The sequence below is a fragment of the Roseospira marina genome (genome assembly GCF_014197855.1).
Classification (GTDB): Bacteria; Pseudomonadota; Alphaproteobacteria; order Rhodospirillales; family Rhodospirillaceae; genus Rhodospira; species Rhodospira marina.
Window position 1 is genome coordinate 1 of the sequence record NZ_JACIGJ010000009.1, and the last position, 56,475, is coordinate 56,475.

At 68.8% G+C, this 56,475-nt stretch carries 52 protein-coding genes (1 of these 52 only partly in view); 21 read left to right on the forward strand and 31 right to left on the reverse strand.

Annotated features, from left to right (window positions below; all coding sequences use genetic code 11):
• The first annotated feature begins 1,008 nt into the window (after positions 1–1,008).
• Together thrS and infC are read left to right on the forward strand one after the other, a co-directional pair.
• Positions 1,009–2,997: a threonine--tRNA ligase gene (thrS, locus tag GGD82_RS12545; protein WP_150062578.1), complete on the forward strand. Its 1,989-nt coding sequence runs from the start codon at positions 1,009–1,011 to the stop codon at positions 2,995–2,997.
• Positions 2,998–3,066: 69 nt separating this feature from the next.
• Positions 3,067–3,588: a translation initiation factor IF-3 gene (gene infC, locus GGD82_RS12550; protein ID WP_150062579.1), complete on the forward strand. Its 522-nt coding sequence runs from the start codon at positions 3,067–3,069 to the stop codon at positions 3,586–3,588.
• A gap of 189 nt (positions 3,589–3,777) precedes the next feature.
• On the opposite strand, the gene GGD82_RS12555 is transcribed toward infC, so the two are convergent.
• From GGD82_RS12555 to GGD82_RS12640, 18 genes are all read right to left on the reverse strand, one after another.
• Positions 3,778–4,437: an NAD(P)H-binding protein gene (locus tag GGD82_RS12555; RefSeq protein ID WP_150062580.1), complete on the reverse strand. Its 660-nt coding sequence runs from the start codon at positions 4,435–4,437 to the stop codon at positions 3,778–3,780.
• A 90-nt stretch (positions 4,438–4,527) separates the two neighbouring features.
• The gene (locus tag GGD82_RS12560; RefSeq protein WP_211364773.1) at positions 4,528–5,853 is read right to left on the reverse strand and encodes a DUF4910 domain-containing protein; all 1,326 of its coding nucleotides are present in this window, start codon (positions 5,851–5,853) and stop codon (positions 4,528–4,530) included.
• The gene (locus GGD82_RS12565; RefSeq protein WP_150062581.1) at positions 5,850–6,788 is read right to left on the reverse strand and encodes an AAC(3) family N-acetyltransferase; all 939 of its coding nucleotides are present in this window, start codon (positions 6,786–6,788) and stop codon (positions 5,850–5,852) included. Before GGD82_RS12565 ends, GGD82_RS12560 begins: the two co-directional genes overlap by 4 nt.
• Before the next feature lie 85 nt (positions 6,789–6,873).
• Positions 6,874–7,854, reverse strand: coding sequence for a transketolase family protein (locus GGD82_RS12570; protein ID WP_150062582.1), 981 nt, complete (start codon positions 7,852–7,854; stop codon positions 6,874–6,876).
• On the reverse strand, positions 7,851–8,726 hold the full coding sequence (locus GGD82_RS12575; RefSeq protein WP_211364774.1) for a transketolase: 876 nt from the start codon (positions 8,724–8,726) through the stop codon (positions 7,851–7,853). The genes GGD82_RS12570 and GGD82_RS12575 overlap by 4 nt, the downstream gene beginning before the upstream one ends.
• 18 nt (positions 8,727–8,744) lie before the next feature.
• Positions 8,745–9,530, reverse strand: coding sequence for an SDR family NAD(P)-dependent oxidoreductase (locus GGD82_RS12580; protein ID WP_150062583.1), 786 nt, complete (start codon positions 9,528–9,530; stop codon positions 8,745–8,747).
• Complete coding sequence (locus GGD82_RS12585; RefSeq protein WP_150062584.1) at positions 9,527–9,961, reverse strand: gluconate 2-dehydrogenase subunit 3 family protein; 435 nt, start codon at positions 9,959–9,961, stop codon at positions 9,527–9,529. The genes GGD82_RS12580 and GGD82_RS12585 overlap by 4 nt, the downstream gene beginning before the upstream one ends.
• A gap of 18 nt (positions 9,962–9,979) precedes the next feature.
• Positions 9,980–11,590: a GMC family oxidoreductase gene (locus GGD82_RS12590; RefSeq protein ID WP_150062585.1), complete on the reverse strand. Its 1,611-nt coding sequence runs from the start codon at positions 11,588–11,590 to the stop codon at positions 9,980–9,982.
• Positions 11,591–11,596: 6 nt separating this feature from the next.
• Positions 11,597–12,064, reverse strand: a complete 468-nt coding sequence (gene fabZ / locus GGD82_RS12595; protein ID WP_150062586.1) for a 3-hydroxyacyl-ACP dehydratase FabZ — start codon at positions 12,062–12,064, stop codon at positions 11,597–11,599.
• A gap of 64 nt (positions 12,065–12,128) precedes the next feature.
• Positions 12,129–13,385: an acyl-CoA reductase gene (locus GGD82_RS12600; RefSeq protein ID WP_221240785.1), complete on the reverse strand. Its 1,257-nt coding sequence runs from the start codon at positions 13,383–13,385 to the stop codon at positions 12,129–12,131.
• Positions 13,366–14,451, reverse strand: coding sequence for a LuxE/PaaK family acyltransferase (locus GGD82_RS12605; RefSeq protein ID WP_150062588.1), 1,086 nt, complete (start codon positions 14,449–14,451; stop codon positions 13,366–13,368). Before GGD82_RS12605 ends, GGD82_RS12600 begins: the two co-directional genes overlap by 20 nt.
• Positions 14,421–15,845 carry an AMP-binding protein gene (locus tag GGD82_RS12610; protein ID WP_170284299.1) on the reverse strand — a complete coding sequence of 475 codons (1,425 nt, stop codon included), beginning with the start codon at positions 15,843–15,845 and terminating at the stop codon, positions 14,421–14,423. Before GGD82_RS12610 ends, GGD82_RS12605 begins: the two co-directional genes overlap by 31 nt.
• Positions 15,842–16,081 carry an acyl carrier protein gene (locus GGD82_RS21435; RefSeq protein WP_170284300.1) on the reverse strand — a complete coding sequence of 80 codons (240 nt, stop codon included), beginning with the start codon at positions 16,079–16,081 and terminating at the stop codon, positions 15,842–15,844. The genes GGD82_RS12610 and GGD82_RS21435 overlap by 4 nt, the downstream gene beginning before the upstream one ends.
• Before the next feature lie 46 nt (positions 16,082–16,127).
• Positions 16,128–17,177, reverse strand: coding sequence for a YhdH/YhfP family quinone oxidoreductase (locus GGD82_RS12620; RefSeq protein ID WP_170284301.1), 1,050 nt, complete (start codon positions 17,175–17,177; stop codon positions 16,128–16,130).
• 5 nt (positions 17,178–17,182) lie between these two features.
• Positions 17,183–17,686, reverse strand: a complete 504-nt coding sequence (locus tag GGD82_RS12625) for a 3-hydroxyacyl-ACP dehydratase FabZ family protein (RefSeq protein WP_150062591.1) — start codon at positions 17,684–17,686, stop codon at positions 17,183–17,185.
• A 257-nt stretch (positions 17,687–17,943) separates the two neighbouring features.
• Positions 17,944–19,434, reverse strand: coding sequence for a glycerol kinase GlpK (glpK, locus tag GGD82_RS12630; protein ID WP_150062592.1), 1,491 nt, complete (start codon positions 19,432–19,434; stop codon positions 17,944–17,946).
• Between the two features lie 59 nt (positions 19,435–19,493).
• Positions 19,494–21,065: a glycerol-3-phosphate dehydrogenase gene (gene glpD, locus GGD82_RS12635; protein WP_150062593.1), complete on the reverse strand. Its 1,572-nt coding sequence runs from the start codon at positions 21,063–21,065 to the stop codon at positions 19,494–19,496.
• The gene (locus GGD82_RS12640; protein WP_150062594.1) at positions 21,062–21,850 is read right to left on the reverse strand and encodes a DeoR/GlpR family DNA-binding transcription regulator; all 789 of its coding nucleotides are present in this window, start codon (positions 21,848–21,850) and stop codon (positions 21,062–21,064) included. The genes glpD and GGD82_RS12640 overlap by 4 nt, the downstream gene beginning before the upstream one ends.
• 245 nt (positions 21,851–22,095) lie before the next feature.
• Here GGD82_RS12640 and GGD82_RS12645 point away from each other — a divergent pair, with 245 nt between their 5' ends.
• The 7 genes from GGD82_RS12645 to corA all read left to right on the forward strand — a co-directional run bounded on the left by GGD82_RS12645 (position 22,096) and on the right by corA (position 29,450).
• Entirely contained in the window at positions 22,096–23,832 is a 1,737-nt protein-coding gene (locus tag GGD82_RS12645; RefSeq protein WP_150062595.1) for an ABC transporter substrate-binding protein, read from the forward strand.
• Positions 23,833–23,942: 110 nt separating this feature from the next.
• Positions 23,943–25,022, forward strand: coding sequence for an ABC transporter ATP-binding protein (locus GGD82_RS12650; RefSeq protein ID WP_150062596.1), 1,080 nt, complete (start codon positions 23,943–23,945; stop codon positions 25,020–25,022).
• Positions 25,023–25,046: 24 nt separating this feature from the next.
• A complete protein-coding gene (locus GGD82_RS12655) occupies positions 25,047–26,150 on the forward strand; it encodes an ABC transporter ATP-binding protein (RefSeq protein ID WP_150062597.1) in 1,104 nt (367 codons plus the stop codon).
• Complete coding sequence (locus GGD82_RS12660) at positions 26,147–27,010, forward strand: carbohydrate ABC transporter permease (RefSeq protein WP_150062598.1); 864 nt, start codon at positions 26,147–26,149, stop codon at positions 27,008–27,010. Before GGD82_RS12655 ends, GGD82_RS12660 begins: the two co-directional genes overlap by 4 nt.
• A gap of 14 nt (positions 27,011–27,024) precedes the next feature.
• The gene (locus GGD82_RS12665) at positions 27,025–27,840 is read left to right on the forward strand and encodes a carbohydrate ABC transporter permease (protein ID WP_150062599.1); all 816 of its coding nucleotides are present in this window, start codon (positions 27,025–27,027) and stop codon (positions 27,838–27,840) included.
• A gap of 27 nt (positions 27,841–27,867) precedes the next feature.
• The gene (locus tag GGD82_RS12670) at positions 27,868–28,149 is read left to right on the forward strand and encodes a DUF2160 domain-containing protein (RefSeq protein WP_150062600.1); all 282 of its coding nucleotides are present in this window, start codon (positions 27,868–27,870) and stop codon (positions 28,147–28,149) included.
• Positions 28,150–28,370: 221 nt separating this feature from the next.
• Positions 28,371–29,450, forward strand: a complete 1,080-nt coding sequence (gene corA / locus GGD82_RS12675) for a magnesium/cobalt transporter CorA (protein ID WP_170284303.1) — start codon at positions 28,371–28,373, stop codon at positions 29,448–29,450.
• 4 nt (positions 29,451–29,454) lie between these two features.
• Here corA and GGD82_RS12680 read toward each other — a convergent pair whose 3' ends face one another.
• From GGD82_RS12680 to metK, 3 genes are all read right to left on the reverse strand, one after another.
• A complete protein-coding gene (locus GGD82_RS12680; protein ID WP_150062602.1) occupies positions 29,455–29,862 on the reverse strand; it encodes a cyclic nucleotide-binding domain-containing protein in 408 nt (135 codons plus the stop codon).
• 362 nt (positions 29,863–30,224) lie between these two features.
• Positions 30,225–31,901: a glycine/sarcosine N-methyltransferase gene (locus GGD82_RS12685; protein WP_150062603.1), complete on the reverse strand. Its 1,677-nt coding sequence runs from the start codon at positions 31,899–31,901 to the stop codon at positions 30,225–30,227.
• A 30-nt stretch (positions 31,902–31,931) separates the two neighbouring features.
• Positions 31,932–33,107, reverse strand: a complete 1,176-nt coding sequence (metK, locus tag GGD82_RS12690; protein ID WP_150062604.1) for a methionine adenosyltransferase — start codon at positions 33,105–33,107, stop codon at positions 31,932–31,934.
• Between the two features lie 693 nt (positions 33,108–33,800).
• Between metK and GGD82_RS12695 the strand changes: the two genes are divergently transcribed.
• Together GGD82_RS12695 and GGD82_RS12700 are read left to right on the forward strand one after the other, a co-directional pair.
• Complete coding sequence (locus tag GGD82_RS12695; protein WP_170284304.1) at positions 33,801–34,931, forward strand: LptF/LptG family permease; 1,131 nt, start codon at positions 33,801–33,803, stop codon at positions 34,929–34,931.
• Complete coding sequence (locus GGD82_RS12700; RefSeq protein ID WP_246163909.1) at positions 34,928–36,757, forward strand: ABC transporter ATP-binding protein; 1,830 nt, start codon at positions 34,928–34,930, stop codon at positions 36,755–36,757. The genes GGD82_RS12695 and GGD82_RS12700 overlap by 4 nt, the downstream gene beginning before the upstream one ends.
• A 21-nt stretch (positions 36,758–36,778) precedes the next feature.
• Here GGD82_RS12700 and GGD82_RS12705 read toward each other — a convergent pair whose 3' ends face one another.
• The 3 genes from GGD82_RS12705 to GGD82_RS12715 form a co-directional block, all read right to left on the reverse strand.
• The gene (locus tag GGD82_RS12705) at positions 36,779–39,556 is read right to left on the reverse strand and encodes a DUF4159 domain-containing protein (RefSeq protein WP_150062606.1); all 2,778 of its coding nucleotides are present in this window, start codon (positions 39,554–39,556) and stop codon (positions 36,779–36,781) included.
• Between the two features lie 54 nt (positions 39,557–39,610).
• The gene (locus tag GGD82_RS12710) at positions 39,611–40,606 is read right to left on the reverse strand and encodes a DUF58 domain-containing protein (protein ID WP_260178412.1); all 996 of its coding nucleotides are present in this window, start codon (positions 40,604–40,606) and stop codon (positions 39,611–39,613) included.
• Positions 40,607–40,738: 132 nt separating this feature from the next.
• A complete protein-coding gene (locus tag GGD82_RS12715) occupies positions 40,739–41,629 on the reverse strand; it encodes a hypothetical protein (RefSeq protein ID WP_150062608.1) in 891 nt (296 codons plus the stop codon).
• A 270-nt stretch (positions 41,630–41,899) separates the two neighbouring features.
• Between GGD82_RS12715 and rph the strand changes: the two genes are divergently transcribed.
• Entirely contained in the window at positions 41,900–42,622 is a 723-nt protein-coding gene (rph, locus tag GGD82_RS12720) for a ribonuclease PH (RefSeq protein WP_150062609.1), read from the forward strand.
• Positions 42,623–42,660: 38 nt separating this feature from the next.
• Here rph and GGD82_RS12725 read toward each other — a convergent pair whose 3' ends face one another.
• Together GGD82_RS12725 and soxC are read right to left on the reverse strand one after the other, a co-directional pair.
• A complete protein-coding gene (locus GGD82_RS12725) occupies positions 42,661–43,350 on the reverse strand; it encodes a c-type cytochrome (protein WP_150062610.1) in 690 nt (229 codons plus the stop codon).
• Positions 43,334–44,677, reverse strand: a complete 1,344-nt coding sequence (soxC, locus tag GGD82_RS12730) for a sulfite dehydrogenase (protein ID WP_150062611.1) — start codon at positions 44,675–44,677, stop codon at positions 43,334–43,336. Before soxC ends, GGD82_RS12725 begins: the two co-directional genes overlap by 17 nt.
• A gap of 435 nt (positions 44,678–45,112) precedes the next feature.
• Here soxC and GGD82_RS12735 point away from each other — a divergent pair, with 435 nt between their 5' ends.
• The 4 genes from GGD82_RS12735 to GGD82_RS12750 all read left to right on the forward strand — a co-directional run bounded on the left by GGD82_RS12735 (position 45,113) and on the right by GGD82_RS12750 (position 48,230).
• The gene (locus GGD82_RS12735; RefSeq protein WP_150062612.1) at positions 45,113–46,042 is read left to right on the forward strand and encodes an alpha/beta hydrolase; all 930 of its coding nucleotides are present in this window, start codon (positions 45,113–45,115) and stop codon (positions 46,040–46,042) included.
• A gap of 119 nt (positions 46,043–46,161) precedes the next feature.
• On the forward strand, positions 46,162–46,689 hold the full coding sequence (locus GGD82_RS12740; protein WP_150062613.1) for a DsrE family protein: 528 nt from the start codon (positions 46,162–46,164) through the stop codon (positions 46,687–46,689).
• 144 nt (positions 46,690–46,833) lie between these two features.
• Complete coding sequence (locus GGD82_RS12745) at positions 46,834–47,259, forward strand: tellurite resistance TerB family protein (RefSeq protein WP_150062614.1); 426 nt, start codon at positions 46,834–46,836, stop codon at positions 47,257–47,259.
• Between the two features lie 8 nt (positions 47,260–47,267).
• Entirely contained in the window at positions 47,268–48,230 is a 963-nt protein-coding gene (locus GGD82_RS12750) for an NAD(P)-dependent oxidoreductase (protein ID WP_246163910.1), read from the forward strand.
• Between the two features lie 24 nt (positions 48,231–48,254).
• On the opposite strand, the gene GGD82_RS12755 is transcribed toward GGD82_RS12750, so the two are convergent.
• From GGD82_RS12755 to GGD82_RS20830, 3 genes are all read right to left on the reverse strand, one after another.
• On the reverse strand, positions 48,255–48,638 hold the full coding sequence (locus tag GGD82_RS12755; RefSeq protein ID WP_150062615.1) for a hypothetical protein: 384 nt from the start codon (positions 48,636–48,638) through the stop codon (positions 48,255–48,257).
• A 100-nt stretch (positions 48,639–48,738) separates the two neighbouring features.
• Positions 48,739–49,440: a hypothetical protein gene (locus tag GGD82_RS12760; RefSeq protein WP_150062616.1), complete on the reverse strand. Its 702-nt coding sequence runs from the start codon at positions 49,438–49,440 to the stop codon at positions 48,739–48,741.
• A 121-nt stretch (positions 49,441–49,561) separates the two neighbouring features.
• Positions 49,562–49,930 (reverse strand): hypothetical protein, encoded by a 369-nt coding sequence (locus GGD82_RS20830; protein ID WP_211364776.1) that lies wholly within the window; start codon positions 49,928–49,930, stop codon positions 49,562–49,564.
• A gap of 507 nt (positions 49,931–50,437) precedes the next feature.
• Here GGD82_RS20830 and GGD82_RS12770 point away from each other — a divergent pair.
• From GGD82_RS12770 to GGD82_RS12790, 5 genes are all read left to right on the forward strand, one after another.
• Entirely contained in the window at positions 50,438–50,812 is a 375-nt protein-coding gene (locus GGD82_RS12770; RefSeq protein ID WP_184013280.1) for a heavy-metal-associated domain-containing protein, read from the forward strand.
• The gene (locus tag GGD82_RS12775; RefSeq protein WP_150062617.1) at positions 50,809–51,210 is read left to right on the forward strand and encodes a magnetosome protein MamC family protein; all 402 of its coding nucleotides are present in this window, start codon (positions 50,809–50,811) and stop codon (positions 51,208–51,210) included. Before GGD82_RS12770 ends, GGD82_RS12775 begins: the two co-directional genes overlap by 4 nt.
• Positions 51,207–51,977 (forward strand): hypothetical protein, encoded by a 771-nt coding sequence (locus GGD82_RS12780; RefSeq protein WP_150062618.1) that lies wholly within the window; start codon positions 51,207–51,209, stop codon positions 51,975–51,977. The genes GGD82_RS12775 and GGD82_RS12780 overlap by 4 nt, the downstream gene beginning before the upstream one ends.
• Positions 51,978–52,048: 71 nt before the next feature.
• Positions 52,049–54,196: a heavy metal translocating P-type ATPase gene (locus tag GGD82_RS12785; RefSeq protein ID WP_150062619.1), complete on the forward strand. Its 2,148-nt coding sequence runs from the start codon at positions 52,049–52,051 to the stop codon at positions 54,194–54,196.
• Between the two features lie 104 nt (positions 54,197–54,300).
• A complete protein-coding gene (locus GGD82_RS12790; RefSeq protein ID WP_150062620.1) occupies positions 54,301–54,723 on the forward strand; it encodes a hypothetical protein in 423 nt (140 codons plus the stop codon).
• Positions 54,724–55,001: 278 nt separating this feature from the next.
• On the opposite strand, the gene GGD82_RS12795 is transcribed toward GGD82_RS12790, so the two are convergent.
• Both GGD82_RS12795 and GGD82_RS12800 read right to left on the reverse strand, forming a co-directional pair.
• Positions 55,002–55,538, reverse strand: a complete 537-nt coding sequence (locus GGD82_RS12795; RefSeq protein ID WP_150062621.1) for a transposase — start codon at positions 55,536–55,538, stop codon at positions 55,002–55,004.
• A 281-nt stretch (positions 55,539–55,819) separates the two neighbouring features.
• A protein-coding gene (locus tag GGD82_RS12800; protein ID WP_150062622.1) for a homoserine O-succinyltransferase crosses the window boundary here: on the reverse strand, positions 55,820–56,475 show its 3' portion. 280 nt of this gene lie beyond the right edge of the window; the window shows 656 of its 936 coding nt (coding positions 281–936); its start codon lies beyond the right edge, outside the window; its stop codon occupies positions 55,820–55,822.

Genomic DNA, 56,475 nt, shown 5'->3' on the forward strand with positions numbered 1-56,475 from the left:
TCCAAACCATGGCCGCACCTCCGCGACCATCTTGACGACCTGTTACCCATGTCTCCGGTCTGTTCTGTTACCTATGTATCCGGATTGGACCCCCCCTCTTCGGCCCCACCCGAGGCAATCCCAACCAACTCGAACCGGCGCGCTCGGACCCGATTACGATGACGATGTGCGGTCCGATCAAACGACCCGAGCGCGGAATACAAACACATCGGGTCACATGCGTTCGGCCTGCGGATGAACCGGCGGCCTTCTGGGCATCGCATCCGGACGGGACGCCGACCCTTGGAGCGTTTGGGTAGGTGGAGGGCCCGGTCCGCCAACCATGCGGGTTCGGATCCATACGGACATGCCTCAGGGTCCGGCGCGTGTGTCCGGTCCCCCACCTAAGGCGGATCCCAGCAATGGGGTCCGGTCCATAGGGAGGCGCACCCAACCCTGTAAACGGGGGCCACCTTCCCGCGAGATCACGACAAAAAACAACGATTTTTATAAAAACACAACATTTTTTATACGTGAACAGGCGACATTTGCAACACGCCGTCCGTGCAAGACAGTGAGAGGGAGGGCGTCACCGGGGCGGCAGGAGCGGACCGGATCGGTCCACGCCCCACGCCGCCGCCCTTCTCATGGCGCACAGACGGGACCGACGCTTGACAATGCGCGCACGGACACTAAGCTTTCCGGAGTCTGGTGTCGTAGCGCCGGATCCGCCTTTCTTTTTATGATGTGACGATTCAGTGCCATGATCGCGCCCGCCGCCCTTCGGCCCTTGATGTCCGGTCGCACCCGCTGCGACGGCACCACTCCGCGCGCGTTCCTGACCACGCGAACCCCCACGCGGGGGTAATGCGTCACATTCGGCCCCCCGCCCAGGCGCCGCGTGCCTCGGCCGCCGCGCCCCTTCCCGCCCCCGGCGGGACGCAGGCGGGATGCCGGCCTTTCTCCACCCATTTTTGCCCGGTTCCCCGCGCTTTGCCCGGGCCTTCCCTTTGAATGAAGGTACAGTCCATGGTTGCCATCACGCTGCCCGACGGCAGTCAACGCCAGTTCGAGGGACCGGTCACGGGCCTCGACATTGCCCGCGACATCGGCCCGGGCCTCGCCAAGGCCGCACTGGCTTGCACCGTGGATGGCGCGCCGTGGGACCTGACCCGACCGATCGAGACGGACGCTACGGTGGCCCTCATCACCGCCAAGGATGAAGAGGCCGCGCTGGATCTCATCCGGCACGACGCCGCGCATGTGATGGCGGAGGCGGTGCAGGAGCTGTATCCCGGCACGCAGGTCACGATCGGCCCGGCGATCGAGAACGGCTTCTACTACGACTTCGCCCGCGACGAGCCGTTCACGCCGGACGATCTGGACAAGATCGAGGCCCGCATGCGCGAGATCGTGGACCGCGACGAGGCCATTACGCGCGAGGTCTGGGACCGCAACGCGGCCATCGCCCACTTCACGGAGATCGGCGAGCAGTACAAGGCCGAGCTGATTTCCGACCTGCCCGAGGGCGAGACCATCACGGTCTACCGCCAGGGGGACTGGAAGGACCTGTGCCGGGGGCCGCACCTGCCGTCCACGGGCAAGCTGGGCAAGGCGTTCAAGCTGACCAAGCTGGCCGGCGCCTACTGGCGCGGCGACTCGCGCAACCCCATGCTGCAGCGCATCTACGGCACGGCCTGGGCCACGGACAAGCAGCTCAAGGACTACCTCCACATGCTGGAGGAGGCGGAAAAGCGCGATCACCGCCGCCTTGGCCGCGAGATGGACCTGTTCCACTTCGAGGACTACGCCCCGGGCTCGGTGTTCTGGCACTCCAAGGGCTGGACGCTGTTCCAGACGCTGATCAGCTTCGTGCGGCGGCGCCAGGGCGAGGCGGGCTTCGTCGAGGTGAACACGCCGGACATGATGGACCGCAGTCTGTGGGAGATCTCCGGTCACTGGCAGAACTACCGCCAGAACATGTTCACGACCAAGACGGAGGACGAGCGCGACTTCGCCCTCAAGCCCATGAACTGCCCCGGCCACATGGCCGTCTACAAGAACGCGCTGCGCAGCTACCGCGAACTGCCGCTGAAGATCGCGGAGTTCGGCAAGGTGCATCGGTACGAGCCGTCCGGCGCCCTGCACGGCCTGCTGCGGGTGCGCAGCTTCACGCAGGACGACGCGCACACGTTCTGCACGCCGGATCAGTTGCGCGAGGAGTGCCTGAAGCTCAACAGCCTGATCCTCGGTCTCTACCGGGATTTCGGATTCGAGGACCTGACGATCAAACTGGCCACGCGGCCGGAGAAGCGGGTGGGCTCGGAAGAGCTGTGGGACGCGGCTGAGGCGGCGCTCCAGGGCGTGCTCGACGAGGTGGTGGCCGAGGGCAACGGCCACATCAAGGCCTCGGTCAACCCCGGCGAGGGCGTCTTCTACGGGCCGAAGCTGGAATACGTGCTGCGCGACGCCATCGGTCGCGACTGGCAGTGCGGCACCGTTCAGGTGGACTTCAACCTGCCGGGACGGTTCGACGCCAGCTACGTCGGCGCCGACGGCGAACGCCACGTGCCGGTGATGATTCACCGCGCCATGTTCGGCTCGCTGGAGCGCTTCACGGGCGTGCTTATCGAGCATCACGCCGGCAAGTTCCCGCTCTGGCTGGCCCCGGTGCAGGTGGTGGTCGCCACGATCACCGGCGAGGCCGACGACTACGCCCGCGAGGTGGCGGCGGCGTTCGGCCGGGCCGGGATGAAGGCGGAGCTGGACCTGCGCAACGAGAAGATCAACTACAAGGTACGCGAACATTCGCACGCGAAGGTTCCCGTGATCGCCGTTGTCGGCAAGCGCGAGGCCGAAGAGCGCACGGTGGCTCTGCGTCGACTGGGCGGAACCCGTCAAGAAGTCCTTGCGCTCAAGGACGCGCTGAATACACTAAAGCTGGAATCCTTGGCCCCGGATCTGGCCCGTCTGGCGGGCGACTCCGCCGCGCCGGACACCGTGGACCGGGTCGCCTGACCGGCCTGGACCCGACTCATTCGTTCCGTGTGACATAGAAGAAGAGGCAATCCCATAGCTAGACCACCCATGACGGCGCCACCGACCCGCGACGGGCCGCGCGTCAATGAAGCGATCCGCGTGCCGCAGGTGCGCCTGATCGACGAGGACGGAGAAAACGTCGGCGTTGTGCCCGCGCGCGAGGCGATGCAGCGTGCCCTGGATGCGGGGCTCGATCTCGTGGAGATCTCGCCGAACGCGGACCCGCCGGTGTGCAAGATTCTGGACTACGGAAAGTTCAAGTACGAAGCCCAGAAGAAAAAGAACGAGGCCAAGAAGCGGCAGAGGGTCATCGAGGTTAAGGAGATCAAGCTCCGACCGAATATCGATGAGCACGATTACGCCGTGAAGATGAAGAACTGCCACAAGTTCCTGTCGGATGGTGACAAGGTCAAGGTGACCCTGCGCTTCCGCGGGCGCGAAATGGCGCACCAGGATCTCGGCATGAAGGTGCTGATTCGGGTCCGCGACGACATGGCCGAACTGGCCAAGGTCGAGCAGCTCCCGAAGATGGAAGGCCGCCAGATGATCATGGTGATGGCGCCGCGGTAGTCGGCGTCACCGGATGCGGATCCTGTGATGAGGCGTCTGTGACGGGGCCGGGTGTGCCCCTCGGGATGCGTCCGCAGACCGATACGAAGCAGACCGACATGAAAAAGGGGGACGGCCGTCGGGCCGCTCCCCTTTTTTGTCGGTGCGCCGGGTCTGACGCCGGGCTTGGCGTTGCCAGCACCGGGACGGTCAGGCCGTCGTGGCCTGGACGGCGTCGAGGGCCGTCGCGACCGGGGTTTCGCCGTCGGTGAGTTCCAGGATGCGGCGGGTGATCGCGGGGCGGTCGATCAGTCCGGCCAGGACCCGGGCGACGTTGCCGCGCGCGACGTTGCCATAGGGCAGTGCGAGGCCGAGCGAGACCGCGCCATCGCCGTCCTCGTGCACCAGCGTCCCGGGCCGCAGGATCACCCAGTCCAGGTCCGACGCCGCCACGTCCACGTCGGCGCGCTTCTTTTCGGCCATGTAGTGTTCGAAGCGGGGATTCGTCTCGCGCCAGCGCCCCGCCTCGGGGAAGGCCGACACCAGATAGAACCGCCGGATACCCAGTCGCCGCGCCGCCGCCATCACCTTGCCCGGCCCGTCGCCGTCGATGGCCGTGGTCTGGTCCAACCCGCTGCCCGCCGCCCCGGCCGAGAACACGATCACATCGCAGCCCTGGGCCGCCTGGGCGACATCGTCCTCGGTCATGGCGATGATATCGCCGAGCACGGGGGTCGCGCCGGCTTTGGCGATGGCGTCGGCCTGCTCCGGCTTGCGATGCAGGCCGACCACCGCGTGGCCGGCGTCGCGCAGCAGGGGCAGCAGGCGGTGACCAATGCCACCGGTGGCGCCGATCACAAACACGTTCATACCGGTCCATCCTTTGTCGTCCGTCTGCCGACACAGGTAGGGACCATGCGTCCGGTTCGCTTGCCTAAAAACAACGCGCCACGCGGACGCTCACCCCGCCACCGGCGTCTTGTGCCATTCGCACAGGCCGTTGCTCACCAGCGTGTCCAGGATCGACAGGATGTCCCCCGCGTACACCTCGCACCGCTCCGCCAGGGCGATCAGGTCGTGGCGGCCGTCGCAATAGGCGATGACGTTCATCATGGTCCGCACCTGGGCGCCGGACTCCTTGGTGCTGAGCGTGGGATAGAGACCTCGCTTGCCGAGCTGCGGTTCGCACGGCGTGGTCACGCGGTAATAGCCGTAGCGCTCCAGCAGGGCGAGCGCGTCGCGCAGAACCGCGAACCCTCCGGCGAGCCCGTCCGGGGTGACCAGCGACAAGTCGTCGGCCGAGGTATGGTACTCCGGGTAGGCGCCGTACCGACTGCGCATCAGGGACACCACGGGCAGATCGACCCCCGGGCTGCAATATTGGCGCTCGTCGCTGCCGCGCTCCAAAAAGCTATAGGGTGTGTAGCGCTCCACCGTGTGGTCCAGCACATGGCGCCCGACCCGGTCGGCCAGCGTGTCCCCCAGTCGCGACGCCATCATGGAGTGGTCGCGCTCGTCCCCCACGCAGGTCACCACGAACCCGGCGAGGGTGCGGGCCTTCATCGCCTCCAGATGGCGGGACAGATAGACGATGGAGCCGATGGTCTCCGGCAGGAACACGATGCGATAGGTCCAGCGCCGGTCCGGCTGCGCGGCCAGCCAACGGACTAGGGCCGTCGTGACGACGGGGCCGGACAGCTCGTTGTTGGCCATCGACGGGTGGCAAATGTAGGTGGACAGCAGGATCTCGTCCGCCTCGCGGCCGGGCAGGATCACCTCGCCGTAGGTCAGCGACCCCGGCGCCAGGGTGGAGCGGATGACCACGTGGTAGTCGCCGTCGGGCAGCGCCTCGCGCTGACGATGGGTGAGGCAGAACCCCCAGCGGCGCTTGTAATAGCTGGTGACGTAGGGAATCCAGTCCGGCTGATCAGGCAGGGAATGCAGGTGGGCGTCCAGATCCTCCCGGCTCATCCAGGCGTCCACGGGTTCGGAATAGCCCAGCAGGTGCAGGGTGTGGTCGGCATAGTCCACGATCCGCCGCCCGGCCTGATCCTCAATATAGGCCTCCGTCACGGCCCACTCATCCGGCACGGTCCAGTCGAACGCCTGGGTGCCCGTGGGGACCTCGTGCAGGGTCAGGTCCGGGATGAGGCCCTGCAGATAGTGCAGCGTCTGGCGGACGCCGGGGCCGGTGAGGCTGCGCCGGATCGGGTACAGGTCCCGGGCCCAGCCGTGCATCGCCGCGCCGGTCTCCCGATCGGCGGGGGAAAGGGCTGTTCGTGTCATGACGCCTGCGTCTCCTGGTCGGATGGAGCGTTCGCGTCGCGGAAGGTCGCGAGTTCCTCCAGGTATAGCGTGTTCGCCATCGGGCCGGTGACGACCGGCCGGTCCTCCCGCCCCGGCCCCAGGTAATCGACAAGGCGGGGCGCGTCGCGGCGCAGGTCGTCCACCAGGATCGCGTGCGCGGCGGCGAGGTTCAGGCGGTGCGCCAGCATCCGGCGTCGGCCGGTGCCGACGAGCCATGTGTCCACCAGACCCTGGGCGCGCAAATGGGCGTCGCCCGCGCGTGTGATCGACGAGTGGCCGCAGGTGTCGAGATCGCGCACGAAGAACGTATAGGTCCCGTCGATCGTCTCGCCCTGGCCGGTAACGCGGCCGGGGAAGCTCTTGCGGTAGCGGTAATCGACCCCGGCCAGTTCCTCCGCGTGGTGAACCGAGGACAGGGACTTGATGTAGTGGTGGCCGAGGGTCACCAAATCCGTCCCCTGGTCTATCACCCATTCAAAGATGCTGTCCGGGCCGGTGCTGTGCGGGGAACGGTTGGCCAGCACCTCCTCGGCGCGCGCGCCGAAGGCAAGGAACGAATAGAACGGGTTGAGGGTGCGGGCCTCCGGATACCGCCTCAGCAGCAGGCCGCCGAAGGCGCCGGTCTGCACGGGGGTGGTGGCGGCGTCGAACCGGCCGGTCTGGGGGAAGGTAAAGCTGAAGGCGGAGACCAGGAGGGTCGCGCCCGGCCCCGCCGCCTCGCGCAGAACGGACAGGGCGTGGTCCGCCAAGGCCTCCGACTCGTCCGGCCGCGCCGCCGTCGCGCGCAGCAGGGCCATAAAGTCCAGGGACACCCAGATGACGCCCGCCGGATCGCGGATCAGCGCCGGTTCAACCTGCGCCAACAGGGCCTCGGCGGCGCGCAGAACCGGGCTAGAGAAAGTCGTTGCACTCATTGAATTATTGCCGGCTGTTTTGGATTCCTAAGGATAAATCAGCGGCCGCGATCAGGATAGATATCTCGGTAAGAAAGTGCCTCCTCTACGTGCGCTCTTCGCGCAGGAACGCCCGCACCCGCTCGGCGACGGCCGGGCCGACGAGGCCCTCCTGCTCCAGCATGTACTCGTACTGGCCCGTCTTGACGAAGGCGTCCCGCAGGCCGAGCGCCAGATGCCGCACCCGATCGGGCTGCGCCGCCGTGTGCTCCGCCACCGCGCTACCCAGCCCGCCGATGACGGTGTGTTCCTCCACCGTCACCAGCGCCGGCACCCGCGCCGCCAGGGCGTCCAGCGCGGCGCCGTCCAGCGGCTTCAGGGTGTGCATGTCGATCACGCTGGCCGCGATGCCCTGTTCGGCGAGCGCGTCCGCCGCGCGCAGGGCCACATGGACCATGGTGCCGCAGGCCACCAGCCCGACGTCGCCGCCGTCGCGCAGGGGAATCGCCCGGCCGATCTGGAAGGCGAAGTCCTCGGTGTAGACCGGCGGGTTGTTGGCGGCGCCGGTCAGCCGGATGTACATGGGGCCGTCGAACGCCACCGCCGCCTCGACGGTCTTGATGATCGCGGCGCAGTCGGCCGGGCAGACCACCGTCAGATTGGGGATGGCGCGCATGACGGCCACGTCCTCCAACCCGAAATGGGAGTTGCCCAGCAGGCCCATGGCGATGCCGCTGCCGATGGCGACGGCCTTCACGTTCATCTCCATGTAGCCCAGGTTCATGCGCACCTGTTCGCTGGCCCGCATGGCGATGAACGGCGCGAAGGAGGTGGCGAAGACGGTGAACCCCTCCTTGGCGAGCCCGGCCGCCACGCCGATCATGTTCTGCTCGGCGATGCCGGTGTTGAGGAACTGGTCGGGGTAGGCGGCCTTGAAGCGGTCCAGGCCGGAGGAGTTGCCCAGGTCGGCGGACAGCACCATCAGCTCCGGATGGTCCTCCGCCACCGACAGGATCGCTTGCCCGAAGATGCCGCGGGAGCCGAGGCGCGACCACTGCCGGGCGGTGCGGGGGGTGATCTCCATCATGGTGCGTCCTCCGTCGCGGCGGCCTCGCCTCCCCCACGGGCGGTCAGCGCGGCCAGGGCCGCCTCGTGGTCGGCCTTGGTCAGCCGCTTGTGGTGCCACGTGTTGTCGTTTTCCATGAAGGGCACGCCCTTGCCCTTGATCGTGTGGGCGACGATGACCCGGGGTCGGCCGGCGGGTGCGGGCGCGTCGAAGGCGGTCACCAGCGCGTCGATGTCGTGGCCGTCCACCTCCAGCGCGTGCCAGCCGAAGGCGGCGAACCGCTCGGCCATGTTGCCGACCTGCATGATGTCGCGGCTCTCGCCGTCGCTTTGCAGCTTGTTGTGGTCCACCACGGCCGTCAGGCTGTCGAGCCCCAGTTGCGCGGCGAGCATGACGGCCTCCCAGACGGCGCCCTCGTTGCACTCCCCGTCGCCCAGCAGCACCACCGTCTTGAACCCCGCGCGCTTCTTGCGGGCCGCTAGCGCGATGCCGACGCCCATGGACAGCCCGTGGCCGAGGCTGCCGTTGGACGACTCAATGCCGAGGTCCAGGTTCATGACCGGGTGCGCGATCAGGGCGCTGCCGTTGGCCTGGAAGGTGGCGAACACCTCCTCGGAGATCAGCCCCGCCGCCAGCAGCGCCGGATAGAACCCGAGCACGCCGTGCCCCTTGCTCAGAATGAAGCGGTCCCGGTCGGGCCAGCGCGGGGTCTTCGGATCCAGGCGCAGGACATGGCCGTACAGCACCGCCATGACGTCCACCATGGACAGCCCGCCGCCCAGGTGTGCGGTCAGGCCACACGTGTAACTGACGTCCAGGATCTTGCGGCGCATGAACGCGGCCATGCGCGCCAGGTCGGGATGGGAGGTCGCGGAAGTCATCTCGGAAGTCATGGGGGGAGTCCTCATCGTTCAGACGATGCCGCCGTCGACGCGGAGAGTCTGGCCGGTGATGTGGGAGGACAGGTCCGACGCCAGGAACAGCGCCACGTTGGCGATGTCCTGCGGCGTGGCCGCCGTGTTCAGCGCCGAGGCCCCGATCAGGGCGTCCCGCGCGGCCGGATCCATCTCGTCCTGCATGGCGGTTTCGGTCACGCCGGGGGCGATGGCGTTGACCCGGATGCCCTGGCCGCCCAGTTCGGTCGCGAGGCTGCGGGTCGCCCGCGCCAGCGCGGCCTTGCTGGCGCCGTAGGCCAGAGTGCCGGGGTCCGGCCGGTCCGCCGCCACCGACGACAGATTGATGATCGACCCGGCGCCGGTGCGGGCCATCAGGCGGGCGACGCCCTGGGTCAGTGCCAGGGGGCCAAAGACATTCACCTCGAACACCGCGCGCATCTCGGCCAGCGTGGTCATCTGGAACAGGCCGCCGCTGGCCACGCCGGCGTTGTTCACCAGGATATCGACGCGGGGCGCGGCCGCCCGGATGGCCTTGATCGCCGCCTTGATCGAGGCCGCGTCGGCCAGATCCAGCGGGATCGGGGTCTCCCCGCCCGGGGCGGCGTGCTCGGGATCGTCGGCCGCGCGCGCCGGGACCGGTTCGGCCGCGCGGGCGCAGGCCAGCACATGGGCGCCGTGGGCGCGGAAGACGTCCGCGATGGCGCGGCCGATGCCCCGGTTGGCGCCGGTGACGACGGCCACCTTGCCGTCGAGAAGGGGGGCCGCGGCGGGATGGGGCCTCTCCCCATGGGTCTGGGTCATGACGGCACGGGCCGATGGATCGGCCCCCTCTCGTACACGGGTTCCAACAGGGTCCAGTCGTCGTCGTCCAGGGCGTTGCCGTCGGGGAATGGCGGCACCGCGCCGGCCGACAGGGCGCGCAGCACGCCCGGGTCGGTGTAGTAAGCGCGCAGGCAGGCTACCAGCACGCCGCTGGCCCGGTGCATGTCGGCCCGTTTGGCGCGTTCGACGCAGGTCACCCGGTCCGGCGCCTCCAGAGCCGCGAAGCCGATGCCGAAGCGGTCGCGGGCTACGGTCTCCACCTGGGAGAGCAGGACGGCGGCGTCGGCGGCCAGCCCATGGCTCTCCAGGAACGCCGGCACGCCGACGCGCGATCCGGCCGGCAGGCCGAGGCCCGCATCCCCCGGCAGGATGGCGTCGATCAGCGTCGTGAGGGAGGCCTCTTTCCTCATGGCCGTGTCTCCAAGGATTTAGGCCGCCCGTGCCGTGATCGCGGGATGATCCCGCAGGTGGTCGCACATGCGCAGGGTCAGCGCCTGGGCCGTGGCGACCGGGTTCACCGCACCGGCGGTCACGAACACGCTGCTGTCGACGATGAACAGGTTCGGCACGGCGTGCGCCTGTCCGAACGCATTGACCACCGAGGTCTTCGGATCGCTGCCCATCCGGGCCGTGCCCATCAGGTGCCAGCCGGTGTGGCGCACCGGCGCGAAGGAGGCCGTCACGCGCGCCCCGGCGGCGGCGAACACCTCCTTGCTGCGGGCGAGGCCGTGGGCCAGCATGCGCTTGGTGTTCTCGCCCAGCGCATAGGTCACCCTGACCCCGGGCATGCCGTGCCGGTCGGTGTGGTCCGGGTCCAGCGTCACCCGGTTGGCGGGGTCGGGCAGGTCCTCCGCGATCACGGCGATGCCGGCGGTGTGGTTGAACGTCTCGGCGAAGCGGCGGTGATGCTCCGCCCCCAGCGGAATGCGGCGCATCAGATAGCCGGTGATCGCCGTCTCGGCCGGGGGCGCGCCGCGCAGGATGTGCATGGTATAGCCGCGCACGAAATCGCGGGCCGGATCGGTCTCGTAGAACTGCTGGGACAGGAGGCAGCAGCCCTGCGGCCCGACGCTGGAGCGCAAATCGGTGTCGAACACCCCTTCGGTGAAGCCCAGCGGGTGCAGCATCAGGTTACGGCCCACCAGCCCGGTGTCGTTCAGCAGGCCGTCCGGAAACGCCGTCGAGGTCGAGTGCAGCAGCAGCCGGGGCGTGCCGATGCCGCTGCACGCCAGCACGACCACGGCGGCGGGCTGCACGTGCTCGACGCCGTCCGTGGCGATGTAGCGCACGCCGGTGGCGCGCTCCCGCCCGTCCAGCATCACCTCGACCACGGTGCAGCCGGTGCGGACCTCCACGCCCTGGCGGCGAGCCTCCGGCCAATAGGTCACATCGACGCTGCCCTTTGCACCCTGGGCGCAGCCGGTGTTGCACGGCCCTAGGTTCACGCAGGTCGGGCGCCCGGCGTGGCTGCGCGTGTTGATGGCGCCATACGAGGGCCACCAGTGCCAGCCGAGCGCGTTGAAGGCGTGGCCCAGCGCCCGGCCCATCGGGCCCAGCGGCACCGGTGGCAGCAGGGGCCGGTCGTCGTCCGGATAGGCCGGATCGCCCCCCAGACCGGCGACGCCCATATGGCGCTCGTTCTCGGCGAAGTAGGGCGCGAGGTCATCGTAGCCCAGCGGCCAGTCCTCGCCGACGCCGTCCAGGCTGCGGGTGCGGAAGTCGGACGGATGAAAGCGCGGAACATGACCCGAATACAGGATCGTGCTACCGCCGAAGCCGTTGAAGTTGGCGATGGCGATGGGGGACGCCCGGTCGTCCACCGGATAGTCCGCCGCGCCCGCCCGCTCGTTCGGGAACGGGCTGGCCGTGGTGTGGCGGCTCACCTCCCAGTCGGGTCGGGTCGTTGGGTAGCGCGCCGGGTCGGGCGCCTCGCCCTGCTCCAGACAGACCACGCGCAGGGCGGGGGCGCGGCTCAGGCTCCACGCCGCCGCCGCGCCGCTGGCGCCCGATCCGACAATGACGACGTCGACCGGATCCATCCGCCGTCAGCCTTTCGCGCGCGGCAGGTACTGTTCCAGGATCTCGGGGATGGTGATCATCATATCGGCCTCACAGGCGATCTCGCCGTTTACCGTGGCGGTGCCCTTCCCTTTGCAGATACCGCGTTTCCACGACAGGACCTCGGCCAGGATCTCGAATTTCTCGCCCGGCACCACCTCCCGCCGGAAGCGCACAGTGTGCTGGAGCGCATGGGTCACCTTGCCCTTCAGGCCTGGCAACGTGGTGATGGCCACGGTCAGCATCTGGGCCAGCGCCTCCAGTTGCAGGGCGCCGGGCATGTTCGGCCCGTCCGGGAAATGCACCGGAAAGTACCACTCGTTCAACGTGAGGTTCTTGTAGCCGCGCGCGAACTGTCCGGGCGCCACCTCGTCCACATGGTCGATCATCAGGAAGGGGTAGCGATTGGGCTGGTAGGCTTGCAGTTCACGGCAGTCGAGGCTGAACGAGTCCATAGGCTGTCCCGATCCGGATGCGGAGAAAACGAAAAGGCGCGCACCGCCAGCCAACGCGGTGTCCTTACCGCACGTCGATCACGCGGGACAGGCTGCCGATGATGTCGTACCCGTCCCAGATCAGGCCCATGTCGAGCGCCTGACCGACCGGCACCACACGGTCGATGCCGCGCAGACCATGGGACACGACGAAGGCTGTCAGATCGTCCCGAGGGTGCCCGAAAGAGGTTAAGGTCTGGTAACGGTCGCTGACCATGGGGGCCAGGGACTCCAGGCTGGGCAGCACGACCTCGTGCAGGGTACCGCTCGTGCCCCGGCAGGTCTCCTGGTCCGAGCGTGGGGCCGCCATCGCGATCCGGTACAGGGCGTTGCCGTGGCGGTGCACGGCGGTCACGTCCGGGGCCAGCGCGCTCTCGCAGGCCGCGACGAACTTATCCATGACACGGATGGGCGGGATCCGGTGCCGCCCGTCCACATGCGCGGCGAAGGCCGGCCACAGGCGGGCCTGCGCGGCGGCCACGGTGTCCGCGTCACCCACCCAGGCGACGAGTTGCGGCGAGGAACACGCCGCCTGCTCCATGATGTAGACGTCGTTGTACAGATGGCCGCACAGGGTGCTCAGGCCGGCGTCATCCAGCGCCAGAACCGCCTCAGCCTTCAGCGTGCACAGGGAGTAGCGGTCGGGGAACGAAACCTCGCGTCCGCGCGGCGGCAGGGGGAAGCCGCGCATGTGCTGCACGGTCGCATCCCCGCCCCACACCACCCGGCCGTCGGCCCGCGCCGACCAGTAGGCGTTGACCGCGTCGTCGCGGGGGTAGCGCACCAGCAGCACCGCCGCCGCCATGGCGGCGTGCCGGGGTTCGGCCAGCACCGTAGAGAGCGCCCCGACGAGGGTGGTGAGGGTGGCGGACTCCGCGCTGGGCAGGCGCACCACGTTGCTGTTGCCGGCCAGCAGCCCGAACGCGAGCGAAAACGCGGCGTTGACCGGCACGTTGGCGGGGCAGACGTGGAACACCAGCCCCAGGCCGACTTGAGGGCGCCGCGTCGCCGGGTCGGCGGGGGCCTCGGTGGAGGCGGCCGCATTGGCCTTCAAGGCCGCCAGATGCGCGGCCCGCGCCCAATAGGCGAAGGTCACGACGTCGGGCAGGGCGCGCGCCGCCGGCAGGGCCAACAGGGTGCGCGACACATCGGCCAGGAACGCCAACCGCGCGGGGTCCCACACCGGGGCGGGCCGGTTGGTGATCTGGGCCGGATCGCCCACGACGACCGTCTGGGCAGCCGCGATCTCGGGCGGCATCGGGTCAGGGGGGATAGGTATCACTGCACCCTCGGATTTCCGCGTGTTCCAACCGGCCCTCGATGCGCAGGGTGGTGCCCGCGCGCCCGCAGGGGCAATCGTCCCGGCCCAGGATGTGGCCGACGTCCTCGCTCAGCAGGGAGTGCCCCGGGTAGCTGTGCGGCAGGACGGACAGAAGCTGCACCAGCCCGCTCTCCCCCGGCGGCAGCGGCGCGAAGGTCCCCGGATCGCGGATCACGATCTCCGACCAGGCGGAGGCATGCAACCGACCCTCGCCGCATTCCATGAAGATGGACCCGGTTTGCTCCACCATGCCGTAGTAATTGTGAACCCGCGTCATCCCGGTGACGCCCGCGACACGCGCGCGAAACGCATCGGGCGCGACCGCCTGCGCCAGAAGCTGCTTCCAGCCGCCGCCGTGGATCAGGATGCCGCCCTCGAGGGGCAGGCTCTCCCCCGCCTCTTCCAGCGCGCGGATCAAATGGCGCCAGACGATGAAGGTGAACCCGAACACCAGGATGTCCTGGCCGGCGTGCTTGTCCAGGAAGGCGCGCGTGCCCTCCCGGTTCAGGGTCATGTCGTCGTTCAGCGCATAGGCGACGTCGCGGCCGAACATGGAGAACCCGAGGATCCCCGCCGTCCGCGCCGAGAAGCGGTAGCGATCCGCCACCGTGGCCCGGCCGTCGATCACCAGCATGGGCAGGCGCTTCGGGCCGATGACCTCCGCCATGATGCGCGACAGCACCTTGACCTGAAGCGCGCTGGTGGTCTTATCGAGGACGATCTGCGACCGGCTTTGACCGCTGGTCCCGGAGGAGGTCATGGTCTTGACCACGTCGCCGTCGGGCACGCTCAGCAGGCGGTGGCGTTTGAACAGCCGCACCGGCAGGAACGGCACGTCCTCCAACGTGTCGAGGGTGTCGGTCGGGAAGCCTAGCTTGTCCACGATGGCGCGGTAGGGCGGGCAGGCGTCCCGATGATGCCGGGTCAGCCGCCGCAGTTCCGCCAGAATGCGCTCCCGCTTGTCCGGCCCGGCGAGGCCGAACGCGGGCCAGTCCGTCACGGGGACGGGATCATGCGACTCAGGCATGGGTAGTCCACCTTTCCGGTCGGCAGTCGGGGCAGGGCGGCGATGGTGTGGACGGCGACGGCGGCGGCGTTGATCCCGGCGCAGACGGCCAGGTCCCGGCGCAGCGCCTCCGCGTCCTGGCCCGGTGTATGGACCACCACCACCGAAAGATGATCGTCCCGGCCCTGGGCGGCGCCCTCCAGCCCCTGCTCGGCCAGCCATCGTTCGACCTGGTCGAGCGAAATGCGGTTGCCGTAGATCTTCAGGAACCGGCTGCGCCGGCCTTCCAGGAACAGATAGCCATCGTCGTCGCATCGCGCGAGGTCGCCGGTCCGCAAAACACCTCGGTTGTCGTCGCCCCGGGACAGATCGGCGGCGCATCTGGCGTAGCCCAGGCCGACGTTCGGCCCTTCGTAGATCAACTCGCCCACCTGTCCGGTGGCGGTGATGTCGGCGCCGTCGTCGTCACGGATCCACAGGCGCCCGCCCGGGATGGCGCGCCCGATGCTGCCCAGTTTGCGCAACGTGTCCGCGTCGGGCAAGTACGAGATGCGGGGCGCGGCCTCGGTCTGGCCGTACATGGTCCAGAACCGGATGCCGAGCCCCTGGCAGGCGGCGTGGACGGTCTCGATCAGCGGCGGGGCGAGGCGTCCGCCGGCCTGCGTCATCTTGGTCAGGGTGGGCAGCTTCAGCCGCTCCAGCCGCAACCGCAGCAGCATCTCGTAATGATAGGGCACCCCGGCGAAGCTGGTGATTCCGGCCGCCCGCATCTGCTGCCAGAACGCCTGTTCCATCAGGGAGCGGTCGGACAGCACGATGGACGCCCCGGCCATCAGGTGGCTGTTGATGACCGACAGACCATAGGAATACCCGATCGGCAGCGACGCGGCGGCGCGGTCCTCGGGGCCGATCTCCAGGTATTCGACGATCGACGCGGCGTTGGCGATCAGGTTCGCCCGCGTCAGCCGGACAAGCTTGGGCGACCCGGTCGAGCCCGACGTGGTGGCCAGATAGCCCAGATCCGGATGCGTGTCGGGCGCCGTGGAGGCGGTGTTGCGGTACAGGGTGTAGCGGTCCGCCGCGCCGAGCGGCTCCAGCGCCTCCAGCGCGGCGGCGGCCGTGGGCTCGGCCAGCACCAGCGGGGGCGAGAACGCCGCCACCAGCCGCCGAACGTGGTCCGGCTGGGTGTCGGCGGCCAGGATCAGGGGCACGGTGCCGCTCTGTAGGGCGGCGAGGTAATGCACCAGGGTGGTGTAATCGTTGCGCCCCAGGATCAGCAGCACCGCGCGCGGCGGCAGGGTCGCCGCGACCCGGTCGATGTCCCCGACAAGGTCCGCGTACCGCACCGCCCGGCCGTCCTCGGTGATGACGGCGACGGCGTCCGGGTCGCGAACGGTGACGAGGGGGTGGGTCACACCTCCACTCCGTACTTTTTCAGCTTCTCCTTGCCAACGGTGTAGGAGCTGAACTCGATGATGTCCTCGGTCTCCATCATGATGTCGAAGGTATCTTCCAGGGCCGCGATCATGGCCATATGGCCGACCGAGTCCCATTGCGGCACGCACTGGTACACGAAATCGGCGTTCAGGACGTCGGGGGAGACGGAGAAGCTCTCGACAAACACCTGATCGTACTTTTCTTTGTTGCTCACGGGTCTCTCCATGACCGGATGGGACGGACGGGATGGGTAGAAGGCGTCAGACCGGGGCGGAGGCGTCCGCGCCACCCAGGTCCACGACGATGCGGCCGAGGTGACGCCCCGCCGCGACCGTTTCGATGGCGGCCGGCAGGTCGGCCAGCCCGACCACGGAATAGAGCGCCGGCAAGGCGGCCGGCTTGGCGGTGTCGGCCATCCGGGCCCAGACGGCGCGCCGCCGCTCGGGCGTTGTGGCCTCGGCGTTGATGCCCACCACATGCACGCCGCGCAAGATGAACGGCAGCACGTTGGCCTCGAAGGCGGTCCCCTGCACCATGCCCGTCACGGCCACCACGCCGCCGTCACGCATCGACCGGAGCACGGTGGACAGCGTGGTCCCGCCGGCCACGTCCACGGCGACATCCCAGGCCGGGACCAGCATGTTGCGGCCGGTGGTGTCCTCGAAGGCGTCGCGCGGCAGGATCCGGGCGGCACCGATGGCCGACAGGAACGCGCGGGCGGCCTCGTCGGTCTTGCCGGTGACGGCGGTGACCTCGGCGCCGCGCGCGCTGAGCAGGGCGACGGCGAACGCGCCCAGTCCGCCCGTCGCGCCGGTGACGAGCGCCTGCGCGCCGGCCAGCGACGATCCCGCCGCCTCCAGCGCCTCGACGGCCAGGACGGCGGTGTACCCGGCGGTGCCGTAGGCCATCGCCTCGTGGAACGACAGCGCATCCGGCAGCGGCATGACCCAGGCCGCCGGCACGCGCACATACTGGCCGAAGCCGCCGGGCGTGTTCATGCCCATGGCGTGGCTGATGACCGCGACCCGGTCGCCGGGCTGACACGCGGGGTCGGCGCTGGCCTCGACCACGCCGGCCGCGTCCACTCCCGGCGTGTGGGGAAAGCGCCGCGTGATCGCCGGATGCCCCTGGCAGGACAGGCAATCCTTGTAGTTGATGGTCGAGGCGTGCACGCGAATCAGCACCTCGTCCGGGGGCAGATCGGCGAGGGTGCGTGTCTCCAGGGCATAGGAAAACGTCCGTTCCGCGCCCTTGCGGACGACGAGGGCCTGAAAGATCAGATTATGATCAGGGTGAACGATGGGGATCACTCCCGTCAAGATGTCCGCGATGGGGGGGGGACCGGCGCGGCCATCAGGTGGGGAGAGGCATAGCGGAACTCACCCCGGCTCAGGTGCACGCCGTTGGCGGTGGTGGTGACCGTACCTGTGGCGATGCCTCGGCGAAACGCGGACAGTTCGGCGTCGAACGTGATCGTCTGACCCGGCGTCGCGGTGGCGCTGAGCTGGCTCTTCACGTTGGTGACATAGGCACGGTGGGCGCCATGGTCACCGGCCGCGTAGATCAGCAGTACCAGGGTTTGCAGCATACCCTCAAGCTGAAGAGTCGCCGGCATGACCTGTAACGCAGGAAGGTGGCAGGCAAAAAACCAAGCGTTGCTATGTAACTCTTTAGTTGCGCGCGCGCGTCGGCCAGGTTCGAGTGTTTCAAAGGTATCGATCATCAGAAAGGGGTCGGTAATGTCCAGCCGGGACGCGATGTCCGCGCGCGACATAGGCTGAGGCATGGGGAAACCCTTTGATTTGGACGGCGTGGCCATCCGGAATGCATGCCGTGTCCTGGATATGCAGCGTGGCGCAAGAACCTAAACATTTCGTATAAGGAACGTATGGCAGGATTTACCTGAGATTGTATGCGCAAGTTGTTATCATATCAAATCATTTCACCGCCCCGCGCAAACGGCCCTGTTCGCGCGGCCCGGAACGGCCGCGCGTGGGAAATGGTTAGACACGAACGGGCGGCCGAGATGAGGCGGCCGCCCGTGTCCGGGAGGTGGCTATCGGGATGGGAGAGAGGCTATCGCGTCAGGGTGCGCTGGACCGCGTCGCGCCAGCCCGCGAGGCCACGTTCGCGTGAGGCCTCATCCAGGTTGGGCTCGAACCGGCGTTCCAGGCGCCAGCCTGTGGCGAAGCCCTCGGCGTCGGGCCAGGCCCCCACCTTGTGTCCGGCCAGCCAGGCCGCGCCCATCGCCGTCGTCTCCAGCACCATCGGCCGATCGACGGGGGCGCCCAGCAGGTCGGCAAGCCGCTGCATGGTCCAGTCGCTGGCCACCATGCCGCCGTCGACGCGCAGCACGGTGCGCTCGTTCTCATGCGACCAGTCGTCGTGCATGGCCTGCGACAGGTCGGCGGTCTGATAGCAGACGGACTCCAGCGCCGCCCGCGCCAGCTCGCAGCGACCGGTCGCCCGCGTCAGGCCGAACAGCGCACCCCGGGCGTGCGGGTCCCAGTGTGGCGCACCCAACCCCGTAAAGGCGGGCACCAGATAGACCGCCTGCTCCGGATCCGCCTGCGCCGCCAGCGGGCCGGACTGATCGGCGCGCTCGATCACGCCCAGCTCGTCCCGCAGCCACTGCACCGCCGCCCCGGCGATGAAGATCGCGCCCTCCAGGGCGTAGGTCGTCACGCCGTTCAGGCGGTAGCCGATGGTGGTCAGCAGCCGGTTTTTCGACGCCACCCGGTCGGTCCCGGTGTTGATGAGCGCGAAGCAGCCGGTGCCGTAGGTGGACTTGATCATGCCCGGGCTGAAGCAGGCCTGCCCGACCATGGCCGCCTGCTGGTCGCCGGCGACGCCCCGAATGGGAATGCCGGTGCCGAGAATCGAGGGGTCGGTGGTGCCGAAGTCGTCGGCGCAGTCCAGCACCTCGGGCAGCAGCGCGCGCGGGATGTTCAGGGCGCGCAGCAGGTCGTCGTCCCAGGTGTTGCGGTTGATGTCGTACAGCATGGAACGTGACGCATTGGTGGCGTCGGTGACGTGCCGCTTGCCGCCGGTCAGGTTCCAGATCAGCCAGGTGTCGACGGTGCCGAAGGCGAGCGTGCCGGCCTCGGCGCGCTCCCGGGCCCCCTCCACCGTGTCCAGCAGCCACGCGATCTTGGAGCCCGAGAAATAGGGGTCGATGATCAGCCCCGTGCGTTCGGTGACCAGGGGTTCCAGCCCGTCGGCGGACAAGCGGCTGCACAGATCGGCGGTGCGGCGGTCCTGCCAGACCAGGGCGCGGTGGATGGGCTTGCCGGTTTCGCGGTCCCAGATCAGGGTCGTCTCGCGCTGGTTGGTGATGCCGATGGCCGCAATGTCGGTGGCCGACAGGCCGGCGTCGGCCAGCGCGAGCCGCATGGTGTCCACCGTCGTGGTCCACAGGTCGTCCGGCTCGTGCTCGACCCAGCCGGAGCGCGGGAAGTGCTGTGTGAACTCCCGCTGGCCGGTGCCGGCAACCGCATAGCGATCGCTGAAGACGATGGACCGGGTCGACGTGGTTCCCTGGTCGATGGCCAGCACATATCCACTCATGGTACGGTTCCCTCCATTTATGGTGGCGCCGCGGGCGGTGCCGCGGGCGCCGGCCCGGCCTATTGCGGCCGGGCAATCCAGTCCTCCAGCGCGGCGGCTTCCGCCGCCGTCAGCCGCAGGCCGAGCTTGGAGCGACGCCACAGCACGTCCTCGGCCGTGCGCGCCCATTCGCGATCCATCAGGAAGCGGACCTCGACCTCATACAGGTCGGCGCCGAAGTGGTGGCCGAGGTCGTCGGTCGTGTGTGCCTCGCCCAGGACGGTCGGGGTGTCGGTGCCGTAGGCGCGGGCGAGCCGCCGCAGCAGCGCGGCCGGCAGGCCGGGATAGGCCGCCTGGAACGTACCGACGAGGGTGTCGAAGCCTTCTTTGGGGAAGGCGCCGCCGGGCAGGGGGGTGTCGTGGGTCCAGGGACCGCCGCGCCGGCCCAGGTGCTCCTCGATCCGGGTCAGCATGGACTCGGCGAGGCGGCGGTAGGTGGTGATCTTGCCGCCGAAGATGTTGAGCAGCGGGGCGCCGGGCTCCGGGTCGGCCCGCAGGACATAGTCGCGGGTGGCCTCCTGCGCCTTGCCCGCGCCGTCGTCGAACAGGGGCCGCACGCCGGAGTAGCTCCAGACCACCTGATCCGGGGTGATCGGGGCGCGGAAATAGGCGCTGGCCGCCGAACACAGGTACTCCGTCTCCTCCGGCGTGATGCGCACGGCGCCGGGATCGCCGTGGTACTCGTGATCAGTGGTGCCGATCAGGGTGAACTTATCCTCGTAGGGGATGGCGAAGATGATGCGCCCGTCCGGGTTCTGGAAGATGTAGCAGCGGTCGTGGTCGAACACGCGCGGCACCACGATGTGGCTGCCCTGGACCAGCCGCACATTATGCGACTCCGGGCGGCCCAGGGGGCCGTGCAGCAGCCGGTCCACCCAGGGGCCGGCCGCGTTGACCACCAGCCGGGCCGTCATTGTGCGCTCGGTGCCGTCGGTGTGGTCGCGCAAGCGGACCTCCCAATGGTCCCCGGCGCGCGTCAGCCCGACGCATTCGGTCCGCACCAGGATGGTGGCGCCCCGGTCGGCGGCGTCGCGGGCGTTGAGCACGGTCAGGCGGGCGTCCTGCACCCAGCAGTCCGAATACTCGAATCCGGTCCTCATCTCCGGCTTCAGCGGCGCGCCCGCCGGGTCGGTGCGCAGGTTCAGCACCCGCGTGCCCGGCAGGTGGCGGGGGCCGCCGATGTGGTCGTACAAAAACAAACCGAGCCGCAGCAGCCACTTCGGCCGCATCGCCCGCTGATGGGGCAGCACGAAGTGCAGCGGCCAGATGATGTGTGGCGCGGCCGCCCACAGGACCTCGCGCTCCATCAGGGCTTCGCGCACCAGCCGGAACTCGTAGTGCTCCAGATAGCGCAGGCCGCCATGGATCAGCTTGGTCGAGGCGGAGGAGGTGCCGCTGGCGAGGTCGTTCATCTCGCACAGGGCGACGGAGAAGCCGCGCCCGACCGCGTCGCGCGCGATGCCCGCGCCGTTGATGCCGCCCCCGACGATGAACACGTCCACGTCACACGCGCCCCCGTTGCGTGCCTTCACGTCGCGCGTCTCCCCATCCGGCGTTTGACCCGCCGGTCGGTCGGTCCCACCCTCGTTCATGGATCCGGGTCCTCCTCGGTCTCCGTGACCTCCAGCCGCACGCCCCCCTCGCCGCACAGGACGCGGATGGCATCCGGGGGCGGCCGGTCGGTGACGAAGATGTCGATGTCTGTCAGGGGGGCGATCCGCAGCGGGGCGCTGCGGGCGAATTTCATGTTGTCGGCGACCAGGATGGTCTTGCGCGCGTGGGTCAGGATGGCGCGGGCGGCGCGGACCTCGGCATGGTCGTAGTCCAACACCGTGCCGTCCTCCGGATCGATGGCCGAGGCCCCGATGACGGCGAAATCCACCTTGTATTCCGACAGGAAGGCGACCGTGGCGTCGCCGATGATGCCGCCGTCGAACGGCCGCAGCACGCCGCCGGCGATCACCACGTCCACGCCCGGCGCATCGCGCAGGATGTTGGCGACGTTGATGTTGTTGGTCACCGTCATGAGCCCTTCGTGGGCCCGCAAGGCGACCGCCACCTGCTCGGTCGTAGTGCCGATGTTCAGCATGGTCGAGCAGTTGTCGGGGATCAGTTCCGCCACCCGGCGGCCGATGCTGCGCTTGCCGTCCGCCGCCATGGTGCGGCGCGCGTCATAGCGCAGGTTGGAGACCCCGGACGGGAACATGGCGCCGCCGTGGGTGCGCTTCAGCAGTTGGCGCTCGCACAGTTCGTTCAGATCGCGGCGGATGGTCTGCGGCGTCATCCCGAAATGGGCGGAGAGACCGTCCACGGTGACCCGGCCGTCGCGGCGGGCCATCGCCAGGATATCCGACTGGCGGGGGGAAAGAGTCTCCATCGTCCGCTTGGCGGCGGAGCCGCTCCCTTTCGGTCTCGGCGGGGCCGGCACGGGGTGCGTCGGCGCGAGCATGCTGCATCTGCGAAAAAGCGCGTTTCGGTCCCCATTCTTTTTCGCATTCGCTCACTTGGGGCGATTTTCGCGGAAAGTTCGCGCGTCGACAACGAAAAATGTCGCCTTGACGTTCGTTTGACTTCGTTTGATGATTGGTTCGTCCCAAAAACGATACCTATGGGAGGAACGGGATGAGAGGCATTCTGATGGCCGCACTCGCGATGGTCGCGACGACGGCGTACGTTTTGCCGGCCGAGGCGGGCATGGAGGAGGCGGAGCGGTGGATTGACGAGGAGTTCCAGCCGTCCAGCCTGTCGCGCGAGGAGCAGCGCGCGGAAATGGCGTGGTTCGTCCAGGCGGCTGAACCTTTCGTCGGCATGGAAATCAATGTGCTGTCCGAAACCATCCCGACCCACGAATACGAGTCGCGGGTGCTGAGCAAGGCCTTCGAGGAGATCACGGGCATCACGGTCAACCACCAGCTCTTGGGCGAGGGCGAGGTGGTGCAGGCGGTGCAGACCCAGATGCAGACGAACCGCAATCTGTACGACGCCTACGTCAACGACTCCGACCTGATCGGCACGCATTCGCGGCTTCAGCTTGCGGTGAACCTGAGCGACTGGATGGCGGGCGAGGGGGCGGACGTCACCAACCCGACCCTCGACATCGACGATTTCATCGGCAAGTCGTTCACGACCGGCCCGGACGGCAAGCTGTACCAGCTTCCCGACCAGCAGTTCGCCAACCTGTACTGGTTCCGCAAGGACTGGTTCGACCGCGAAGACCTTCAGGCCCAGTTCAAGGAGATCTACGGCTACGACCTGGGCGTGCCGGTCAACTGGTCGGCCTATGAGGACATCGCCGAATTCTTCACCGAGCATGTGAAGGAGATCGACGGGGTCCGTGTGTACGGTCACCTCGACTACGGCAAGCGCGCACCCGACCTGGGGTGGCGCATGACCGATGCGTGGTTGTCGATGGCGGGCGCGGGCTCCAAGGGTCTGCCGAACGGCCGCCCGATCGACGAATGGGGCATCCGGATGGAGGAAGGCTCCTGCAACCCCGCCGGCGCCTCCGTCAGCCGGGGTGGCGCCACCAACGGCGCGGCCGCCGTGTACGCCATCCGCAAATGGGACGAGTGGCTGCGCGAATACGCCCCGCCGGCCGCCGCCGACTACGATTTCTATCAGTCGCTGCCGGCGCTCTCGCAGGGCAACGTGGCCCAGCAGATCTTTTGGTACACGGCGTTCACGGCCGCCATGGTCGCCCCGCAGAGCGAGGGCAACAACACCGTGGACGAAGACGGCATGCCGTTGTGGCGCATGGCGCCCTCGCCCCATGGCCCGTACTGGGAAGAGGGCATGAAGCTGGGCTATCAGGACGCCGGCTCCTGGACCTTCCTGAAGTCCACCCCGGTGGACCGCCGCAAGGCCGCCTGGCTGTACGCCCAGTTCGTCGTCTCCAAGACCGTGGACGTGAAGAAGAGCCACGTCGGTCTGACCTTCATCCGCGACAGCACCATTCGGGACGAAAGCTTTACCGAGCGCGCGCCCAAGCTGGGCGGCATGGTGGAGTTCTACCGCTCCCCCGACCGCGTGCTGTGGACCCCGACCGGCGTCAACGTGCCGGACTATCCGAAGCTGGCGCAGCTCTGGTGGCAGCAGATCGGCGACGTGAACTCCGGTGTGTTCACCCCGCAGGAGGCCATGGACCGGCTCGCCGGTGAGATGGATCAGGTCATGGCCCGCATGCAGCGCGCCGACGAGGCCAGTGGCTTCTATGGCGGCTGTGGTCCGCGTCTGAACGAGCCCAAGGACCCCTCGGAGTGGATCGGCCACGGCGGCGCCAAGCCGGCGTTGGAGAACGAGAAGCCCCCGGGCGAGACCATCCGCTACGACGACCTCGTCGAGCGCTGGGCCGAGCAATAGGGCCTCGCGCCCCGAGGGCGGGTCCAGTCTTATGGCCCCCTCCTCGCGGCGCGAGCCGTCCTGTCCGTCGCTCTTCGGATGATCCGTCAACACGGGAGAGTGCCGCAGCCATGTCGCTGGAAGTGCGGGGCGTCACGAAGCGGGTGGACGGGGAGACCCACATCCATCCCACCGACCTGACGCTGGAGCCGGGCGCGTTCAACGTGCTGCTCGGCACCACGGGGGCGGGCAAGACCACGCTGATGCAGATCATGGCCGGGCTGGAGCGCCCGACCGCCGGGACCGTGTGGTTCGGCGGCACGGATGTGACCGGCGTGGCGGTGCAGACCCGCAATGTCTCCCTCGTGCACCAGCAGTTCATCAACTACCCGAACCTGACGGTGTTCGAGAACATCGCCTCCCCCCTGCGGGTGGCGCGACGGCCCAAGGCGGAGATCCGGGACCGGGTCGAGCGCATGGCGGCGTTGATGAAGCTGACCCCGATGCTCGGCCGGCGCCCGGCGGCGCTGTCCGGCGGCCAGCAGCAGCGCTGCGCCATGGCCCGCGCCCTGGTCAAGGACGCGAGTCTCGTTTTGCTCGACGAGCCGCTGGCCAACCTGGACTTCAAGCTGCGCGAGGAGTTGCGCGACGAACTGCCGCGCCTGTTCGCGGATCGGGACTGCGTGGTGGTCTACGCCACGACCGAACCGACCGAGGCCCTGCTGCTCGGCGGCACCACGGCCACCCTGTTCGAAGGCCGCGTGGCCCAGGTCGGTCCGACCGGCACCGTCTACCGCCAGCCCGACACGCTGACCAGCGCGCAGGTGTTTTCGGAACCGCCCATGAACACCGCCGCCGTCACCAAGCGCGGCGAGACGTTTGAGATGAGCGACGGCACCACCTGGACGGCGCCGGAGGCCGCGCGGGGCCTGCCGGACGGCGCGTATGTGTTCGGCATCCGGCCGCATCACGTCACGCCGCACCCGACCGGCGCGCATCCGGTGGCGTTGGATGGATTAGTGCTGCTGACCGAACTCAGCGGGTCGGACACCGTCGTGCACTTCCGGCACGGTGAGGGCGAGGCGGCCGAAACCTGGGTGTCGCAGGCGCACGGCATTCATGCGCTGCGGGTCGGGCAGGTCGCCCGCCTGCACATGGACGTGGCGCAGGGCCTGTTCTTCGACCGCGCCGGCGCGCGGATCGCGGCCTGAGACCGGCCGCTCTGTGGGGGGACCATGGCAACCATCACCCTGTCGGCGCTCCGCCATTCCTACGAGCCGGACCCCAGCCGGGATGAGGACTGGGCGCTGAAGCGGCTCGACGTGGCGTGGCAGGACGGCGGCGCCTATGCCCTGTTGGGGCCGTCGGGCTGCGGCAAGACGACGCTGCTCAATATCATCTCCGGGCTGGTGCGACCGACCGAGGGGCGGGTGCTGTTCGACGGCCGCGACGTCACCGACCGTCCGCCCGACCAGCGCCACATCGCCCAGGTGTTCCAGTTCCCCGTCATCTACGACACCATGACGGTGCGCCAGAACCTCGCCTTTCCCCTGCGCAACCGGGGTGTGGACGCGGCCACCATCCGGGACCGGGTGGAGGAGATCGCGGCGATGCTGGAGTTGACCGACCGGCTCGATCGCCGCGCCAAGGGCCTGACCGCCGACGGCAAGCAGAAGATCTCGCTCGGGCGCGGGCTGGTGCGCGACGACGTCAACGTCATCATGTTCGACGAGCCGCTGACGGTCATCGACCCGCACCTGAAGTGGCAGCTCCGCTCCAAGCTGAAGGAACTGCACCAGCGCGTGGGGCGGACCATGATCTACGTCACCCACGACCAGACGGAGGCGCTGACCTTCGCCGATCAGGTCGTGGTGATGAACATGGGGCAGGTGGTGCAGGTCGGCACGCCGGTGGACCTGTTCGAGCGCCCGCGCCACACCTTCGTCGGCCACTTCATCGGCTCGCCCGGCATGAACGTGCTGCCCTGCGAGGGGCTGGACGGCCGTCATGCCCTGGTGGGCGGCCATGCGGTCGCGGTGGCCAACCCGGACCCGGGGGCTCCGGCCCGGCACATGGAGGTGGGCGTGCGACCGGAGTTCGTCGCCTTCGCCGAACCGGGCGAGGCCGGGGGCCTGCCGGTGGCCGTGACCCGGGTCCGCGACGCTGGCCGCTACCGCATCGCCGACACCCGACTGAACGGCACCGTACCGATCACGGTGCTGGTGGACGAGGACACCCCAATCCCGGCGGAGGACGCCCGGCTGGTGTTCCACCCCGATCACACCCGCCTGTACGCCGACGGCTGGATGGTGGGCGCGCAGCCCGGAGGCGCGGCATGACCAAGACCGTCAACCAAAAGGCCTGGCTGTTCGTGCTGCCGGTGCTGATCCTGGTGGCCTTCAACGCCTTCATCCCGCTGATGACGGTGGTGAACTACTCGGTCCAGGAAACGTTCGGCGACAACACGTTCTTCTGGGCCGGCTTGATGTGGTTCGAGGACGTGCTGCACTCCCCGCGGTTCCATGACGCCTTGCTGCGCCAGTTGACGTTCACCTTCACCATCCTGGCCATCGAGATCCCGCTGGGCGTCGCCATCGCCCTGACCATGCCCCGGCGTGGCGTCTGGGTGCCCGTCTGTCTGGTCACCATGGCGCTGCCGCTGCTGATCCCCTGGAACGTGGTCGGCGCCATCTGGAACATCTTCGCGCTGCCGGACATCGGCCTGCTGGGGCAGGTGCTGAACGGGCTGGGGTTCGACTACAACTTCACCCGCCAGCCGGGCGCGGCGTGGTTCACCCTGATCGCCATGGACGTCTGGCACTGGACGTCGCTGGTGGTGCTGTTGGCCTATGCTGGGTTGGTCTCGATCCCGGACGCGTTCTATCAGGCCGCCAAGATCGACGGCGCCAGCGGCTGGGCCATCTTCCGCTACATCCAGTTGCCCAAAATGAAGCGGGTGCTGACCATCGCCGTGCTGCTGCGGTTCATGGACAGCTTCAACATCTACACCGAGCCGTTCGTGCTGACCGGCGGCGGGCCGGGCAACTCGACCACGCTGTTGAGCATCGACCTGGTGAAGGTCGCCCTCGGTCAGTTCGACCTGGGGCCGGCGGCGGCCATGTCGCTGATCTACTTCCTCATCGTCCTGCTGCTGAGCTGGGTCTTCTACACCCTGATGATGCGCAACGAAGACTCGTGATGGGAGGACGGACCATGAACCGCCCCGCGCTGTCCTATCTGCGGCCCCTGGTGCCCGCGCTGTACATCGCCTTCATGCTGCTGCCGATTTATTGGCTGCTGAACATGTCGTTCAAGACCACGAACGAGATCCTGGGCGACTTCACCCTGTGGCCGCGCGCGTTCACGCTGGAGAACTACGTCACGATCTTCACCGATCCGACGTGGTACATGGGCTACGTCAACGCGCTGATCTACGTCAGCCTGAACACCGTCATTTCGGTGACCGTGGCGCTGCCGGCGGCCTATGCGTTCTCGCGCTATCGGTTTCTGGGCGACAAGCACCTGTTCTTCTGGCTGCTGACCAACCGCATGGCCCCGGCCGCCGTGTTCGCGCTGCCGTTCTTCCAGCTTTATTCGGCCGTCGGGCTGTTCGACACCCATCTGGCGGTGGCGCTGGCGCACACCCTGTTCAACATCCCGCTCGCGGTGTGGATCCTGGAGGGGTTCATGTCCGGCGTGCCGCGCCAGTTGGACGAGACCGCCTATGTGGACGGCTACTCCTTCCCCCGGTTCTTCGGGCGCATCTTCCTGCCGACCATCGCCGCCGGGATCGGTGTCGCGTGCTTCTTCTGCTTCATGTTCTCGTGGGTCGAGTTGCTGCTGGCCAAGACCCTGACCGCCGTCGCGGCCAAGCCCATCGCCGCCACCATGACGCGGACCGCCTCGACGTCGGGCTACGAGCTGGGCCTGCTGGCCGCCGCCGGGACGCTGACCATCGTGCCGGGGGCATTCGTGATCTACTTCGTGCGCAACTACATCGCCAAGGGCTTCGCGCTGGGTCGGGTCTAGGCGCCCCGGATCAAGGGAGGCATCGTCATGGGACTGAGCTGGATGGCCTGGACATGGCCGACCGCCGCCTTCTTCCTGTTCATCGCGGCGGCCATCGCGGCGATGGGCGTGTGGGAGTATTGTGTGCCGGGCGGCGCGCCGCGCCGGGGTGTGCTCGGCCTGGACACCACGCGCGGGGACCGGCTGTTCATCACCCTGCTGGGCAGCGCGTTCATCCTGCTCGGCTGGCTGGGTCTGATGGGCACGCCGCTATGGGGCGGGTTGGCCGTCGCCCTGGCCTGGGGCGTGTTCGTGTTCTGGAAGGTCTAGAGCAAATCCCGAGCACCCTGGAACAGGGTGCGACGACGATGTGCTTAAACATCCATAGAATAGGGCATTTTGTGTGATCCCGATGTCACGCAGAATGCTCTAGGACCCGCCGGCGCAGGGAACGCCGGCGTCCATTCGCGTGTTGATCCCCGGTACAACGGAAGGAGGCGACCCTGGCACGGTTTTCGGCGCGACGCGGCGTGGTCAAAGCGGCGAAGCGCTTGCGTCTGTTTCGCCATCCGCACAGCACCCCGCCCGGGAGCGCCCCGGGCACCCTGGTCGCCCCGCCCGAGGCGCCGCCGTCGGTCGTGACCGTGACGGCCGTCGATGAAAGCCACCTGACCGAGATACGCGATGCCCAGCCGGAGGGGATCCGTCCACTGCTCGACGCGTGGCCGCTGGTCTGGGTCAACGTGGACGGCCTGGGCTCCACCGATGTGGTGGAAGGGCTCGGCGCCCTGTTCGGACTGCATCCCCTGGCGCTGGAGGATGTTCTGAATCCCCATCACCGGGCCAAGGTGGAGATCTACGACACCCATGCCTTCGCCGTCCTGCGCATGGCCCGCGTGTGCGACGGCGCCTTGAACATGGAGCAGGTCAGCCTGTTCTTCGCCGACCGCTATGTGTTGTCGTTCCAGGAGCGTGCGGGCGATGCCTTCGATGCGGTGCGGGAGCGGCTGCGCGCTCCGGGCCGGCGCCAGCGGTTCCTGGGGCCGGACTATCTGGCCTACGCCCTGATCGACAGCCTGATCGACGGCTACTACCCGGTGCTCGAATGGTACTCCGACCTGCTGGCGGAGCTGGAGGACACGGTCCTGACCGAAGCGGATGCCGGCTTCGTCGCCCGCACCCAGCAGGTCAAGCGCGACATCCAGATGCTTCAGCACGGCATCTGGCCGATGCGCGAGACGGTGCGAACCCTGGCCACCGATCCGCGTTTGGTCGGGGAGGACACGCGGCGGTTCCTGGATGACTGCTACGACCACGTCATCCACGTCATCGATATTCTGGAGACGTATCGGGAGCGGGCCAACGGCCTGACGGATCTGTACCTGTCGAACCTGTCCAACCGCATGAACGAGGTGATGAAGGTCCTGACGATGATCGCCACGATCTTCATCCCGCTCAGCTTCCTGGCCGGGCTGTACGGGATGAACTTCGATCCCGACGTCTCGCCCTACAACATGCCGGAGCTTCGGACGTACTTCGGCTATCCGATCGTGCTGGGCGCCATGGCGGTGCTGGCGCTGGGGTTCGTGCTGTACTTCTGGCGCAAGGGCTGGCTGGGTGGCGGGAAATGACCCCCTACCGGATTCCCAGAATCAGCCGGACGTTCTCGGCGCTGATCGAGCGGATGATGGTGGTGAACCGTTCCAGCAGCATGCGGATGACCGGATCGGTGCGCGCCAGATGGAAGTCGAACGCCTCGCGCGGCACAACGGTCAGGCTGGACGGCTCCAGCGCGCGGATGGTGGCGCTGCGCGGTTGGTCGTCGATCAGAGCCATCTCCCCCAGGATGGTGCCCGGCCCCTCGACCGCGAGCACGACATGGGCCGACCCAACGCGGCGCGAGACCTCCATCCGGCCGGTGCGCACGACGTAGGCGCGGTCGCCGACATCGCCCTCGGAGAACAGAATTGCGCCGGCCTCCAAGGCGATTTCGTGCTGACTGGGGGCGATGTCGTCGTTCGCCCCCTCATCCGGACCAGACATGCCGTGATCCTCTCTTCAGGACGGATCCGCGTGCGGACGGCCTCCCCCAACACCGGGAATGGCAACGCGGATCGGGGCGCAGTCTAGATCGGATCACGGCAGGATGGAATCACCAAGAAATACAGCTTTATCGAGTATTTACCGTCCACTTGCAAACACGTAGGGTCGCTCTCATGGTGCAATAACACCCTTTTATTGGACAAGGCCGCGATCGAGCCTGTTCGGTTGTGTCCGAGACGGGGCATCACCCCAGCCGCCGACGCATGACCTCGGATCACGCGTCGGCCGGTATTCTGGTCGGCGATGGGCCGGACACGCCCGGTCCATCGCCAGCGTCGGGTACGCGGTCTCTCTCTCCCGCTCTACTCCGGCTTGCGGAAGTGCAGGATGCCCCAGGCGAGATGCCCGGCCTCGCCGGCCTTCACCCAGTTGTCCAGGCCGACCAGCATGCGGTCCAGGTAGCCCCGGCTGCACACCTTCGCCAGCTCGTTGTACCGCTCGCGCAGCACCTCGGCGACCCGGCCGTAGTGGCGCGGCAGGTGCTGGGTCAGGTCGGTCACGCCGACCGGCTCGAACCCGACCCGCTGGGCGGCGGCGGTGTAGAAGCCGATGGACCCCAGGTTCTCCAGATGGATGCGGTCGTACACCGGCTGGAGCACGCCGGGCGGCACGTCATCGATTTCCATCGGATCGGTGAAAATCAGATGGCCGCCGGGCTTCAGGACGCGGAAGGCCTCCTCCAGCACCAACTCGCGGTCGCCGGCGTGCAGGATGGCGTCCTGCGACCAGACCACGTCGAAGCGGCGATCCGGCTCCGGAATGTCCTCGAAGCTGCCGTGCACGACGGTCACCTTTTCGGACAGGCCCTGCTCCTCGGTCAGCCGCCGGTTGGTGGCGTTCTGGATGTCCGAGATGTTGAGGCAGTGCACCGAACTGCCGCGCGTGCCGGCCAGACGGCGGGCGGCGCCGCCATATCCGGCGCCGATGTCCAGAACCCGGCTGTCCGGGCCCAAGTCCACCTGCTCGGCCATGGTGTCGACGGTGCGGCGGCTGGCGTCCTTGATCGTCTCGCCCGCCGTGCCCTCATACAGGCCGATGTGGATGTCCTCGCCGCCCCATATCTGATAGTAGAACGCATCGGCGTCGCCGCTGTCATAGTAGGTCTCGGCGACGGTGGCGATGGCCTTCAGGTCGCGGGTGCCGCGCTCCGGATCGTAGCTTTTCGAGGCGACATGGATGAAGAAATCCGGGTCGTCCTCCTGGTACGTTTCCTGGAAATCGCCGTAGGTGCGGATGTGCTGGAACCCGGCCTCGTTCAGCAGACGGCGCATGTAGTTCTTTCGCAGCGGGCACATGTTCAGCTTGTACTCCGACCCGTCGGGGAAGGAGTACCGGAAGCGCGCCAGCCCCTCATCGACGTATTCGGGTTCGGCCACCACCTTGTCGCCACAGTAGTAGTATTTGTGCTCGCTGCTGTAGCCCTGATCGATCATGGCGTCGTAGTTGCGCTGGTCGATGATCAGCACACCGTCATGCTTCAAGGCCGCGTAAAACTCGGCCAGGGCACGCCGCCGGTCCTGCTCCTCGAACAGGTGTGTGAAGCTGTTGCCCAGGCAGATGATGGCGTCGTACTTGCCGTGCAGATCCTTGTTGAGGAACCGCCAGTCGGCCTGACAGGTGCGCAGGATGATGTGATGGTCCTTGGCGTTGTCGAACGCCTTGGCCAGCATCGCGGCGGAGCCGTCCACCGAGGTGACGTCGAAGCCGGCGCGGATGAGCTGCACCGAATGAAAGCCCGTGCCGCAGGCCGCATCCAGGATACGGATCTTGCCGCGCGCCTTCAGCACGTCGATGAAAAAGCGACCTTCGCTTTCGGCGCGGGCCTCCCAGTCGATCAGTTCGTCCCACTTCTCGACAAAGGTCTGAATGTATTCGGCGCGATAGTGATCGCTGTCCCGGACGGCGATGGGATCATCGCCATAGCGCTGCTCTTCGGCGACCAGCTCGCTGTTCCGTTCGCGAAAATCGACGGTGTCCATGATCGGGTCTCCTGAATGGGGGCGGGGCGGTTATTCGGCGGCGGTGCGGCGTCCGGCGGCGTCGGCCAGCGCTTCGGCGCGGTCGGTCTGTTCCCAGGGCACGTCGGTGCGGCCGAAGTGCCCGTTCGAGGCCGTGGGGCGGTAGATCGGGCGCAGCAGGTCGAGCATCGCGATGATGCCCTTGGGTCGCAGGTCGAAGTGCTCGCGCACCAGGGTCTCGATGCGCGGCTCGGGGATGGTGCCGGTCCCAAAGGTGTCAACCCGGACCGAGACCGGCTGCGCCACCCCGATGGCGTAGGCCAGCTGCACCTCGCAGCGGTCCGCCAACCCGGCCGCCACGATGGTCTTGGCCACATAGCGCGCGGCGTAGGCGGCGGAACGGTCCACCTTCGACGGGTCCTTGCCCGAGAAGGCGCCGCCGCCGTGCCGGCCCATGCCGCCGTAGGTGTCCACAATGATCTTCCGGCCGGTCAGGCCGCAGTCGCCGACCGGGCCGCCGATGACGAACCGGCCGGTCGGGTTGATGTGATAGGCCGTGTCGGTGCCCAGGAAGTCCGCCGGCAGGCAAGGCTTCACGATCTCCTCGATCACCGCCTCGCGCAGGGTCTCGTGGGTCACATCCTCGTCGTGCTGGGTGGACAGCACGACGGCGTCGATGCCGGCGGGCTGGCCGTCCTCGTAGCGCACGGAGACTTGGCTCTTCACGTCGGGGCGCAGCCAGGGCAGCGTGCCGGCCTTGCGCACGGCGGTCTGGCGCGCGGTCAGGCGGTGGGCCAGTTCGATCGGAAGCGGCATGAGCTGGTCGGTCTCGCGGCAGGCGAAGCCGAACATCAGGCCCTGGTCGCCCGCGCCCTGCTCCAGGTCCAGGCCCGCGCCCTCGTTCACGCCCTGGGCGATGTCCGGAGACTGCTTATCGAGCGCCACCAGCACCGCGCAGGACCGGCCATCATAGCCATAGCGCGGGTCGTCGTAGCCGACGTCCAGGATGGTGTCCCGGGCCACCTGGGCGTAGTCGACCTGGGCGGTGGTCGTAATCTCGCCGGACAGCAGACACAGTCCGGTGTTCACCAGGGTTTCACAGGCCACGCGGGCGTGCGGGTCCTGGGTCAGAATCGCGTCCAGAACGCCGTCCGAAATGTTGTCCGCCAGCTTGTCCGGATGGCCGGCACCAACCGATTCCGAGGTGAAAAGGTACGAATCCGTCACAGTGGGGTCCCCCTTTGTTCCGTTTGGGACGCGCGCCGACGGCCGACGAACGGGTCGGTCGGGGGCGAGGCCCTTGGGCACAATGTTCGGTCGGTCATGAGCCGGGGAACGCGGGGCGCACGGACGTCCGCCATCATCGGCCGCAAGGAATGCAAACCGGCGCTCCAGGCGCATCACAGAGTCTGCGATACGCGATTTTGTTGTTCGGCCCACGCCTAATAATGAAAGAGCCTTCGGGAATAGGCTCCGGTGAGGTCTAATGGTGGCACGCGATCTTATTTTTTATTGCGTGCATCTGGCCCTTCACGGCAGGGACCGTACACGAACCGATCGTTTCAATCTAGGCCCTTGTCTCATTTTTCATCAGGGCATGTCATCTTTCGGTCATATTATAGGCAGAATCGGATCGCGACCCGCGCACAGTCCGGCGCCGATGGCACTGAAACAGAAGGAAACTGAGCCATACGGCGCGTCCTTATCGTCCGGCCCGTTGGTGTCTGCGCCGGGCGGCGCGCGCGGACGAAGGGTGTGCCGCGTGGGTTGCGCCTCAGGCGAGTGAGCCGCACTGTGGTCGTGATGCCCACGGCGAGTCGGCCGCGCGCAAGGCGCATGCGAAATTCATGCGCGGGACGCATGCGAAACCGGTACCTCCCCGCTTTCGGGGTGACGCGGTGGCGCCTATACTCCCGCGCCATGCGCCTGACCACCCGTTACATCCTGCGCCAGCTTGTCATCGCCCTCGTTCTCGGAACGACGGCGTTGATGGTTCTGCTGTGGCTGATCCACTCGCTGCGCTTCTTCGACGCCTTCATCAACAAGGGCCTGTCCGTCGGCACCTTCTTGAAGCTGACGGTCCTGTTGATGCCCGGCTTCCTGACCTTCTTCCTGCCCATCGCCCTGTTCGGGGTCATCCTGTTCGTCTACAACCGCATGACCGCCGACCGGGAATTGATGGTGCTGCAATCATCCGGGCTGAGCCGGTGGCGGGTGGGATCGCCGGCCCTGCTGCTGGCCGGCGTCCTGACCGCGGTCGGCTTCTACCTGACCCTCGACGCGGTGCCCCGGCTGGAGAGCGCGTTCAACGCCTTGCACTTCGAGATCCGCCACGAGATCACCAAGCTGGCGCTCACCGAGGGGGCGTTCACCGAGGTCAGCGATACCCTCACCATCTATGTGCGCGACAGCACCGAGCGCGGGGACCTGGAGGGCCTGATCATTCACGACAGCCGGGATCCGGACGCTGAGGTCACCATCACGGCGCGGCGGGGCGCCCTGGTCTACGACCACGACCAGCCCCGGGTCATGATGGTGAACGGGGTGCGTCAGGAGCGCGACCGGGAGACCGGCCGCGTCAGCTTTCTGTTCTTCGACAGCCACGCCATGCCGATCGCCGCCAGCGACGCCGAAAGCGTGGTGCGCGTGCCGGAGACGCGCGAGCGGTCGACCTGGGATCTGCTGACGCTGCAGGAAGGCGAGCGCATGGCGTCGAACGCTCCCTACCTCTTCACCGAACGCAACGTTCGCCGCGCCCGCATGGAGGCACACCTGCGCCTCGCCAAACCACTGTCGAACCTGGCCTTCGCGCTGGTGGGGCTCGGGGCGCTGCTGTCCGGCGAATTCAACCGGTCCGGCCGCAACACGCGCGTGGCGGTGGCCGTCGTCGTGGTGGTTCTGGCCCAGGCCGCCGTGCTGGGTGCCGGCAATCTGGCGCGCACCGATCTGCTGTATCTGCCCCTGCTGTACGTCGGGCCGCTGGGGAGCATGGCGCTTGGTCTGTGGTGGATGCTGCGGTATCCGCGCCCGGGCGGAGCGGCCCGGTCGTGAACCGTCCGATCGTGAACGGCGCCGAGGTCCAAACCGACGGCGGGGCAACGCGGCCGTCCACCCGGCGCGCGGCGGGGCTGATCGGGCGATTCCTGCGCCTGACGGGCGGGCGCTGGTGGCCCTATATGGCCGCGGGCGGCGTCGCCATGCTGCTGGTGGCGGCCTCCACCTCGCTGACGGCGTGGCTGATGAAGCCGGCGGTGGACGACGTGCTGGCGGCCGGCGACACCACCATGATGTGGGTCGTCGGGCTGGGACTGCCCGGGGCGTTCGCGCTCAAGGGCATCTCGAACTACATGCAGCGTGCGAGCATGCTGTACGCGGGTCTCGGCATGGTGGCGACGGCGCGCGCGCGCCTGTTCCGGCACCTGATGGCGCTGGATCTGGCGTTCTTCCAGCGCCACCCGACGGGCGACCTGACGTCGCGGCTGATCATCGATCTGGACACCTTGCGCAGCACCATCACGTCGACCGGCATTGCGCTGGGGCGCGACGTGGCCACCCTGGTCAGCCTCATCACCACCCTGCTGGTGATGGACTGGCGGCTGAGTCTGGTCGGCCTGATGATCTTTCCGGTGCTGGTGCTGCCCGTGGCGGCCCTGGGCCGGCGGGCGCGGCGGCGGGCCACCGACCTGCAAGAGACCCTGGGCCATTACGACGCCCTGTTGCATCAGGCGTTCGAGGGCGTGCGCGTGGTCAAGATCTTCGGCACGCCGGAGCGCGAGCGGACGCGCCTGCACGGGGTCGTGCTGCGCCTGTTCGGGGCCATGGTGCAGGTGGAGCGGATCAAGATCCTCTCCGCCTTCCTGATCGAGCTGGCGTCGGGGATCGCGGTCGCGCTGGTGGTGTTGTACGGCGGGCACCGGGTGATCGACGGCACCACCACGGCCGGCACGTTCTTCGCCTTCATCACCGCGCTGATCCTGGCGTACCGCCCGATCAAGAAGCTGGGCCATATGTCGGCGGTCCTGCAGGAGGGCGTGGCCGTCCTCGACCGGCTGTTCGCCATCCTCGACACCCGGCCCGAATTGCGCGAGGCCCCGGACGCGCGCCCCCTCGCCGTCTCGGATGGGGCGATCCGGCTGGAGGACGTGCGGGTGTCGCATGCCGAAACCACGCGGTCGGCGCTGGACGGCATCACGCTGGACATCCCGGCCGGGCAGACCGTGGCGCTGGTCGGTCCCTCCGGCGCCGGCAAGACGACCGTGCTCAATCTGGTGGCGCGGCTGCGGGATCCCTCGGCCGGGCGGGTGTGCATCGACGGCCAGGACATCCGGGGCGCCACCCTGGAGTCCCTATGGCGCCATGTCGCCCTGGTGACCCAGGACGTGACCCTGTTCGAGGGCACGGTGCTGGAGAACATCCTGTTCGGCGCCCCGGACGCGGTCGATCCCCGCGCTCCGTCGGCGGAGGAACGGGCCAGGGCGGAGACGGCGGCCCGCAACGCGGACGCCCACGCCTTCATCGCGGCGTTGCCGGAAGGCTACGACACCCAGATCGGGGAAAGCGGCCTGCGCCTGTCCGGCGGTCAGCGCCAGCGCATCGCCATCGCCCGCGCCATGGTCAAGGACGCGCCGATCCTGCTGCTCGACGAAGCCACCGCCGCGCTTGACCGCGAGACGGAGCGGCGCGTGCAGACCGCGCTGGAGCGCTTGGGGCGGGGGCGGACCACCCTGGTGGTGGCCCATCGCCTCGCCACGGTGCGGCACGCCGACCGGATTTGCGTGCTGGAGGCCGGCCGCATCGTGGAGGAGGGCGATCACGACAGCCTGCTGGCCCGGGGTGGGCTGTACGCACGGCTCTGGGCCGGCCAGGGCGGGGCGTGAGCGGACGGAACGCCCCCGGGGTCAGTTCGTCAGGCGCTCCATGATCGCCGGCAGGTGGACCTGATCGCCCTTGTAGTTGCCGGTCAGCGCATACAGCACCACGTTGACGCCGAAGCGGTAGGCCATCTCGCGCTGACGGTTGCCGCCGGGCACGGTGGCGAACAGGGCGCGCCCGGCCTCGTCCGTCGCCCAGGCGCCGGCCCAGTCGTGGTAGCCCACCACGACCGACGACACATTGTCGTGGGTGATCGGATCGGCCTCGACCCAGACCGTGTCGCCGTCCGTGCGGCCGGGGAAGCGGTCCAGCAGATAGAAGCTGCGGGTGAGGACGTGATCCTCCGGCAGCGGCCGCAGGGCGGGCACGTCCACCCCCTTGAGCACCCGGCCCGGATCGCCGCCGTCGTGCACATCCAGAAGGAGCATGCCGCCGTGGTGCAGGTAGGCGTTGACCCGCGTCCGCTCCGTCGCCGTGACCGGGGGCTGTGACGCGGTCACGGGCCAGTACAGCAGCGGGAACACGGCCAGGGGTGCGCTGGAGAGGGACACGCCCGCCGGCGGTGCCAGCTCCGCCGAGGTGCGTCGGGCCAGCACCCGGGTGAGGGCCGTCAGCCCGGCGGCGGAAATGCGGTCGGTTTCGGGATCACCGGTCTCGACCCAGGCCAGCCGGGTTTGCAACGCCGCCGCCAGGGCCGTTGGATCCATAGTGGCATCGGGGGCGGGATTGGCCGGGGCGCTGTCCTGCGCCAGCCCGGGGCGCGGCGCCAGCATCAGCAGCCCCGCAAGCAGCAGCGCGCCCGCGCCGGCCGCCGGGCCGCGCCCGGGCCGCGTCCAGCCGGAGGGGGCGAGCAGCCCGCGCATGGCCAGCCCCACCACCAGATCGACCAGGGCGAGGATCAGGGCCGCCGTCAGCAGTGGCGGCTTCAGGTCGCGCTCGGCCGCGGCTGTGTCCAGCGCGCCGTCGATCACGCCGGAGGGCAGGGCGCCCAACGTCTGCGGCGTGCCCAGCGCCGGCCCCAGGTTGTAGGCGCGCGCCGGGCCGTCGGCGCCGTACAGGCCGGGGGGATGGGCCGGATCGACCTCCGGCGCGTCCAGCCGGGCGAGGGGCAGGGGTTGCGTGCCCGGGGCGGGATCGCCCAGCCGGCCGCGTCCGTCCAGGACCCGCAGCGGCGGGAGACCAGCGACCGCCGCGCCCTCGTCCGCCTCCGTCGCGGCGCCGGCCACGCCCCGGCTGCCGTCCACCAGCCGCGTCAGCATGTCCACGAACAGGCCGGACATGGCCAGCGACGACCAGCGCGGATCGGCCGTCACATGCACCAGCACCACCCGTCCCTGGCCCAGCGGCGCGCCGGTGACCAACGGGGTGCCGTCCGACAGCCGCGCCCAGGTGCGGGCGGACAGGTCGGGCGCGGGCTCCGCCAGCACCTGCCGGCGCACGGTGACATCGTCGGGCGGGGTCAGCCCCGCAAACGGACCGTCTTCGGGAAACGGCGCCAGCCGCGCCGGCGCGCTCCACGACAGGGACCCGCCCATGGCGCGCTCGCCCGGCCGCAGGCGCACCGGCAGCAGCTCCGGCGCCAGCGGCTCCAGGCGCGGTCCGGCGAAGCGGACCAGGGTGCCGCCCCGCCGCACCCAGTCGATCAAGGCGGTCACGGCTGCGGCGTCGGGCCGGGCGCCGTCCGTCATCAGCATCACCGCCAGATCACGCTGGAGCAGGTCGCCCGGCGCGCCCTCGCGCAGGTCGGCGACCGGGGCCAGGGCCTCGCGGATGTAATGGGTCTCGTCCAGCAGCGGTACCGGTGCGCGCTCCTCCACCGCGCCGGTCACCAGCCCGACCGGGCGGCGTCGCCAGCGATCATCCAGCAGCGCGACCGCGCCGGCCCCGGCCTGGTCGGCGATGTCCACCCGCGTCAGGTCGGGCGCCAACTCCGCCGGCACATCGAGGGTCACCCGGGTCTCCAGAGCGCCCTGGGGCAGGGTGGCCGGCGTCGCGACGGCGACCCGGCCCTCGCCGTCGCGCGCCCGTACAGTCAGCGGGCGCTCCGGCAGGCGGTCGCTCGCGGGGCGGGCCACGGTGACCGTCAGGGCGGTCGCGGCGGTCGCGGCGGTCTCCGGCGGGCGCAGGATCAGCGGCACCGCGCCCGGGCCGGACCGGCGCACCTCCAGCCGGCCCATCGCGCGCAGCCGTGCGGCGAAGGCATCCGTGCCCGGCGCGTCCAGGCCGTCGTGCACCCAGACCGCGCTGCCCTCGTCCGGAAGGGTGGTCTCAAGGGCCGGGTCCAGAGCGGCCAGATCCTTGCCCCACGGTCGCGGTTCCAGCGCCCGCAGCGCGGTGGCGGCGTCACTCGCCGGCACCGGATCCAGCGCGGGCGGCGCGGCCCCGGGAGCGGGCGCGGCGGTCGGCACCAGCAGCACCGGCCGGCTCTCGCGCCCCGCCCGGCTGGCGAGGTCGAGCAGCACGCTCCGCCGCTCGTCCCAGGTGGGCGCCGCCGCCCAGGTGTCGTCCACCACCAGCACCAGCGGCCCGTCGCCGCGGCTGGTGGCGTCGGGGTTCAGCAGCGGCCCGCTCAACGCCAGGATCACCAGCAGCGCCAGCACCAGCCGCATGAGAATGAGCCACCACGGGGTGTGCACCGAGACATGCTGATCGGCCCGCAGCCCGAACAGCAGGCGCACCGCCGGGAAGTCCATGCGGCGCGGCGCCGGGGGCGTCGCCCGCATCAGCCACCACAGCAGGGGCAGCGCGGCGGCGGCCAGCAGGACCCAGGGGGCGGTCAGAGCCAAAGGACCGAGGCTGAGCATCGCGAGGGGGCCTCCGTTCCGGCCGGGGCGGCGGGAGAGTGGGTGTGCGGCGCGTTACCAGGCCCGGGGCAGGCGACCGCCCGCGAGCGTCTGGTACAGCGTCATCAGCGTCGCGCCGGGCGGCTGGTCGGTGTGATGGGTCATCAGGCGCCAGTCGGCCGACCGCGCCAGGGCGTCAAGGGCGGCGCGGTGGTCGCGCAGCCGCTCGACATAGGCCGCCCGCAGGTCCTCGGCGCGGTCGAGCAGCAGGCCCCCCTCGGCCTCCAGCCCCTCGAACCGCACCCGGCCCTGGAACGGGAACGCTTCCTCCACCGGATCGAGCACCTGGACCAGCAAGCCCTTGGCGCCGCGCGCGACCAGCCCGCGCACCAGGGCGGCGGTCTCCTCTAGCGGCGCCAGGAAATCGCCGAACAGCACCACATGGGCATGGCGCGGTACCGTGGATCCGGACGGATAGCCGGGCACGGTGGGCGGGCGCGCCAGGGCATCCGCCAGCCGCCGCAGGGCCAGCCGCGCGCCGCCCGGGGGCTGCATCCGGTGCGGATCGGCGTCCAGCAGGGCGAAGCGCTCCCCGCCCCGGTCCAGGATCACGGCCAGCGCCAGCGCCAGCAGCGCGGCGCGCTCGCCCTTGCGAGGCAGGCCGCGCGCGCTGGCGTAGTCCATGGAGCCGGAGGCGTCGGACCAGAGCCAGATGGTTTGCGCGGCCTCCCATTCCAGTTCGCGCACGAATACGGGATCGGCGCGCGCGGAGCGGCGCCAGTCGATCGATTGCGGCCGGTCGCCGGCCTCGTAGCGGCGGTACTGCCAGAAGGTTTCGCCGGTGCCGGCCCGCCGCCGGCCGTGCAGACCCTGGGCGACGGTAGCGGCGACCTGCATGGCCTCGACCAGCAGCGGGGGCAACGCGCCGGACAGGGCCTCCGCCTGCTGAATCGGCGGCGGCGGCGCCGTCACGCCGCCCCGTCCGGCCCCGCCTTTACGGTTCAACAGCCCCATGCCCTGCGCCCTTTCATCCGACCAATCGGCCCCACCGAACCACACCGTCTTTGCCATGTGGTTGTCGCGGCGGTGAATGACGAGTCCAGGGCGCGCAATCAAACCATCGGGAGCCATGACGCCAAAACGCGGGTGGCGTGCGGTGCCGGGCCCGTCACTGTCGGGGCGACCAGGGTGGGGGCGTCGGTGTTACACACTATTAAGGGCTTCAAGGATGTCGTCGGAGGCCTGTGTTCCCTTGATGAAGGGCTTTATGTCTCCGGACAAGGCTAGGCACTGAACACACGACTTTTCATGGTCCCCAACCTCTCTGATCAGAACCGTGTCTGGGCTGGGCGGGACATCGTCTGCCTCAGGGCGGCGCGGGTTTTTCGACACATAGTCATAGAGTTGGATATCCCAAGCATTCCGTGCCTTGAACGCGTCGCTTTCGTCGCAGGACAGCTTGAAGGCCGCCGCGGTCGGGTTGATTCGTTCCGACACCACATTGGGCAACCCGTTGGCCTTCAGGATGTCCGACGTAATGTATGGCAAATCGGGTTCGACGCCAAAAGCATGAAAATGCGCCTTCAAGTTATGTAATGCGCGGTTGAAGTCGTCTTCATTGATCGGCTGTTCGGGCAGGCAGCCCGATAGCTGCTTTGTCATGACGTTGCAGTTGGACTCGTCCGCGATGAAGGCGTCGAACTCGGCCAAACGTGGCGCCGTTCCTGACCGCATCTTCAGATAAGAGTAGTTCGACAGGCACCGGGGCCAAGGTCGGCGAAGAACGGTAATAAGGCGAAAGTCTTGCTGGAGCTTTTCATGGGCACCGAAGGGCAAGTGGGAGGCTATAAACATAGCTCGAATCTCGACGTTTTTATCCGTGAGGTCGAGTTGCTCCATATTATCGATGCGACCGGTCAAGTTTTCCGGTAGGACTATGCCTTTTTCGATAAGTTCCTTTCTGAATTGGCCAAACGATAAACGAATGGCAGAAAGTATGGAAATGCCGCCCGTTTTTTTTATATGATACATGAAATAAGGCTGCGCTTTTGGCTGCCTTGGAGTTGGTGCCCCCTCAAAATAATCGAGCGTCATTTTTATGACCTTTTTCGCGGATGTCTTGCATGCCGGAGACCTGACATGATTTGAGCGCGGTTTACAAGGTCGTCGTACGGGAAAAGGGTGGTGTGAAAGCGATTATCGCCGAAAGAGAAATTATATTCAGTATGTTCTCGCAAGAATAGCGATCTGGGGCGCTCTGTGTGGTCCCTCACGGTTCCGTCGCATCCGAATCCGGTCTAGGGTGCGCGGCCCAACGACACGCGCCAACACCTCCTGTCGACGCTACATGAAGGACCCGAATCCATGAGACCGTCCGGCCGCCGCCCCGACCAGCTCCGCGCCATCGCCCTGGACACGGGGGTGAACAAGCACGCCGAGGGCGCCTGTCTCGCGCGCTTCGGCGACACGCACGTTCTGTGCACCGCGACGGTCGAGGAACGTGTGCCGCCGTGGCTGCGCAACACCGGCAAGGGCTGGGTGACGGCCGAGTACGGCATGCTGCCGCGCTCCACCAACACCCGCACCGACCGCGAGGCGGCGCGTGGCAAGCAGTCCGGCCGCACCCAGGAAATCCAGCGGCTGATCGGGCGCAGCCTGCGCGCGGTCACCGATCTGGCGGCGCTGGGCGAGGTGCAAGTGCGCATCGACTGCGATGTGCTCCAGGCCGACGGCGGCACGCGGACCGCCGCCATCACCGGCGGCTATGTCGCGCTCGCCCAGGCCCTGCGCCGGGTGCAGGCGCGCGGCGTCATCAAGACGGTGCCGTTGATCGGCCAGGTGGCCGCGATCTCCTGCGGCCTGTACGAGGGCACTCCCGTTCTGGACCTGGACTACGCCGAGGATTCGACGGCCCAGGCGGACGCCAACTTCGTCATGACCAACACCGGCGGCATCGTCGAGATTCAGGGCACGGCGGAGACCACGCCGTTCGAGGAGTCCGAGTTCCTGGCCCTGATGGCCCTGGCGCGCGCCGGCATCACCGAACTGTGCGCCGTACAGGCCGCCACGCTGGCGGGGCTGGAGTAACACCGGGCGAGGGCGGACGCACCGCCCTCGCTCTCCCGTTACTCAAGACTGAGGCCGGCCGTCTCGTCGTCGTCCGGGGTGACGTCGACGATGCGGGCCCGGCCGACGACCTGTGTCGGCACGTCGCAGGCGGTCATGCACACCGTCTCCGGTTGGGCGTCCGGCCGGTCGTCGCGGATGAAGCCGTCCCGGTTCGGCATCTCGACGGCGCCGATGGTCTCGTTGCTGAGGACGAAGTCCTCGTCGTCGAGCACGAAGTTGATGTAGAGCAGATAGGCCGTCAGGGCGTAGGCCTGATCGGGCGTCAGGGTCTGCGCCTGCCCGAACGGCATGGCCCGGTAGATGTAATCCACTAGGGTCGAGGCGTAGGGCCAGTAGCTGCCCGGGGTCTTGACCGGGTCGCGGCTGGCCAGGGTGTCCTCGCCGCCGAACAGCACCGGATAACGATCCACGCCCTCGCCGAACTCGCCGTGGCAGACGGCGCATTGGGCCATGAAGATCGCTTCGCCCTCGGCTGGGGTGCCCTGGCCCACCAACGCCCCGGTGCCGTCGGGCAGGACGTCGATGTCCCAGCCGGCGACTTCCTCGGGCGTCGCGTCGCGGCCCAGATCGTAGGGCTTGCCGGGGTCCAGGTCGGCCGCGACGGCGCCCACGGTGCCAAGGGCGCCCAGGGCCAGGGCAACCGCCCCGGCGGTGCCGGTCCGAAGGGCGTTAGCCAAGACGGACATTCTCCACCTCCCCGGTCTGGTTCACCAGCCACGTCTGGATGGCGTTGTTGTGGTAGATGGAGTTGACGCCGCGCACCTTTTGAAGCGCGGCCATGGTTGGCTGGACATAGCCGGTGTCGTCCACCACCCGGCTTTGCAGCAGCACCTCCTCGCCGTGCCACTCGAACTCGGCATTGAAGCAGGTCAGGCATTTGGGCAGCACCGGGTCGGGCAGGCGGGCCTGCATCCAGTTGCGGCCGCCGTCGGTGCTGACGTGGACCTCCTTGACGCGGCCGCGCCCCGACCACGCCAGCCCTTTGATCTGGTTGATGCCCTTGCGCAGCACCGGCTTTTCCGGGCAGGGGCCGGTGATGACGGACTTGGCGTCCATCTCCCAGGTGAAGTAGCGCGCCTTGCCGTTGTCCAGCAGGTCCGTGTACTTCGAGGTTTCCTCGCGCGCGAACCAGGGCTGGTCGCCGACCTCGATGCGGCGGATCCACTTCACCCACATGTTGCCCTCCCAGCCGGGCAGCACGAGGCGCAGGGGATAGCCGTTCTCCGGCCGCAGCATCTCGCCGTTCATGGCGTAGGCCAGGATGGCGTCGTCCAGTGCCTTCTCCAGCGGGAAGGAGCGATTCATGCCGGAGGCATCGCCGCCCTCCGCCATGAGCCAGGTGCCGTTGGGTTTCACGCCGACCTGATCGAGGATCACCTTCAGCGGCACGCCCGTGTATTGCACGCAGTGGATCATGCCGTGCGTGTACTGCACGCCGTTGAGCTGGGCGCCCCGCCACTCCATGCCGCTGTTGGCCGCACATTCCAGGAAATGGAAGCGGCTGACCGGCGGGAAGCGCAGGATGTCCTCCATCGAGAAGATCATCGGGCGGTCCACCAGCCCGTTGATCATCAAGCGGTAGTCGGCGGGGTTGAGGCTGGGGGCGCCGCCGTGGTGGCGCTCGAAGCACAGGCCGTTGGGGGTGACGAAGCCATGCAACTCGTGAATCGGCGTGAAGTTCACCGACGATTCGGTGGTCGCCGTCAGCCAGGGCACATTGCGCCGGACCACATGGGCCTCGTACTCCGACGGCTTGCCGTAGGGGTGTGCCTCCACCCCGTCGCCCAGGTAGTGTCCCCACCAGGGCACGTTCGGCGGCAGCGCGGTCGGATCGGCCTCAGCGGCCATCGCCGCGCCGGCGCGGCCCCCCGATACGCCCAGAGTGGCGCCGGCGGCGGCCGCGCCGGCCAATCCGGCCCCCGCCCGCAGGAATCGGCGTCGTCCTTCGGAGCGCGGACCCGCGCGCGAATTGGTTGCGGCGTCGCCCGGCGGCGCCCCTTTGGTCCCGGTCATCCCTGTTCCTCCCCTTGCGTCGCGCGGGTTCGCGCGGGCCGTGTTCCGGGCAATTGCGTTCGCTCGTCGCCTGTGGGGTCCGAGCGCGGCCCGAATATTAGAGAACCCTAACCCTAGCGAAAACGCGCAGCCGTGCAAGCGGGAATGATGACCCGGAATAGTTCGGGTTTTTGGCCGGCCCGCGCCGCCGGGCCCACGCCCTCGGGCGTGAACATCGGCGGAAACCGGCCCCCCGACGCGGTCTCAACCGGCGTGCCCCGGACCCGCGCGCCGATCCCGGGCGTGTCGCGTCTGGCATCCTGGCGCGGATCCGGTATGATGCATATGAGAAAGGTCTAAATCACCAAAGCGTGCTGCGCCCGCCCTCGCGGAGCGGGTGCTAGGCCCGGCGGATCAACCGCCGGCCCGACGGGAACACCACAGGGAGGACAGAGCATGACCCCCACCGCGCACACCCGAATCCGTGTCCGCGTCCTCGCCGCCCTCGCCGGGGCGGCCCTGACGACCCTCGTCGCTGCGCCGCCGCTGGCCGCCGAGGAGGTCACCCTGGCCTACAACGGCCTGACGCTGAACGCGGAGCACCGCGTGCCGCCGGACAGCGATTCCGCCGGGCCGACCGTGCTCATCACCCACGGCACGCTTGCACACAACCGGATGGAGATCATCGCCGCGCTTCAGGACACCCTGGCCGAGCGGGGCATCAACTCGCTGGCCATCAACCTGAGCCTCGGCGTGGACAATCGCCACGGCAGCTATGACTGCGCCCAGCCGCATCACCACAAGCACACCGACGCCATGGCGGAAATCGGCGCCTGGGTCGACTGGCTGAAAGAGCAGGGGGTGAGCGCGATCACTCTGGCGGGGCACTCACGCGGCGGCAACCAGACGGCCTGGTACGCAGCCGAGCACGACGACCCGGCGATCAAGGGCGTGGTGTTGATCGCCCCGGCGCTGTGGGATGCGGAGGCCTTCGCCGCGCACTACGAACAGGCGACCGGCACGTCGCTTGCCGACGTGCTGGGAGAGGCGCACAGCCAAGAGCCGGACGCGATGCTGACGCTGGACCGCTTCCTGTACTGCGCCGATGCCGAGGTCGCGGCCGGCACGGTCCTGGACTACTACGCCGATGACGCGCGCCGGAACACGCCGTCCCTGCTGCCGGACATCGACGAGCCGACCGTGGTGGTCGTCGGCACCGCCGATGATGTCGTGCCGGGCCTGCTGGGCGCGATGGAGGGACTCGCGGGCGACACCGTCACCGTGAAGGTCGTGCCGGGCGCGACCCACTATTTCCGGGATCTTTACGTCGAGGATCTGGCCGACGCTGTCACAGAGGTTATGGGGACCGACGTCATGGACCGCTGACCCGTCCCACCATCCGCCCGGCCCCCGCGCGGACCCGCGTCGGCGCGGGGCACCGGTCGCCCTCCCCTCCCGCGACTCCCCGCGTCCCCGCCTCCGCCCCTTTGCCGAGGATCCCCGCCATGGCGTTCCCGCCCTCCTGTTCACCGCACCGTCGCACGCGCGTCCTCCGGTCGGGGGCCGGCCTGTCGCCTGTGCTGACGGTGGCGCTCATACTGGTGCTGGCCTTGACCGTGGGCGGCCTTGCTCCGCTCCCCGCGTCGGCCAGCGAGACCGAGCTGTCCGAGCCCCTGCCCGGCTTCGACAGCCCCCGCCGGATCATCCTGCAACTGACCACCGACGACGCGCGCGCGGCCAACAGCCTGCTGTGGAACGCCATCAACCTTCAGAAGTTCTACGGCATGAACAACGTCGAGATCGCCATCGTGGCCTACGGCGCCGGCATGACCCTTCTGTACGCGGACAGCCCGCTGGCGGACCGTATCGCCAGCCAACTCAAGTACGGCATCGAATACGTAGGCTGCGGCAACACCATGGAGACGACGGGCCACGCGCCGGAGGACCTCGTCCCCGGGGTGGACTGGGTGCAAGCCGGTATTGCGGAGATCGTGGAGCGACAGTTGCGAGGGTGGGTCACAATCTCGCCCTGAATCGGTGGCAGACCCGGGGGCGCGCCAGGGTTCGGCCGCGTGTCGTTTCGCTTGAGCACGGGGACACGCCCCGTCTAAGGTCGAGGGAACACGCGGCCCCGTGGACCGGCGCCGCCCTATGCTCTGACCAATGGAACGCCGGACATGACGACCGCCACCCTGACCCTGAGCCACCCCGAGGCCCTGATCTACACCATGGTCCTCGCGTCGGCCGTAGACTCCGCCGTGAAGGACGAGGAACTGCGCACCATGGGGGACGTGGTGCGCACCCTGCCCGTCTTTGCCACCTTCGATCCGGAGAACCTGCCCCGGGCGGTGGAATCGTGCATGCAGCTCATCTCCTCCGGTGAGCATGGCGTCGAGGAGGCGATCGCCGTGATCCGCGACAGCCTGCCGCCGTACCTGCGCGAAACCGCCTATGCCTTGGCGCTCGACGTGGTCGCCGCCGACGGGCAGGCGTTGCAGGAGGAATTGCGGCTGCTGGAGATGATGCGCCACCGCTTCGACATCGATCGGCTGGTGGCGGCTGGCATCGAACGCGGCGCCCGCGCGCGCTGGGCCCACCCCTGAGCCCCCTGATGATGAGGAACGGGACCGGCGGCGAGATCGGTGACGGGGCGGGTGACGGCACCGGCCGCGCGGCGACCCCGCTCGTGGGTCAGTCCATCGGCGTGATCGGCCTTGGGCTGATGGGGTGCCCGATCGCGCGCCACCTGCGCGCCGCCGGCGCCGCGGTCACCGTGCACAGCCGCAGCCCGGATCCGGTCGCCGCACTGGCGGCGGAGGGGTTCGCGACGGCGGAGACCCCCGCCGCGCTCGCGGCGTGCTGCGATCTCGTCGTTCTCGTCGTCACGGACACCGCCGCCGTCGAGACGGTCGTGCAGGGGGGCGACGCGCCCGGCCTGCTGGAGACCCTGCGGCCCGGCACGCTCATCCTGGACATGGGGACAACGGCCGTCGCCGCGACCCGCGCCTTGGCGGCCACGGTGGAGGCGGCCGGGGGCGCCTGGGTCGATGCACCGGTCTCCGGCGGTCAGGTGGGCGCCGAACAGGCCACGCTGACCGTCATGGTGGGCGGGGCCGACGACGACGTGGCCCGCGCCCGGCCGGTGCTGGAGGTTTTGGGCGGCCGGGTGACGCATTGCGGCGACGTCGGCGCCGGGCAGGTGACCAAGGCCGCCAATCAGGTCATCGTCGGGCTGACCATCGGCGCCGTGGCCGAGGCGTTCGCGCTGGCCCGCCGGGCCGGTGTCGATCCGGCGCGGGTGCGCGAGGCGCTGATGGGGGGCTTCGCCGGCTCCCGGATTCTGGAACTGCACGGCCAGCGCATGATCGATGGCGATTTCACGCCGGGCGCCCGCATGACGGTGCAGCGCAAGGACATGGCGCAGGCGCTGGAGTTGGCCCACCAGACCGGCCTGGAGCTGCCCGCGACCGCGCTTAACAAGACCCTGTACGACGGCCTCATCGAGGCCGGAGACGGTGCCCTCGACCATTCCGCCCTGGTGCGCGCGCTGGATGCGTGGCCGGCGCGGGCGTAAGGCGGCCCGAAGGCATCCGGACGGTCAGGACTCGCAGGCGAACGAGCCCAGCCAGCCCTCGATCTGCTCCTCCGCAAGGTCCGCCGGCACCGGGACCATACAGATGCAGGTCTCGTCGCCGATCAGGCCGAGGCCGACGCGGTCGCCGGCCGCGATGTCCGGAATCTCAAAGCCCGGCATGCGCAGGGACACCGGGCGCCCGACATCCGCATCCCCCTGAAGAACGACGCCGGTCACGACGTGCCCCTCGGGCATAGTGTCGATCAAGGACGGTGTCTTTCTCAGGCCGAACAGGCCGCCGCCTTCCTTTCGGATACGGGTGACCTCCATCAGAAGGCGCCCGGTCGGCGCCCGGTCGGCGGCCCATTCCCAGGTCAGGGACAGCGTTTTCGAGGAGGACAGGGACATGGCGGGCGCTCCGACGAGGATCAAAAACACGGCGCATGCCGCCAACAGAGAGCGTCTTGGGGGCGGACCCCTCCGCGTTTGCGAGCGATGGGCCATGGCGTCAGCCTGACGACGATTTCGACGAACGGTTCGGCGTATTGACGTTGGGCGTCTGGGTGTACGGCTCGTACTCAAGGATAAAGCCGGTGCCGCTGGGGGCCTTCCGGAAGCCGACGAACCCCGTGTGAGAGGTCGTCGTGTTCGAGGACGCGACGAGTTGATTATAAAGGTTGTCGGGCGTGTCCAGCCCTGGGATTCCGCCGGACAGGATGCCGCTGTAAATAAAGGAATCCGAGGCGCGCGTTGAGCAATTGCCGCCGACGATATTGAAGGTCGGCGGCGTTTTGTCCATCGTCAGCCAGTACGATCGGAATTTCTTCGCTTGTGCGGCATTGACCGTCACCAGAAGAACGGTTGTGACGGTTCCGCTTTCGATGGCCGTTTGAATATCAACATAGTTTTTTCGCCGCGCTTTGAGTTCGACGTAATCATACACCTGCCCATCCAGGCCCATGCCGGTACTGCGGAAGGGGCTGAAAGCCGGACCGGACGAATTCGAGGACGCGCTCGAATCGCTGGACGCGGCGCCCCGGCTTCCGGACGGCTCGCCCGACCCCTCGCCGAAGAAGCCCATGGGGCTGCCATCCGGCAACGCCACATCCGCATGCTGGTCCATGAGACCGGGAGAATGCGCCGGGCCAAGCTTGCCGCGAACCAGAAGGGCCACGGCCGTTCCGTCGAACGTCAGGCGCTGTCTGCTCATGAACGCCGCCCTCTCCGCTCGTGGTGCGAGGGCAGTATAAAAATAGTTCGGGAACGGTCGCAACGGTCAAGCGGATCGCCAACCCTGTGTCGGGGGCCCCGGCCGCGCCCTCGCCGCCACCTCAGCGCCCGGTGGTCCCGCCGTTGCGCGGGCCATACAGGGTCGTGTGCCAGTACGACGCCCCCAGCAGGGCCACTCCGGCTGCCATATGGGCCACCCGGGCCGTGGTGTTGTCCCGGCGCGAGCCCTGGGCGCACAGGTACCCGGTGAACACCAGCGCGCCCAGCGAGGCCACCATGGCGTTCTTGGCGTTCGTTTTTTCCTTCAGCCGGGCGCGGGCCTGGGCTTTCGGGTCGGCCTTGGGATCGGCGGTTTTCGCCGTCCCGGCTCCGGCACCGGCGGGCTTTGCTTGGGCGGACGATGGATGCACGGTCACGAGCCCGGGGCGGGAGCCGGGCGGTCGGGAGCCGGGCGGTTGAGGGTCGGTCATCAGGGCGGACACTCCGCTAAAAGACAAGGACGCCGGGGGCCAGGCATGCGCGACCGGGGCGGAACGCGCCCGTCCCGTCCATCCTCCCGTCCGGCCTCTTGGATCGAGCGCCGGCCGGGCGTTGTGCGCGCGCGAACCGACCCGATGAAACCGTGAAGGCGACCAAAAAAAGAACGGCGGCCGGGTGAAGGGTCCCGTGACCCGGCCGCCGTTGAAAGAGGTCTAGGCTTCACGAACGGACACGGCGACCATGACCAACACCGTGTCCCTGGTTTTGGACCCTATCCAAAATGCGAATAGTTCGCAATAGCACTTTTGTGAGACAGAAGGGCTGCCCCATTCGACCCATTCCCTGCACGCTCTCGGTGGGATGCTTAGAAACCCCTTGGAGAAATGGGTCTTTAGGCGTCCGAAAGGTCCCTGGGAACGCCTTTGTTCCCCGAAAGGAGTCGCATAGCCTTTCGGGACTTCGCCGTCGTGCCCGTCCCTCCGATCATGAGATATCCTGTGCCCGCCTTCTCCGACCCGTCCTCCGGCCTTGTGGATCTGTTCCTGCGCCTGCGCCCCCATCTGACGCTTGTGCACCACGTTCCAGGCCGTGTGCGGCTGCGCGTCGGCGCGGGGGCCCTGGCCGTGCTGCCCAAGGGGGGGGCGTCGCTCGACGCCCTGGCGCCGCTGTTCGCGCCGGGGACGATTCGGCTCAATCCGGCGGCGCGGTCCGTCGTCATTACCCACGACCCGGCCCGGTTCCCGCCCGCGTTCTGGCAGGAGTGCCTGGACGGCTCGGACGCGACGGCGCGTGCGCGACTGGCCGCGGCGTTCCCGGACCAGGTTGCCGAACACCCGACCGATTCCTCTTACGAAACGGAGACCCTCTCATGAGCCAGAATCACGTTCCCATGACGAGCGGCACGGCCGGCTGGCCGTCGCCCAACGTCGGTCTGGCCACGGATGTCCTGTTGAAGGCCGGCCTGACGGGCGCGATTGTGGGGGCCGCCGGCGCCGCGGCCGAGGCTTGGCCGCGCGTCCGTTCGGGCGAGGTGTCCCGCGAGGCGGCGGTGCGCGACGCGGCCGTGACCGCCGGCAAGACCGGTGTGGCCACCGGCCTGGGCGCGCTGGCGGCGTCCGCGCTGCGCGGCGGGCCGCTGGTGTCGGCCGTCGTGATGGTGGCCACGGGCGCGGCGGCGCTGCACGTCATGAACAAAGCCAAGCGTCCGGCGGCGGCGTCCCGTGACGCGACCCCCGCCGCGACGACCACGGACGAAGGAGAATCCGCATGAGCCACGATCACGCCCCCGCGTCGCCCGCTGGTGGATACCCCGGAACGAACCCCGCCGCCGATGGCGGCGCCGCGTCCAACGGTCCCGCCGGTCATCCCGGGGGCCAGCCGGGCGGTCCGACTGGCGCGCCGCCCTATCACGATCCCTGGCACCTCGGCCCGTATGGCATGCCGTTTTATGGCGCGCCGCCGATGGCGGGAGCGCCGGGGGCCGCGCCCTACGGCATGCCCTACGGCGCCCCGGCCTACGGCTACGGCCAGCCGGGCGGTCACCCCGGGATGGCACCTCCGGCACCGCAAAGTCCGCAGGGCGCCTACGGCCCCTATGGCCCGTATGGGGCGCCCTACGGCGCGCCCGGTATGGCGCCGGGCATGGCCCCCGGAATGGCCGCTCATCCCGGCTGGGCGGGCGGTTCCCAGGGTGCCGGCACCGGAGCCGGCGCGCCCCCACAGGGCACCGGGGCCTTTGGCGGCTTCGGTCCGGCCTCGTTCAATTGGACCAGCGGCTGGTTTGATTACCGCAACGAGGCCTATCTGAAGGGTCTGATCGTCGGCGCCCTGGGCGCGATGGTGCTGTCCAACGACGATGTCCAGAAAAAGGCCATGCAGTCGGTCGCGGGCCTCTGGAGCTTGCTCCAGGGCGGTGTCGAGGAACTGAAGGAGCGCTTCGCCGACGTCGAGGCGGAGATGCACGCCGGCCGCAATGGCACCAGCGGCGACGCGGCGGCCGATGCCGACGCGGCCGCCTCCGACTCGTCCGCCCGCTGACGGGACCGGCGGCGGGTTTCGGCCCGCCGCCCGATCCGCCGGTCGCCAAGCCTCCCTTCGCCGAGCCCTGTATGGTTGATCTCATCCACGCCTGCCCCGGGCGGGCGCGCTTTCGCGTGCCCCTGCTCGCTGACCGGTCGCTCGATCCGCATTACGTGCGCGGTTACATCGAGGCGGTGCCGGGCGTGTCGCGCGCCCGACTCAACGTCAAGGCCCGCTCCGTGGTCGTGGAACACGCCCGGACGGAGGGCGTGCGTGAGCGCGTGGCCGAGGCCCTGCGCGGGCTCGCCGAAAACCGTCCGCCCCGGCGGGCGCGCCCGGCGCGGAGTGGGCCGGAGCCGGGCGACGCCCTGCCGCTGGTCGCGGGGGTCGGGCTTCTTCTGACGCTGCCTCTGCTGCCCCGGCCGCTGAAGGCCGCCCTGACCTGGGCGCACATCGCCGGCACGCTGAAGGCCGGCGCGGGGAAGCTGCTGGAGCGCGGCATCACGGTGGAGGTGCTGGACGCCACCGCCGTGGGGTTGACCGCGCTGCGCGGCGACTATCTGGCGACCAACATCACCCAGACGCTGCTGTCGCTGGCGTCCTACGTCGAGGGTACCACCCGCCGGGCGTCGGACGATCTTCTGGCCCATCTGATGCGGCCCGACCTCGCCGAGGTTTGGGTGGAGGACGCCGATGGATCCCGCCGACGGGTCCCGGCCGAGTCCGTCGATGTCGGCGCCCGCGTGGTGGTGTCGGCCGGCGAGACCATTCCCGTCGACGGCACGGTCGCCGACGGCCTCGCGACCGTCAATCAGGCCGCCGTGACCGGCGAAAGCCTGCCGCAGCCCAAGGAGCCCGGGTCCGCCGTCATCTCCGGATCGGTGGTGGAGGAGGGGCGCCTCACCATCCTCGCCGAGCGCATCGGTGCGGCGACCACCATGGCCCGCATCGCCACCTTCCTGCGCGAGGCGCTGGAGGACGACCGGGGCATGCTGTCCAAGGCCGCTGAACTGGCCGACCGGCGGGTGGCGATCACGCTGGTCGCCGGTCTGGCCGTGCTGGCGCTGACCCGCGATCCGCGCCGCCTGGAATCGCTGTTCCTCGTGGACTTCTCCTGCGCGGTGAAGCTGGGCACCTCGGTCGCCATCAAGGCGGCGATGGGCAACGCGGCCCACGCTGGCGTGCTCATCAAGGGCGGCGCCGCGCTGGAGGGCTTGGCCCAGGCCGATACGGTGGTGTTCGACAAGACCGGCACCCTGACCCACAACGCGCTCGATGTCGCCTCCATCACCTGTCTGGGGCCGCTGTGCCTGAGCGAGGACGCGCTGCTGGCGCTGGTGGCCTCGGTCGCGGAGCACTCGACCCACCCTGTGGCCGGGGCCGTGGTCGGGCTCGCCGAGTCCCGGCAGTTGGCCCACATCGACCACGAGGCCGTGGATTTCGTCATCGGCCATGGCCTGTCCACCCTGGTCAACGGGCGCCCGGTCCGCATCGGCAGCCGCCACTTCCTGGAGGAGCACGAGGCCGTCGACTTCGCGCCCTACGAGGACGTGTTGGCCGACCTGACGGCGGACGGCTCCTCGCTGCTCTACATCGGCACCGGCGGGCAACCGCACGGCGTCATCGCCCTGCGTGACCGCATGCGCGCGGATGCGCCGGAGATCGTGACGGCCCTGCGCGACGCCGGGGTCGAGCGGCTGGTGCTCATCACCGGGGACCCGGGCCGGTCGGGCCGCGATCTTGGCGCGCGCCTGGGACTCGACACCGTTCACGACGGCATCGCGCCGGAGGACAAGGCCCGCATCGTCGCCGAGTTGCAGGCCGAGGGGCGCCGGGTCGCCTTCGTCGGCGACGGCGTCAACGACGCGCCCGCGCTGATGGCGGCCGATGTGGGGATCGCCATGCCGCGGGGGGCGGACATCGCCCGCGCCACCGCCGACGTGGTGCTGACGGAGGACGATCTGGCCGGGGTGGCCCGCACCCGTCGCCTGGCGACGCGCACGCTGTCCAGGATCGACCGCAATTTCCGCGCCTCCGCCGTCATCAACACCGTCGTGCTGGTGGGGGCGGCGCTGGGCCGCCTGCCCCCGGCCTGGACCGCGCTGCTGCACAACGGCACCACCATCGGCGTCTTGCTGTCCGCGCATCTGGGCGGCCGGGCCGACGCGCGCGTCGCCGCGCCCGTCGCCCTTCCCGCACCGGAGGCCGAGCGGACCTCGGATACGGATCCCGAATAAATGGGTCATTAAAGGTTCGATTCTCCGCACCGTCGTGGTGGCGCATAGAGTTGCGATTCAGTATCATCCGCGTATCTTCTCCCGATCGCCAGGATGACCGCGCCATGCCTTACGTCCACGCCGTACCCGGCCGCTTGCGCCTGAAGTCCCGCCCGCTGTCGGCCGATACCCGCGCCACCCGCGCCGCCTGTCACGCCCTTCGCCGCCTGCCCGGCGTGGAGGACGTGACCCACAAGCCCCGCGCCGCCAGCCTGATCGTGCTGTTCGATCCGGCCGCGACCCGGGCCGAAGACATTCTCGACGCGGCCACGGCGCAGGGCCTGATGCCGGCCGGCACGACCGCACCCGCGTCCCCGGCCCCCACCCGCCCGTCCGCCGCGCCGTTGGCCTCGGTCGCCTCTGGGGCCGTCGCGTCGCAAGCGCTGACGCTGCTGGGCGGTGCCTTCGGCAAGGCGGTGTTCGGCGCGGTGCTCAAGACCAGCGTCGAGCGTGGCGTGTCCAGCCTGGTCACCGCCGCCATCCGGTAACGGGACGTCCCGTCTCCCCCGCACGGCATGCAGACCGGGCCGCGCCAGTCGCGCGGCCCGTTGGTGTGTGCACGTGCCGTCTCGAGAGGGATCGCGGGGGCAGGCCGGGGGTGAAGGAAACCCAGCCTGCGGTGCGGGCAACGCACAGCCGTTTGGCAAGCCCGGCCGGCTGTTGCGCCTCCTGGCACGAAAAAACCGCGATGAGCTGGGCTCATCGCGGTCTGGTGCGGGGGCGGTCTGGTGCGGGGGCGGTCTGGTCCGAAGGGATGGTGCCGTCCTTAGCGCGCGGCGCCGGCGCAGGATCGGCAGGTCCCATGCGCGTCGCCGTGGACCGCCGTCGGTGTGGCGGTCTCGCGCCGCAGGGCGTTGAGCACCGGGTCGTCGGGCGCCTCGTTCAATCGACGCGCCATCGACCACGCCGTCTTGTAGCTAACGCCGCAGGTGCGCTGGATGCGGGCGGGCAACCCCCGGCCGGAGTCTTCCAGGAACAGCAGCATGGCGCACAGCCACGGACGAACCTCGACATTGGAGCGTTCCAGAACCGTGCCGCGCCGGGCCGAATAGGGCTTGCGGCAGCGCGCGCATTTGAACCGGACTCCGCCGGAGCGCGGACAGACCATGCGATAGGCATGGCGGGAGTTGCAGTGCGGGCACACGGGGCCGTGGCCGGGCCATCGCAGGGCCTCCAACCGGGCTTCGGCGGCGGCGCGCTGGTCGGGTGTCGGCGAACCCGGCAGGGACGGGCGGACAAGAGCGGCGGTCAGCATGGCGGTCCAGAATAGCTTTGGGGCGTGGGGAGGGGGACGAGCCAGCATCAGAGCCACCACGTCCCTCACGACGTCGCCTTACCGTATTGGAATTGCGAGGCAGTCGCAACAAAATCCCACAGGTCAAAAAGGGGCGGGCTCAGCGCGATTTCCCTTTTATATTCAAGCAGATGCCTCGATTCCACCCCATGCCGCGCTGTCCGCCGGCGCGGCAATGGGTTTTCAAAGGGGATAGTTCACATAAGGACAATAACACGTCAAAAGAGCTGTACGGTGAAAAAACCATCCAGAATACATGCGGGTCCGCAGGTGACCCGTCACGTGCCCCGTCACGCCGCCGGCGGCGTCTCCGACCGGCCAATCTCCGCGACATCGAACGGCGTGGTTTGGTACATCGCGTTGATCCAGTTGCCGAACAGAAGATGCGCGTGGGCGCGCCAGTTGTTCACCGGCGGCTGGGTCGGGTCGTCGCCCGGGAAGTAATGGCGCGGCAGGGCGGCCTCCCCGGTCGCGGCGTCCCGCCGGTATTCGTCGGCCAGCGTCGTGGTGTCGTACTCCAGGTGGTTGAACATATGCAGGGCCCGGTGCGCCGGATCATCGAGCAGGCACAGACCGGTCTCCGCGCTGTCGGCCAGCACGGTCAGGCCCGCGTTCGGGGGAATATCCGCGCGCCGCACCTCCGACCAGCGCGACACCGGCACGGCCAGGTCATCGGAGAACCCGCGCATGAACGGCGAGGCCGGCGCGCGGTTGCGGTGGCGGAACAGGCCGAACGCCTTTTCGGTCAGCTCGTGCTTCGGCATGCCGTGGAAATGATAGACCGCCGCCTGCGCCGCCCAACAGATGGTCAGGGTGCGGTGCACATGGGTTTGGGTCCAGTCGAGGATCCGCCGCAGTTCGTCCCAATACCACACGTCCTCGAACGGCATGCGCTCCACTGGGGCGCCGGTGATGAGGAAGCCGTCGAACCGTTCCGTCCGCACGG

Excerpts from the sequence above, each read along its gene's own strand:
- GGD82_RS12780 (WP_150062618.1), top strand. The coding sequence starts at position 51,207 with ATGAGCCACGATCACGCCCCCGCGTCGCCCGCTGGTGGATACCCCGGA.
- GGD82_RS12625 (WP_150062591.1), bottom strand. The coding sequence starts at position 17,686 with ATGGCCACGCCGTCCAAATCAAAGGGTTTCCCCATGCCTCAGCCTATG.
- GGD82_RS12795 (WP_150062621.1), bottom strand. The coding sequence starts at position 55,538 with ATGCTGGCTCGTCCCCCTCCCCACGCCCCAAAGCTATTCTGGACCGCC.
- GGD82_RS12570 (WP_150062582.1), bottom strand. The coding sequence starts at position 7,854 with ATGATGGAGATCACCCCCCGCACCGCCCGGCAGTGGTCGCGCCTCGGC.
- GGD82_RS12560 (WP_211364773.1), bottom strand. The coding sequence starts at position 5,853 with ATGACACGAACAGCCCTTTCCCCCGCCGATCGGGAGACCGGCGCGGCG.
- GGD82_RS12640 (WP_150062594.1), bottom strand. The coding sequence starts at position 21,850 with ATGGAGACTCTTTCCCCCCGCCAGTCGGATATCCTGGCGATGGCCCGC.
- GGD82_RS12650 (WP_150062596.1), top strand. The coding sequence starts at position 23,943 with ATGTCGCTGGAAGTGCGGGGCGTCACGAAGCGGGTGGACGGGGAGACC.
- GGD82_RS12670 (WP_150062600.1), top strand. The coding sequence starts at position 27,868 with ATGGGACTGAGCTGGATGGCCTGGACATGGCCGACCGCCGCCTTCTTC.
- GGD82_RS12590 (WP_150062585.1), bottom strand. The coding sequence starts at position 11,590 with ATGGATCCGGTCGACGTCGTCATTGTCGGATCGGGCGCCAGCGGCGCG.
- GGD82_RS12665 (WP_150062599.1), top strand. The coding sequence starts at position 27,025 with ATGAACCGCCCCGCGCTGTCCTATCTGCGGCCCCTGGTGCCCGCGCTG.
- GGD82_RS12555 (WP_150062580.1), bottom strand. The coding sequence starts at position 4,437 with ATGAACGTGTTTGTGATCGGCGCCACCGGTGGCATTGGTCACCGCCTG.
- GGD82_RS12655 (WP_150062597.1), top strand. The coding sequence starts at position 25,047 with ATGGCAACCATCACCCTGTCGGCGCTCCGCCATTCCTACGAGCCGGAC.
- glpK (WP_150062592.1), bottom strand. The coding sequence starts at position 19,434 with ATGAGTGGATATGTGCTGGCCATCGACCAGGGAACCACGTCGACCCGG.
- GGD82_RS12605 (WP_150062588.1), bottom strand. The coding sequence starts at position 14,451 with ATGCCTGAGTCGCATGATCCCGTCCCCGTGACGGACTGGCCCGCGTTC.
- GGD82_RS12710 (WP_260178412.1), bottom strand. The coding sequence starts at position 40,606 with ATGGCAAAGACGGTGTGGTTCGGTGGGGCCGATTGGTCGGATGAAAGG.
- GGD82_RS12695 (WP_170284304.1), top strand. The coding sequence starts at position 33,801 with ATGCGCCTGACCACCCGTTACATCCTGCGCCAGCTTGTCATCGCCCTC.
- infC (WP_150062579.1), top strand. The coding sequence starts at position 3,067 with ATGACGGCGCCACCGACCCGCGACGGGCCGCGCGTCAATGAAGCGATC.
- GGD82_RS12785 (WP_150062619.1), top strand. The coding sequence starts at position 52,049 with ATGGTTGATCTCATCCACGCCTGCCCCGGGCGGGCGCGCTTTCGCGTG.
- GGD82_RS12575 (WP_211364774.1), bottom strand. The coding sequence starts at position 8,726 with ATGACTTCCGAGATGACTTCCGCGACCTCCCATCCCGACCTGGCGCGC.
- GGD82_RS12790 (WP_150062620.1), top strand. The coding sequence starts at position 54,301 with ATGCCTTACGTCCACGCCGTACCCGGCCGCTTGCGCCTGAAGTCCCGC.
- soxC (WP_150062611.1), bottom strand. The coding sequence starts at position 44,677 with ATGACCGGGACCAAAGGGGCGCCGCCGGGCGACGCCGCAACCAATTCG.
- GGD82_RS12715 (WP_150062608.1), bottom strand. The coding sequence starts at position 41,629 with ATGACGCTCGATTATTTTGAGGGGGCACCAACTCCAAGGCAGCCAAAA.
- GGD82_RS20830 (WP_211364776.1), bottom strand. The coding sequence starts at position 49,930 with ATGACCGACCCTCAACCGCCCGGCTCCCGACCGCCCGGCTCCCGCCCC.
- rph (WP_150062609.1), top strand. The coding sequence starts at position 41,900 with ATGAGACCGTCCGGCCGCCGCCCCGACCAGCTCCGCGCCATCGCCCTG.
- GGD82_RS12680 (WP_150062602.1), bottom strand. The coding sequence starts at position 29,862 with ATGTCTGGTCCGGATGAGGGGGCGAACGACGACATCGCCCCCAGTCAG.
- GGD82_RS12580 (WP_150062583.1), bottom strand. The coding sequence starts at position 9,530 with ATGACCCAGACCCATGGGGAGAGGCCCCATCCCGCCGCGGCCCCCCTT.
- GGD82_RS12735 (WP_150062612.1), top strand. The coding sequence starts at position 45,113 with ATGACCCCCACCGCGCACACCCGAATCCGTGTCCGCGTCCTCGCCGCC.
- thrS (WP_150062578.1), top strand. The coding sequence starts at position 1,009 with ATGGTTGCCATCACGCTGCCCGACGGCAGTCAACGCCAGTTCGAGGGA.
- GGD82_RS12745 (WP_150062614.1), top strand. The coding sequence starts at position 46,834 with ATGACGACCGCCACCCTGACCCTGAGCCACCCCGAGGCCCTGATCTAC.
- GGD82_RS12685 (WP_150062603.1), bottom strand. The coding sequence starts at position 31,901 with ATGGACACCGTCGATTTTCGCGAACGGAACAGCGAGCTGGTCGCCGAA.
- GGD82_RS12755 (WP_150062615.1), bottom strand. The coding sequence starts at position 48,638 with ATGTCCCTGTCCTCCTCGAAAACGCTGTCCCTGACCTGGGAATGGGCC.
- fabZ (WP_150062586.1), bottom strand. The coding sequence starts at position 12,064 with ATGGACTCGTTCAGCCTCGACTGCCGTGAACTGCAAGCCTACCAGCCC.
- GGD82_RS12705 (WP_150062606.1), bottom strand. The coding sequence starts at position 39,556 with ATGCTCAGCCTCGGTCCTTTGGCTCTGACCGCCCCCTGGGTCCTGCTG.
- GGD82_RS12585 (WP_150062584.1), bottom strand. The coding sequence starts at position 9,961 with ATGAGGAAAGAGGCCTCCCTCACGACGCTGATCGACGCCATCCTGCCG.
- GGD82_RS12750 (WP_246163910.1), top strand. The coding sequence starts at position 47,268 with ATGATGAGGAACGGGACCGGCGGCGAGATCGGTGACGGGGCGGGTGAC.
- glpD (WP_150062593.1), bottom strand. The coding sequence starts at position 21,065 with ATGAACGAGGGTGGGACCGACCGACCGGCGGGTCAAACGCCGGATGGG.
- GGD82_RS12725 (WP_150062610.1), bottom strand. The coding sequence starts at position 43,350 with ATGTCCGTCTTGGCTAACGCCCTTCGGACCGGCACCGCCGGGGCGGTT.
- GGD82_RS12740 (WP_150062613.1), top strand. The coding sequence starts at position 46,162 with ATGGCGTTCCCGCCCTCCTGTTCACCGCACCGTCGCACGCGCGTCCTC.
- GGD82_RS12565 (WP_150062581.1), bottom strand. The coding sequence starts at position 6,788 with ATGAGTGCAACGACTTTCTCTAGCCCGGTTCTGCGCGCCGCCGAGGCC.
- GGD82_RS12775 (WP_150062617.1), top strand. The coding sequence starts at position 50,809 with ATGAGCCAGAATCACGTTCCCATGACGAGCGGCACGGCCGGCTGGCCG.
- GGD82_RS12760 (WP_150062616.1), bottom strand. The coding sequence starts at position 49,440 with ATGAGCAGACAGCGCCTGACGTTCGACGGAACGGCCGTGGCCCTTCTG.
- GGD82_RS12645 (WP_150062595.1), top strand. The coding sequence starts at position 22,096 with ATGAGAGGCATTCTGATGGCCGCACTCGCGATGGTCGCGACGACGGCG.
- GGD82_RS12660 (WP_150062598.1), top strand. The coding sequence starts at position 26,147 with ATGACCAAGACCGTCAACCAAAAGGCCTGGCTGTTCGTGCTGCCGGTG.